Source organism: Ochrobactrum sp. BTU1 (assembly GCA_018798825.1).
In the GTDB taxonomy this organism is placed as follows: domain Bacteria; phylum Pseudomonadota; class Alphaproteobacteria; order Rhizobiales; family Rhizobiaceae; genus Brucella.
On sequence record CP076355.1, the window covers coordinates 57,672 to 115,342 of the forward strand.

Sequence of the window (57,671 nt, forward strand, 5' to 3'; positions counted from 1 at the left end):
AACAGAAAGATCAAAACGGTCGTCCAGCCCACCAATGATCCAAAGCAATAAGCACGCGCCACAGAGACATAGGACGAGATCGATGGTCAGTCCGAGGTCGGTTGCAAATATCAAAAGTGAGATCAGGATTGCGGGTATAAAAGCGAGGCCGCCAATCTGACGTGCGGCTATACTATGGTTTGAACGTGCATTGAATCCGGCGGCGAGAAAACTCGAAGGCAGGATTTTTGACAGAATGTAAAGGCCGGCACCACAAAGAATGGCGCTTGCAAGAAAGGAGACGAGCAGCAGGATCATCGTGACGACCAATCAATGTGAAATTCGTTCATTCGAATACCAGCTTTCCCGCTTGGCGCAAATCCTGTGTCACTATGAATAGCGCTGCATTTTGGGCTTTTTTCCCAGAACTTGCGGAGCTTGTTGTTAAGCTTGAGGAAATTCATCAATAGGAGATTGCACTGCGCGCGAGGAGCAGCTATAAGCCCGCGCAATCGATCACTTTGATCCGATTTGTTGGGGCGTAGCCAAGCGGTAAGGCACCGGTTTTTGGTACCGGCATTCCCTGGTTCGAATCCAGGCGCCCCAGCCATCAATCAAGAGAAAATTCAAAATCTTGTTGATCTTACGTAATTATTCTTAAGGCCGTAGGCCATTTCCGCGCATCTAGCCGCGGGGAGTAGAGGCGTCCTTTACGGAAATTGCGCGCTTGAAGTTCGGAAAACCACGGCTCGCGCGTATTCTGTCTTTACAGGGTACCTGGAACCACGGGCCTTGTGCTGACGGCAGCCGAACGGTTTTCTCTAAACGGTGGGCCTCTGCAGGTCCTGGGTTGCCTATCCCACTCGACTTGATGATCATATAATCTGTTTCAATTGACCGAAGGAATTTTCTGAAGGTAACCTGCAAGGGCTCTTCACGCGTTTTTTTGTAAATGCGCAGCGCATCGCTCCCGCAAATATTTGTAATTATCTCCGTGCGTTCAACACACTGTTCTGCCGTGTTGATCGCTAAAATCGTCCTTTAATGTCCGCATCCGATAAAATATACATAGACAATATTATATCCGCCGCAAACATCACCGCCAAAGGTACGCAATGGATAACCTGCTGAACATAACTCTTGACGCAGCGCAACAGGATCAAAGAACTGTTGATGAGGATCGCCGCAGCATAGCGCCTCTCCTCGAGGGAATGTCTTTCTATGAAAGCATTCGTCATAATGACGACCGGGGTAGCGTAACTGAAATATATGACCCACGCTGGAATTGGCATCCCGATCCGATGGTTTTTTCCTACATGTTCACGATACGTCCAGGCAAGGTAAAGGGCTGGGGACTACATAAAGAGCATGAAGACAGATACTTTGTATTAAGCGGAGAGTTAGAACTAGTTTTGTTCGATCCAAGACCTGAATCGAGCACGTATAATAAAATTTGCAAAGTATATTTGTCTGGAAGCCAGCCAAGGCTTATAAATGTTCCAAAATTTGTTTGGCACGCAGATCATAATATTGGTACGTCTGAATTGATAGTGCTCAATTTTCCAACGATTCAATATGATCATTCCAAACCGGATAAATATCGACTTCCTCTGGACACGGATTTGATACCCTATGACTTCGGAGCCGCAAAAGGATGGTAAGCGATCCGCTGTTTTCGATATTGCTTCCTACCCATAGCCGGATCGATGTGATTGGGCATGCGGTACAGTCAGTCCTAAATCAGACAGTTAAGGATTTCGAGCTCCTTGTTGTTGGAGACGGCTGCCCCTCGGAAACGGCCGCTGTTTTGCAGGGGTTTAATGATCCTCGAATTCGCTTCTTTGATCTGCCGAAGGCGCCTTATTTTGGCTATGCAAATCGTAACATTGCGTTGAAGCAATCGCGGGGTAAATTCATAGCCTTCATGGCGGACGACGACCTGGTTTTGCCGGATCATCTCGAGGTTTTAGAGAATGCATTAAACGGCGGCAGTGCGCTTGCGTATTCGCAGGCCGTTTGGATTTCAACTGATGGAATTGCGGCGCCGTTTCTGACAAATCTTGAATTCGCTGATGAGTGTGAAGTTTTCATGCTGCATCAAAACTCGATACCAGCCAGCTGCTTTGCTTATCGGGCGGACGCGTTGTCGCGAAGGGATGCTTGGCCAGAAGATGTTTCTTCAGCCGCCGATTGGCGCCTATGGCACGAAATCATTCAGAAGAATCCAGATAACCCGTTAGTTTATTGCCCAGTGCCAACGGTTCTTCATTTTTCTGCTCGCTGGAAGCAGTCGCGGAACTCCGGCATGCCTCAGCTCGCCAATTTTCTTGAGATCGCAGACAATGCGGACTGGTGGCCCGAAACGCTCAAGCCGACCATACCTGCGTCAATGAGTGAACAGAGCGTGTTCGCGTCCAAGCTGCTTGAGGAACCAGTCGTTTGGCCTGCGAAACTGCGACGTGCCACAACGGATACAGTGAATAGGATTGCCTGGGATCGCATTAAAGTTTTGGGTGACGATGCGAGGAAGATAGAAAAGCTATCGGAAGACTTACGCGTGCTGACCGAGTCAAACAGTGCACTAGCTGAATCAAATCGGGTACTTTCAGAGCAACTAAATGCTCAAAGGGCAGAAAATGCGACCGGTTTAGTGGCATTGGCAAAGTCGCGTCAAGACACAATGGAATACAAAGAGGAGATAGACCAACTGCGTAATTCAACTTGTTGGAGACTTACGAAGCCACTGCGAAATGTTGTTGAGTTTCTTCGGCAATAATTGATCTACGAGAGGATAACCCCATAAGGTGCACAGTGGCTTCTATAAGGCCGAGGGCGACAGATTCTTCAAAATACTTTCGATTGCGTGAATATCGCCAGGCATGCAACAAGACGGCAGGACTGGTCAGGAGTCAGTAAGGGACGCTGGGCGCTGACCGATGTGCGTACCAGCGGCAAACTTTAAAAAATTGTCGACCAGCGAGAAGACAAGGGGATTGTATGTCCTGACGCTGAGCGAATTTTCCTATGATGAGGGCGTTAACTCTAGTTTGATCACCGTTGACCTTTCTCAATGCGCCCTGATTTCTATCTCGAGCTCTGTCATTCTCGAGCTGCTGACCAACAGACTCGTGTTAAGGATTGAGGCAGCTTGCAATATGATTTTGGTCAATTGCTGCGTGGTTTGGAAAGAATACAGAGTGAGCCCCTCAAAAGGGCCTTATTCAAAGATAATGACGCAGTTGACTTAACCGCGCTAGTTCTTCAATTACGCTATAACGCGTTCTAATAAATTCGAGAAAATGGCAGTAGTGACAAAAAAAAGATTGGCCCAGATAAAATCATGAGTACCGAAGTTTCGACAGCGCATGTCACCCACGAGGCCGTAATCGCCGAGCCGACAAAGGGAGCGAAGGTTGCTCTTCGCGACATCTGTGAAGCTCTATCGAAATATCGCTTGGCCCTGATATTCGGCTGGCAGGATGTTGCTCAACGATATCGCCGCTCACGCGTAGGTGCATTTTGGCTGACTTTGAATATGGCCGTATTCATTGGGGCGCTTGGACTGATCTTCGGAACGCTTTTTCAAAGTGAGATGCGTGAATTTCTGCCGTATCTTTGCGCTGGCGTGATTACGTGGGGCTTCATCTCTACCTGTCTAAGCGAGGGATGCACAACTTTTACCTCGTCAGATGGTATCATCCTCCAGGTTCGGATGCCTCTTTTTACCCATATTTTGAGAACTTTATGGAGAAATGTGATAATATTCGCTCACAATATCGTAATATTCCCAGCTTTGCTCTTAATACTCGGTAAAATGATTAGTTTTAACGCACTTTGGGCTGTTCCAGGATTTATTATTTTATGCTTGAATATGTCTTGGATGATGCTGATTCTAGCGGTGCTTTGTGCTAGATTTCGCGACATGACTCAAGTAGTTGTTAATGTTTTGCAAGTATTGTTTTACGCGACTCCTATCATGTGGATGGTGAAAATATTACCCGATCATGTTTCTCGAGCATTCATCGAGTTTAACCCGTTTTATCATTTCATTGAACTTGTAAGAGCCCCGCTCTTCGGGGCGCCACCTTCAATGCTTGATTGGACGGTCGGGTTAACATGCGCGATGATTGGCTGGATCTTAGCAGTCGTTTTCTTCGGACGGTATCGTTGGCGCGTAGCGTATTGGTTATAGAAAATGAGTTTAATTCAACTTCAAAATGTAAGCGTCGAATTTCCAATCTATAATTCGACAAGTCGATCCCTTAAAAATAGGGTCCTTAGCATAGCGACTGGTGGGAAAATAGAGAGGCGCAGCGACCGGCTCGTAATCGTTCGAGGCCTGGACAACGTTACTATGACTTTCAGAGACGGCGATCGAGTCGGATTGATCGGTCATAATGGATCTGGGAAAACTACGCTTCTTCGTGTCCTATCAGGTATTTATACGCCAACACACGGAAGTTCGGTGATCAACGGCAATTGCGTTTCATTGATTAATATCAATCTTGGCATCGACCCAGATGCGACCGGCAAGGAAAACATTCGTCTGAGATCCGCCATGATGGGTATGCCGACTGAGGAAATTGCTGAGAAGTTCGATCAGATTGCTGAGTTTTCCGGCCTAGGTGAGTTTTTGGACGTTCCGTTTCGCACTTACTCATCTGGGATGCAGTTAAGATTGGCATTTGCGACTTCGACCGCTGTCCGGCCTGAAATCTTAATCATGGATGAGTGGCTTTCAACCGGTGACGAAGACTTCAAAGAGAGAGCGAATGCACGAATGCGCGAGCTTGTGGACTCCACAAAGATACTCGTTCTGGCGAGCCACTCGAAGGATTTGATGAAAAAGAACTGCAATAGAATAATATGGCTTGAACACGGAAAAGTTAAAATGGACGGCTCGCCTGATGAGGTCCTTGCGACTTACTTCGGAGAATGATGAGACGCTGCCTAAACCTCTAACACGGAAAAAATTTATGCGATAAAGCGGATATTTTTGGGGCGTTTGTTCAAAGCAAGCTAATTCGTTTGGCCTCGAAGTCAGGAGGTCAAAGCTTATAGGCGAGGCGCCGGCAACCACCAAAGTTTGCGGCGTACGATTTTTCGTTACCATTTCAGGATGAATTCATAATGCCAAAACTCTATAGCCGCCTCAGACAGCTAAACAACGCACTACGATACCTAGGTCGAGGTGACTTCTCAGGCCTGTTGAAGCGTCTAAAATGGTACCAGAGAGAATACTCCCACGTTAAACTGCGCCGCCATCTCGCCAATGGAAACGGTGTAGTGTGGGGAATCCTTTGTACGCCGCACACCCTATTCATCGCGCGGGCGGTGTCGGAACGTCTAGCGAAACATGGAATTGAGAGTGAAATTATCACCGGTTCGGTTCAGACATTTGACCATGATTTTTACATTGTTTTATGCGCACAGATGTTTAAACGTCTTCCTCCAGCAAGCAAGCGTGTAATTTTTCAGCTTGAACAGTCGGTGAGTTCGCGCTGGTTCACGCAGGAATACATGAATATACTAAAGGATTCGCTGGGCGTCCTAGAGTATTCTTTAACGAATATCGATTTTCTGGCCAGAAATGGTTTGAGTTACCCCAATGTACATTATCTTCCCATTGGAGCTGTTAATGAAGATGCATTTGCGAGTAATACAAATTCGAAAAAGTATGATTTTATTTTCTACGGAGATAGTTTAAGTAGTGAAAGGAGACGCTCATTTCTTAATAAGCTCCAAGAAAAATACAAAGTAAAAATTTGTAATGACTTATTTGGAGCGGAGTTATACGATGAGCTTCGCCAGGCTAAGGCTGTCATTAATATTCATTACTATGAGGGCGCTCTACTAGAGATGCCACGCTTGTGTGAATGTATTTCATTAGGGGTACCGGCTCTGTCAGAAGGTACGACAGACCAAAATGAGTATCCCGAACTTGATGGCGCGGTGACATTTTTCGATGAGGGTTCGATTGACGCTATGATGGCCGCCGCTTCTGAAATGCTAGACAACATTGAAGTAATAAGCAAAACGATTGCACCCGCGGTCTCTGTCAGCACTGCACGTTTCAACTTTATGTTCGACCGCTTCCTCGTCGCCATTGGTGTCGTTCCAGCCAATGTGATTCTAGATGGACCAATCTATGTGGCTCGCCAAAGTGATTTTTTTGCCCTCTCGTTACCAGAGACGATAGATAGGCGACGGTCGTTGGCTAAGTCGTTACCGGTTGGGTGCGAACTGTTTGACGGCATCCGACACAGATTGGGTTGGATCGGCTGTGGTAGCAGCTTTAACGCCCTTTCGCGTTTTGCTCTCGGGAATGGATTAGACAAGCTGATCGTTATCGAAGACGATGCTGACCTTCCACAAAATTTCAACGCAATTCTACATGAGGTAAACGGCTACCTCGACCAGCGGAAAGAAGATTGGGATATATTTTCAGGTTTAATGGCCGACATCCATCCAAATGCAAAGGTACTGTCTGTAGAGACGTTTGATGGACGCATCTATGTTACTATCGACAAAATGACGAGCACTGTATTTAATATATATAATAAACGCGCTTTAAAACTGTTGTCGAATTGGAATCCCCTCGACGACGATGCTGTCACGAATACAATCGACAGATATCTTGAATGCCAAGAAGACCTTCGCGTTGTTGTTGTTCTGCCATTTATTGCAGGACACAAGGAGGATGCTACGTCGACACTTTGGGGGTTTGAAAATCGGCGGTATACACCAATGATTGCAGAAGCGCAGCTGAAAATAGAAATGTTGGTGCAAGAATGGCAGGCTAAGCAGTGATCCAAATTTGAACTAGGCAAAGCGGCAGTTTTATTCCACCTCTGCATGGCATTTCGCCCGATCTGCCTCCCGGCGGGTGCCAGTTCATTTCGCGGGGCAGCTTTGGAGTCAGACAACCTAATCGTCCGGGAATCAGAAATGAAGAAGCCTGAAGCTAACTCGCGGATTGAAACAAGTTGATCGAGATCAAAAAACTGCGTAGCCGCGTCAGGGCGGAATCAAGCGGCGTATAATGCCTATCGCAGCGGTTCTTTTGGCAAATATTTGCACCCGGTGAAGACCACCGTAGACAAATTGGGCGTCTCCAATTCAGATCTCATCAAACGGCAGCCAGGCGGATCAAAGGCGCGTGGAGTACAAGCCATCGGATCGGTGGATAGTCATAATTAGGGATAAAGGCGAGGCGCCGGTAATCCAGTGTTAGGGTCACACGGGTCATAGCATTGTGGGCAAAGACTAACGTTGCTGGAAAGAAGCTACCTTCCCCACGGAAGCTTTATAACAGCAAAATCAAGGTTCGGCGCTTATACCCGCGCTGGTGCTCATTTGACTGAAGTGCAGACGCTGGCAGGGCCCACCCCTTTCTTATCCCTTCCATCATTGGCACCTTTAGTTGTGAGGTACTAACTTAAACGGCAATTGCAATTGTGGATATCTTTGTCTTAACGTAGGCGGATTGAGCTAAAGTTCATCGAACGGCGCTCCTGACCAACCCGAGCATACGCAGCCTGTCCCAGGTTTCAAGGGACGAACATCGCTCCGGTCCCTCGACGAATGAATTGAAGGCAATAACGATTGCACCTACTTTCGGCGCTCGTCATGGCCTCCCGTCGGTGATTATAACAGATAAGAAAAACTAGCCGAGCTGAACCATGAAATGGGTAGAACTCTGGTCTCCACGGTCATAGTGGCGCGAAAACTATCTAACTAGTTTCATGGTCCAACCTTCTGGATTTATATTGAAGGTATATTCCGTTCCTGCCGGCAATTTCGCGAACTCCGATGCCTGAATACTCCACATAGTGTCACGAAGAGGGGGCATTCGAAAGTTTGGCGCGATTAAGGCAACTATAGCTGCCATCGATACAGTAGTTGCAATAATTTTCGTTGTATTATTTAAACGGGATAACAAATCAGAGCCCACGGAGATGAGAATAGTAAACCAAGCTATACTGGTAATAACAAAGTATCTTCCGCCGACGTTGTTTAAAAACTGAAGTTGCGGTTCAGTTGCGTTTATCATCGGTTTCATCAGTGCAGTAAATATCATTAGAAATGAAAAAAGAATTACGCATTTAAATTGCCATGTTAGTTTGAAGAACGCGTAAATCAGACTAAGTACTCCGAGAATCGAGATTAAAGTATTTAGGACATGTTGGTCGAACAGCCAATGGATTTGTACTTCCGATAAGAAGGCGCCCAAAAATATTCGCGCAGACAGAATGCTAGTGAGTATGTCAAATGAAAATCCCAACGGAGCACTTACCCTCGCGGATTGCCCTAGAATTAGGATTGTTACCACTTGTACGAGAAGGATGGTCGTGAATACTCCCGCAAATAACAACCCTTTTCCGCTAAATAAATACCGGCGATAATCTGCATCGAACCACGCTCTCATGCAAACTAAAGGGGCGATAAATATTATGAATGGTCCACTTAGACCGGCCAAGCATGTCACGAATATGTCATGACAGAACCAAATATTCGTTTGGGGCTTATTGCATATTATAATACACACGAGCCACATTGATAAATACCAGTGTGTATTTGTAATGTTGGCATGAACTTCACTCAACCCAGGCATGAGTACAATAAAGCAGCAAACCAAAATCCTCCCTTTCCAACTGAAATAATTCATTCGGGAAGAAAGTATAAAAGAAACTAAAATACTTCTAAAGGCGATGGATACAATATTGAAAAGGAGAGGAGCGTAAGCGACAGGAAAAAAAAGAGAAATTAAACCTGTCAACTTTGAGACGGTTTGATAATAACCATCTTGTGGCCAAAGTAGTGAGATGGGACCATTGCTATACGCCTGCTTATACCATACCACACCATCTTCCGCCCAGAAATTTGGATTTGTAATGATGTCAGGTCGACGGAGAATGAATACAACGAAGCTTACCAAAAAAGCCCCTAATGGAAGCACTATATCGATAGATGAAAACTTGCGAATATGCATCAAGACCACGCCTGTCGTTTTAGGTTTCCTATCAGGGCCCCTACAATGGGTCAACCAGCACATATAATTCGATTGGACTGGAACGAGGTGGTCATTGGGCGACAATAGATTTTGCACATAGAGTGTGTTTATCATGCGCCAGTGGCGAGTTTTTGGAGTCAAAAGATGGCTGATGCGCCTATTCTTTCTATTGTCATTCCTATGATGAATGAACAGGAGGCGGTGCCGGTTCTTTTCAACCGGTTGTTTCCTATTCTAGAAGAAACGGACCGCTCTTTCGAGGTTATATGCGTTAACGATGGTAGCAGCGATGACACTTTGGGGGCTTTACAACAAGTTCAAAGACAAAACCCTTCGGTTGTAATCGTAGATCTAAGCCGCAATTTTGGCAAGGAAGCTGCTCTTACTGCTGGTCTCATGCAAGCGCGTGGCCAAGCAGTGATACCTCTCGATGCAGATCTTCAGGATCCTCCTGAGCTTATTGTCGAAATGCTGAAGCTATGGGAGCAGGGAGCTGAGGTTGTATTAGCAGTCCGGACTAAAAGGGAGACAGATACTCCATTAAAGCGAACTACAGCGAATGCCTTTTATCGGATCATCAATTCAATCAGCGATATTAGTATACCGCCCAATGCTGGCGATTTCCGCTTAATGGATCGCGCTGTTATAGATGCATTAAAGCAACTTCCCGAGCGCAGTCGGTTCAACAAGGGATTGTTCGCTTGGCTAGGATTCAAGACTGAGACAATTCAGTATGAGCGTCCTCCGCGAGAAGTAGGTAATACCAAATGGAACTATAGAAAGCTTTGGAGTTTCGCACTAGACGGAATTACTTCTTTCAGTTCGTCTCCATTGAGGGTCTGGAGCTATTTAGGCGTTATCATTGCGGGTTGCGCCATGCTGTATGGTCTCGTGGTTGTCTTCAAGGTTCTGGTTCTTGGTCTTCGGGATGTTCCGGGGTATGCATCCCTTATGGTCGTCCTGTTGTTCTCGAATGGTATTGTGCTAATCGGTTTAGGAGTGATTGGGGAATACCTTTCTCGTGTATTTATAGAGACAAAGGGTCGACCGCTAGTAATTGTTCGAAAGGTATACGTATCGAAGTAAATGAAAAGTATATTTCATCAGATAGGTTTTTTCGGGTTCGTTGGCTTGCTAGCAACGTTTTTACACGCTGCAGTTTTTACTGCTCTATCGTGGATTAATTGGGAACCTTTGGCTGCAAATGTTATTGCATTCATCTGTGCGGTACCAGTCTCTTTCTTTGGGAACCGTGTCTTAACATTTAAGGCGCAAGGGAACTTATTTAGATTCATATTGATGTCATTAGGTGGCTTATTCATGAATCATTTGAATGTATGGATTATTACCTCGGAGATCGGTTTAGACTGGAAATTTGTACTTCCTGGCATGTTGTTGATTGTACCTGCATTCAGCTTCTTCATTAGCAAATTCTGGGTTTATCGAACATTTGAAAGTTGATCGGCTATTCTAGATTTCCCGACAGGCTGCTGACATTGTTAGTTCTCCTAATAATTTCTTTATCAGACGCCGTAGACCGCATGCGAGTTCGCGTATGCCATAGTCTCAGCATAAAAATGCGTCCGAGGGGCTGCCATCGGGTGAAGTGTTGACTACATAAGCTCAACTCGGTGGAATTGACCTGATGTGGTGGACGGCTCTCCCTTATGTGACTTTCGACAGCCACACTTTGGCGTATTACGATGCGGGAGCGAAGGCTGCAGGTCAGTATAGGCAAACCCTTCGCAACAAAGCGTTTCCCAGTATTGCTTTTGAATGAATCGGCTCATGAGTGTTGCGGGGAATTCGAGAAGTGAGAACATGAAGCACGGTCTTGCGTCGGATGTACTGACAGCGAGGATGAATGTAATCCCGCTTCGGGGCTTTTACGAGGGCGTCCGACCGGCTGCCTAACGGGGGGCGCCACTGTCCTGAACCATTGTGTAAGACTATCGCCTCAGAGAACGGTCTCGTATCCGTCGCCGTATAGGCTGCCCATTGTCTGAGAGATGCTCTGTGGCATGTGGAGCCCACGTTGCTGCGACCTCTATTTGACTGCCATCCAGGCAATGATCTCCTGGTCGAGAGGGGATGATCAAGACCACGCGAATGATTCCGTCATTCCAGCAGTGAACGCCAGTCCTTCAAAGCAGCATCTCAGGTTTGCATGCATATCCACGATCTTGCCGTCGTGATTGCCTCCTTAGGAACGGCCGTATGCTCCTCCAGCAATTTGCCGTGGTTGACAACTATTTGATGAACCCGTTTGGTATTGACGACAGGCTACCGGCCGATCGCCTTTCGCGATTGAGAAGTGTGGCGACCTGCGGATAGGCATAATTTGACCTCCGGTCTACCGGCCTCCGAAAAATGGGCAGAAGCTTCGCAGCGTCAACTTTTATGAGGTCGGAGTGGCTTTGATCTGTCATTCAACCGCTCGATGAGAGCCGAGCGGGAGACGTCCAGCGTGTCAGACACGGCCTTCGTCGGAGCTGTCCTTGGTTAACAAGATTTGCCGCGATATCCGTAGTTTTGAGTCTACTTTCTGAGCGGTTTCACGGAGCAGCTTGACTTCCATCGCTTGGCGACCAAGCATACGCTCCATATCGCGGATGCGAGCTTTCAGCCTCTTCCCCTCCGACTCGTCCACAGTCGGCTCGTCCGAACCAACTGCCGTAACGCCTCCCCGACCCAAATGCGCATCGCAAACGGATGGCAAATTTCACAGTAGACGCTCTAATCCTTTGGAACTTGAAGCTTAACGGTATCCGCTAAGCGCTTACATTCAATTGTAGAGGACCTGCATGACATCCGGACGATAATCGTGCTTCTTATAACACGAATGCTAAGTGAGGATTGAGCATTCGATTGACTTTTGTTTCTGGATGGCCGCGGGCCTTCAGTTGATTACTTCAGAGTATAGTGTCTCTGCTCGCGCATATCTGCTACTGTTCTCACGGCAGTACGAATGCCGCCGCTTCTCACTGCGGAAGCCAGTTTCTGAAGATTGTACCTGTAATGGTTTGGACTTAAGATGAAAGCGAACAGGCCATGAAGAAACCTTGAGCTTGCTAAGCTTTTTCTATCCAACCACGAAAGTTGGAGAATCGGGTTCCCAACGAAATGCTGACTGTTGCTATCGTTGGACGCAGCGACAAAAGCCTCTCCAATCGAAAATGCTATACTGCTCGACTTGTTCAAACACAGAAGGCGAGCCAGTTCTGCACGTGACTGGTAGCTTCTCGACTGCCGAGAAAGTGTCATTGTTCCCCCCGCGTCGTTAGATCCTCGGCGGTGTGAAGTGCTTAGAAGCTTTGGGGTGCTGAAGAAAATAGAAGTCGGGTTCAAAAGAGAAAATATAGCTGTTGTATAGTTTTCAAAAAACGTAATTTTATCATAGATGTCTATTGGATTTCTTTTGAGTGTTTTTGTACTATAAAATACACTACACAATGGAAGTTCATCAATACCGTTAAAAATTAGAGGCCAATCATGTGAATGACGCCCTTTCTTTGAAACCGTATTTTTTAGATCTTCTGTAGAATCTTTGAAAAAAAATCTATTTTCTACTACCAAACTGGAATTCTTCGGTAAGCAAGTTAACAAGTTAGATATGTATTCGGCATTTTCGGAAACAATGTAATCACCATCCTCAATGAATAGAACAAATTCTTCTTCAATGACATTAATTGCATCCCTAATAAGGAAACTTTTTCTATCATCACAGTGCGGCAAATCGATGTTTATTACAGTGATATTGCTATGCGATAACCTGTCGATATTTTTATCGGAATTTCCTGCTACAACATATGTTCGTATTGACTGGTTCTGAGAAACTTCTGAGAATTTCAAGGTGTCGGTCACAGCGCGTGACAGAGAAGCGTCATCTTGAGACCCAAATATGATCACAAAAGCTATAGTTGCTTTAGGTCGTCCAGTGGAGGCGTTTTCGATTGCCTTACCGCAAATGTCGAACTGCCCTTGCGTTCTTGCGGATGGAAGTTTCAGTGTTCCGTTGAGCGTATATACGAGTTCATTTGAAAGTCTGTTTGCCAAATAATCGCGGAGACCTTTTGCGCTGAATGCGCTGTCAAACTCCGATTGATTTCCTTTACTGTCGTGGTAACAGGCGAGATTGGGTGCAATCAGCACCGCAAGTCCAGCAGCGAGTGTCTCAATTGACAAACTAATGTCATAGAATTGGAAGCCCTTGAAATTAGGTAGGCTGACACTGGCTTGTCGCAATGCCCGGCAGTTCAATAAAATCATGTTGCCATCAATTGTTTCAGCGGGCAGCATGTAGCCACACAAGGATGGTCCGCCGTGTGGGTCGAACAAATATCGGCATGCCCTGGAATTGCCCGCAAGGGTAGGAGCAACGATTCCTGCGTTGCCACAAATGCCCCAATTTGGCCAATCTGCGTCCAACTCTTTTTTCAGTTCTTCAATATGAGCGTTGATACCTGATGGCAGAAAAACATCATCGTGTACGAATAGGGCATAATCATCATCACCGGCGATGATATTCTGCAGCAATTCAAAGAGCGAGCTCGTACCCTGGTGTAGTACGACATCTTTCGCTCCTGGATTGTTCAGCATGAACATCTTCGCGTATTCGTCATTTCTAGCGGCGACGTGGATTCTCATGATTTGCCTTTTCAAGATGTTCTTCACCGTGACCCATGGAGCATTCACGGTCAATGTCTTTAGGTGTCGACGTTATCAAATTTAGATTATAGAACGGTACCGCATGGTCATGGGTGTCTGAGAACAATCTTGCGTCTATCTGCGCAATAGGCCGATCGCCCGCGAGGGTGCATTTCATCATATACCTCAACCCACCGCGTTGTGTGTTAACTCTTTCGTAACATGGTATCGTAAGCTGAAATGTGAGGACCCGGAACGGGAGAATCACCGAATCTTTCACAGAAGCACGAGGAGCGATAACGCGACTAACAATTGTTTGATTGGGGGTGACGGCGCAGGTCAAATTGCAAGCCAAGCGTCTAGCAATTTCGGTCTAGATAGCAGGTCTCTCCTAAGAAATACGCCTCAATGTGCTGGCGATCATCTCTTCGAAATCTGCTTCAACTGGACGCCTCCTCCCCGACCTTCCAAAACCGGTGAAGTAGTTTTGGTAACCTAGCAACTCAGCGAGCTGACCGCGTGCATCGTTCAACGAGCTTGGATGCCAATCATATTGGTTAACCCTGACCAAGTTGCCGGTTTCGAGTGGGACAGCGCTCGGCAGCAAAGCAACGCCGTTGTCTATGTTAGGCAAAAGCCTTGTTGCCTTGCCGGCTGTGTGACAAACTTACGGGCAGTGCGCCGAGTTTGTGAAAGCTTTCGGCTTGGTTTATCTTATAAGCAAAAAACTTGAAGATTAACCCCATTAGTAGACAAGATAACGGAGAAGTGGCCGCAATATTCTGATGAAGGTACTCATCCTAACCAATCATCTTGTTCACTTCGGTGGCTCTGAAATTGTAGCTTTGGAAACAGCTATCGAATTTCGTAGAGCTGGTTGCGAAGTATTGATTGCGGCGGGATATATTGGAGAGCCGATGCAATCCCACGTAAACCAAACGGGTTTGCCGTTTGTATTGGTGGACGATTGCCCAAGTCCCTGTGAATTCGAATTCATATGGTCGCAGCATCAGCTCCTTTCCTACCTCATCTTTAAACATGGTGTTGAGAGCATACAGAAGTGCTACATCGCGTCGATCTGTCTATCGGCTTACCATCCGTTGGAAGTGCCTGCTGCGATAGCCAATGCTTCCGATATACTGTTAGCAAATAGTCCGGAAACCGCTGCAAGGCTGCGAGAGTTAGGAATAACCAAACGGCTGATAAGAGTATTTTACAATGCTGCACCCGATGAGTTTATGCAATCTCGCGTAAGGCCAAAAGACCTTCGTCGTATGTTGATTATATCTAATCATGTTCCCAGCGAAGTACTGGATGCAGCAGAACTTCTTAAAAACATGGGTTTTCAGGTTGATCACATCGGAGAGCCTGAATATGCTCAAAGATTAACACCTAATGTTCTTGGTCGCTACGATGCGGTGATCACCATTGGAAAATCAGTTCAGTATTCGTTGTTTTCGGAAGTTCCAATTTATGTATACGACAGATTTGGCGGTCCAGGTTGGTTGAGTCTAGAGAACTTTCAGGAGGCAGAGTACTTTAATTTTTCCGGCCGCTGTTGTCGACGAAAGTTAAGCGCTCCACAAATTGCTGATGAGATTATCAGGGGGTACTTTTCCGCAGCCAGCGCAATTTTACAACTGAAGCAGGAGAACGCCGAAAAGTATATGCTCGGCAAGTTGGTGTCCGAACTGTTGGCGCTTTCCGCGAAAAAAGGACAACGTAAACTCGATAATGAACTTATCAGCTTGCTCAAACGTGAAGGTGCATTAAATGGAGAATTAATAAATCATTTGCGTCTCACTTATCAGCAATCAAGGCTTATTCTTCAGAACGAGTGCAATCTATCGCGTCTGGAAGAACAGTCGCTTACAAGACAGAAGCAAATTGAGAACCTCGAGAACATTGTGAGTCGTCTCACTGAAAAATTGGAAAATCTGGAAGCAGATAATGCGGTTTTGCATCAGAACCGCGAAATTGACTACAGAATCTGCTCAGAAATTTCCCAAGAGTTGATCGAAGCGCGATTGGCGGTCGAACTCATGAGGAAGAGCTCCTCATGGAGGTTAACAAAACCACTTCGCGCATTGAGGAAGACGTTATCCCGCCTCCTACCCATTTAACGGATCAGTTCACCGTACTGAAGTCGTAGATCTTCAGCTTGTTCTGCGAATGTGACGATATGGGGATTTACTAGGGGAGGCTTCGTGGAAAACTCTTCTATAATTTCCTTCATTGCTTCAATAAGATACTTCGGGTTTTTTGCCATGGGGATGACCGTGCCGTTTACGCCGTCATTAATATCTTCGATCGCTCCGCCCGCTTCTGTCGTAATCACCCACTTCCCCCGTATTTGAGCTTCTCTTACAGTCAACCCAAAACTTTCCATGGCCTGCGTGGGAAACAAGAGGACATCAATCGTCGAAAAGAAGTCATCGATTGTTTCCTGCTTATAAGCAGGTACGACGTCCACCTTGTCATGGTTGATAAACTCTGATTTATCTATTGACCGATACCCGAGGTTAAGAGCGTTATCTACGACAGCTAAGCGTATGTCATACGCCGAGGACAGCTCGTTGAAGGCCTTCACGACCATATCCCAGCCTTTGATCTCTGTCTTGCCGCCGACATATCCGAATGTTAGTGGACGGGGATCCGAATTCAAATTCCTGTTAGGTTCGCGCACACCATTTTTGTTTAGTGTGATTTTCTCGGAGTCGACACCGTTCGCAATATAAATATTCCTAATGTATTGGCTTGGAGCGAGTATCCTGATTGCATTGTTCAACGCGAGTCTGCTCATCTCACGGCGGTAAATTTCGAATTTCGCATCGCTTACGCAGACCGAACAAATTACAGGGTCAAGTCGCCTTTGCTGACAAAACTCGTTACGATCATTAACCATGAATTGTCGACCGCAAAGCCACCATGTATCATGTACAGTGATTGTGTAGGGTACACCTGTTTCACGGCATGCCTCGGGCAGTGCTAAACCCAACCCTTGGATGGAATGAAGATGAACTAAGTCCGGGTCTGTCGCTTCTAAAATATTTCTAAATATTTTTAGCATTTTTCTATCGTAGAGCATATCGACGTTCGACCTGTATATTGGCGTTTTAATCGCTATGACCTCAGCGCCTAAAGCTTTATACCTCTTCAGAGAGTAATCAGGGCCATCTATTTCCTGATCTATGGTAAGAACGAAGTGTTCAATACCTTCATCATTTGAAAGGCGAGAAATCATCTGCTCGGCAATTATGGTCGCACCACCGAAAGATCTAGGATAAAAATATATGTTGGCGGAGAGTATTCTTTTCTTCTTTTTCTCCACCAAAAGGTGACTCACTGCCGGTAGTAACTGTCGACGAGCTATTCTGAATGGACTGTAGTTTCGATAAACGAATTTATAAGCGTTTTTGGCAACTTCAATTCTTTTTTCTTCATTGTCGACCAACTCGAGAAGCGAACCCTCCCATTCCTCAAATGTCCGAGCGAGATACCCGTTTTCACCGTGCTGTATCGCATTCTCGAATGGAGAAGTTGGAGTGCAAACCGAAGCCAAGCCTAGTACTGAAGCCTCTAAGTACTTGATGTTACTCTTCGCCTCATTAAATTCCGACGCCTCCAAGGGGGCTATCGAAATATCCGCCATCGACAGTTTCCGCAGGTAACTCTTGAAATCAGCAGCGGGATAGCGAACAAATTGGGATGACGTCTCCAACTCCTTACTAACAGTAAGGTCTCCCATTACGATGAACCGTGCATTTGCTCGCTTCGCTAGGACTGATATTATTGCAGGCTCAGCCTCTTTGAAATCAATGTCATGTGTCTTTGTCCCAGAACCATACATGATATCAACAGTATTCTTCGTCTGTTTAACTAATTTCTTTTCGCGACGTAGGCCTTTAGCAATTTCGACGGTTTGCTTATCAAGTGCATTTTCCACTACCCAAGTGGTTTTCTCACGGGACATTATTTCCTGTAACTTTTCCGTGGAAGCTATGCCGAAGTCCGACGCAGACAGACAACTTCCATAGAGCTCTGCGCCTTCCAATAACCCTTTGACTATTTCAACCGGGAGCGCCTGCATATTAGTGTTAGATTTGTATAATTCTGCGTCGAAGATGAGATCGTCTACTTCCCAAAATGTAGGTATATCGAGTCTTTTTACTTCACTATAAATTTTTTGTACGCTTGGGTAAAACGGTACACGATAGAATATCGCCATGGCACTAATTTGCAGGGAAGAAAGGCAATCTGCGGTCTGTCGCCAATCAATTATGTCGACCGTCATACCCAACATCCGAAGCATGTCTGCCTTCTGCGCAACGCGGTATTTGAAGCATTGTGGCAACGTCGATTCGCAGATTAGGGTGACATTGTTTCCAAATAAAGAATTCGCTTTTGGGTGCGATTCTGGCTCTTCGTATGCTTGCGCCGGATTCACGATAGACGTTTTCCGTATCTTAGATGTATATCGCATCCCCAAGTAGGCGGACGTCTTTGATAGGGCAGCGACGATGCCGTCCCGTTTCAGCTTACTCATGAAGGCCACGCTAAGATTTCGCAATCCTCGAGTCGGAATGCCCATTTTTATCAGAGTGGAGTTCACGCCCCGTAATGGCTTTGTCAGTCGCCAAGAAAGAGAATTTTGCACTAAAGAGAGTTGTCGAGCGGTGGCGTCAAACTGAAGAGCGAGTTGCGCTGTTTCTGCGGAGCCGTTGTTAACAAGTCGTAGTTCCTCGACTAGCCTCTTGTGCAAAGAGTGTAACGATGTGTCCGCGGATATGACCATTGTAGTAGTTCTACCTTGATGAAAATTGAAGGAGCGTTAATTATCTTTATCGGGCTTCTTGGTCAATAAAAACGCTGGCACCACCCCGGGGAAATCTAATGAATCTGGTGGCTAGCGCTCTTCTTCGAAGTCCCGCTGGCAGTTCGATAATCATTACCCATACGATAGGCGAGTTTTTTTTGATGACAAGTTGTTTCATTGATGGCTCAACTTCTCATTCGCTCATCGTCCTTTGCTGAGTTGACGTGCGCTGATGTGCAACCCGAATTTGGGCAACGGAGAACAGGAATTTTCCGGGTTTAAGGCTCAAAACGGTCGGGTTTCCGTTGAGCTATTTAAGCGCCATTGGCACCTTATTGCTAATGGCGCTATGTGGATGGAATTCGTTACGGTCTCTACGCTAATCCTCCATCTTAATGCGGGCGTCGTCAAGGCTCGTGAACCAATGGGCGTTCATGCACTAGGCTCTGAACTCTCCATTGAAGCTCTCGATGTAGCTGTTATCTGTCGGCTTGCCGGGGCCGGGAGAAGTCGAGCACCATCCCCTTATGGTAAGCCCATAGATCCAGGTCACGAGAGATAAATTCGCTGCCATTATCCACACGAATCACCGCAGGATAACCGACCTGACGACATATACCTTCCAAGGTCTGCACCACATCCTCACCACGATAACTGAAGCGGGCATCAACTGCTGGCGAGAAGCGTGCGAATGTGTCAACCACCGTCAGGATGCGGATCTTCCGTCCAGTCGCCAATTGATCATGGACAAAATCCATTGCCCAAACATGGTTGGAATAGGTCGCATCTGTGCGATCAGAGCGAAGCTTCGCCTTCACACGTCGTTTGGGAACCTTGTTCCGCAGCTGAAGTCCCATCTCCTTGTAAAGACGATAGATTCGCTTCGGATTAACGGGCCAGCCGTCACGCTTGAGAGGCACATGCACGCGCCGATACCTATAGCGAACCCGTGTCTGACAGATGTCCTTGATCCTAAGCTTCAGTTCAGCCTGCTCGCCGCCCTTTGACTTGTAGACATAAAGTGACCGATCAATCTTGAGCACCGAACAGGCGCGTCGTACCGAGACTTTCCAATCCGACTTAATAGTGTCGACAAGCGCCCGCCTGCGTGCAGGCTTCAGAGCTTTTTTGCCAAAACATCCTGAACCATGGCCTTGTCCAGAGACAGATCAGCAACGATCCGTTTCAGCTTGGCATTCTCCTCCTCGAGCTGCCGTAACAGCTTCATCTCGGCTGGTATCAGACCCGCATATTTCTTGCGCCAGTTATAAAACGTGGCGTCTGAAATACCTGCCTTCCGAAAAACCTCACCAATCGGCGTGCCATCATCTGCCTGCTTCAAAACGAATGCAATCTGCGCTTCTAAAAACTTCGATGTCTTCATGGAACTCTCCTTCTCCCAGATAAGGGATCATAAGTGGAAAATTTCAGTTCTGAATGGCCTAATTTAACGGGAGCACGTCAGCGAAGATAGTACACGAGGTCCCACCGAAAGGGGATCGTCGATCTTAAGTATCTCATCGCTGGTAAAAGAGCATGGGATGGTGGGATAATCCCTCGGAACGAGAATTCACGGCAAGTCTAACCAGTTGCAGGCTAAGACGATCTGCATCTTCAGATCCCTCTAGGCAAAAGGCGAAAAGTTAACAATTATGTCAAAACCGTGTTGCATTTTCTGGTGCGCAGGTTAAACCCAACCGCTTACACTGTACATCCAGTGCAATGCGGGGAATCGATGTCTGCCGAAATGGAACGCCACTTCTTCATTGACCATCTACGGGTGGCGTCGATCATTATGGTGATGATCTCGCATACCGTATATTCGCTTGAGAGTGGTGGAGTATCTGGCGGCATTTTATATTACCTTCACACCACTATTGGTCAATATGGCGTAAGTATATTCATTATAATTTCCGGATTTCTGGCAGCGAACGCTCTATCTAAGTTTTCAACTAGCCAGTTCTACATAAATCGAATCACTGGATTGCTTCCACCGATTTGGGTTGCCTTCGTGTTTTCTGGATGTATAGCTCTAGTTTTCAAACATATTTTCGGCCTCACGACATATTCAAACTTTTTCAAACTAATCACAGACGAGCCTATTAACTTTGGCCATCTATTGGCAACCATCGTAGGATTTGATGGCTATCTCTGGGTTTCCAAGCTCGAAATGCGTGGATACCTCACCGTCGGTGAATGGTTCACCGGCTTCATAATCATTTTCCTTGCTATCGCTCCCCTATGTAGCGCGACCATAAAAAAATTCGGACTTGTAGCTGTAATCGGTGGGTTATGTCTAAGTTTCATTAGCTACCATTCTGATCAGATAAACGGAATCTTTAGTTGGATATCGCCATCCACAAATAAAGCGATGAACCCAGCAACAAGAATTTTCGAGTTCATGTTTGGTATATACTTGTACAATGGATATTCGACCGAACGTTTTCGTCGTTACATTGTTTTAACATCGTGCATTTATGTGGCGACATTAATTGTCTTCTACATAATCAACGGATTGAATGTAATGACACTAGGTTTTACTGCGTACTTGTTTGCAGCGGCAACTGTTGTCATATACTACGAGATATCCCGCATCTGGCATTCCGAGACCATTAACAAAGCGATTTCTCGTCTGGCCCCTTTTTCTTTTGTGGCGATCCTTATACATCGGCGATTCATGGATACCGCCGTAGGAACAATGCCAATCAAAGAATTCAACGAAATTGGCTACTTCGCGCTGTTCGTTGTAGTCATCTTCTCTAGTTTCAAATCGGCCCAATGGGTTGTGCCGATTTCAAGATTTATATCCTCTCTTCTCAAGAGCACTATACATAAATCTTTCTGCTTCGAACAGAACAGTGACGTCAAACGCGTACAGACTGTTACATAGATAGAAAAATGGAGGGCCGCATCTTCGGGGCCATTGCAACAATGCAGATGCAAAGAAATTGGAGAAAGTTGTCAGCACAAGCTGCACAAATAGCTGATGGGATTAATGAGCGAACTGGAGATGATAATCTTTGACAGCGTGATTTTTTCCCTCGCGGTGTTTACAATACTAGCGGGTTTAGTGGGATCTTAACGACCCTCAAAAGAAGTAACGATACCTATCTCGAGGACAATATGAATAAGAATAGGCGGCAAATTTAAGATCCTTTTTTTCTAGTTCCGCTCGAATTCACCTATTTGTTTTCCAAAAAAAATTGAGTCAGACCTGTCATGAACCTTTACTTACCCGACAATGACCCTCTTCTTTCAGAGCTTCGTAATTATTCGCAGTCTACTATACGCTTTTTCCCACATTCCGGCAATTTGGGCGACGGGCTCATCACATATGCCACCATGCAATTGCTCGACCACTTTGGAATAAACTACACTACACATCGGCAGGATGAGCGGTTTGACGGCGAGATAATCTTCGTCGGCGGCGGTGGCAATATGGTCGAGGGTAGATACGAAGACGTAGCTAAGCTGATTTGGGAACATCGAGAAACTAACCGAGTAATATTACTCCCGCAATCTATTGTCGGATATGATGATATCATAAAGGAAACCCACAACAATCTCACTGTTTTTTGTCGGGAAAAGCTTTCATTCGATCATTGCTCTGCAGCCGGTGGTCGCAATGATCGAATCCATTTATGTCAAGATGCTGCCCTGTACCTCAACTCCAAACATTTCAAACAGGCGAAAGCGGTCGGAAGTGGTCGCCTAAGCGCAATGAGGACAGATGGAGAGTCGCTGGGAGGCGAGCGCGATCAGAACAATATAGACGTATCGCTGGCTTGGAATGGCGATGTTTGGACAACACCTGCGTTCGTAAAAGCCGCTGTTTTGTCGATGGCCGAATTTGTCTCCCAGTACAAGGAAGTTAAAACTGATCGTTTACACGTGGCAATCATGTCAGCTTTGCTTGGCCGAGAAGTCGCTATGCACCCAAACAATTATTTTAAGAACCAAGCCGTGTTCGATCATTCGCTTAAAGAGCGATTTAATAATGTAGTTTTTGAGGAACGAGAAGCCTCTCCAGCCGGAGCCAGAGCGTTAGCGAAAGCACCGACAATTGATGCCCAAAGCGTTCAAAGAAAACTGGATCGAGAGAGAGATCTGCACAACTCGACCCGGCGAAAATCTAGAATTAAGATACAGCAGCTAACCGATCAGTATAATTCGGACACCAATCTCTTGAAGACAGAATTGTCTTCTTTGAAGAACGATATCCAGCATCTTAAAAGCCAAGCGAATGACAGCGCGCCGCCAGGTAATGCTTTACTAGAGGCTGAGCTTTCTTCGCTTCGTGAAAAATTGAAAGCTTTCCAGTCATCGAAGAGTTGGCGATACACGAAGCTTTTCCGCAAAATTCGTTCATTCTTTTGACATCCACGGTCGTCTATCAAATGTTAACATTAGCAGCAAAACGTCTCCGGTCTCTCCCCATCTTTCAACCGGATTGGTACGTAAAGCAAAACCCTGATATTGTCGGCATAGATCCAGCCATTCATGTTGTTTACCACGGCGCCAAGGAAGGGCGTTGTATTTTCGATCCAATTAAAATTGCGACAAGCATTTCGGGCATACCGGTAACAGAACCTATAAACGGCTTTGGCAAAAGGCTCGGATCGGTAGATGTATACGTCTCCTCCATTGGTAATATCTTCATGGATGAGATTGCCAGAGGGGTCTGTGATGCGATCAATTTATGTAATGTGAAGGTTAATCTCAAGAGCGAATTGGATGGAGATTATTTAAATCCGAAACCCAAAATTGTCGTTGCTCCGCACGAGTTTTTTCTATTAAACGCCGGCCGGGAATACTTCAATCCCACTTTCATGAAGAATTGTATCGCATACAATACTGAACAGCTACAGACCCAGTGGTTTTCCTCGGCTCTTCCAGAAATGCTGAGTTCAGCTGCAATTATAGATATATGCTATCAGAGCGCATCGATTTTTCGTTCGGCTAACATGCGGACGCTCCATTGGGAGCCGGCAATCAAACCAACCACTGTGGATCTTGCTTCTATTGAGGAACATCCTCTTCTCAAGGCGGTGCCAAACATCCACGACAAGGTAGACTGGCAAGACCGCCCCATAGATCTATCGTTTTTTGGCGCGCAAAGCCCTCGGCGTGAAAAGGCTTTTGGTAGAATTGCACCGAGAATCGCTGGCCTTAACTCGTTTATTTATTATAGACGCAGGTCTACCCCTTTGACCTCTGGGTTTGATAGGAGCTTAACTGAAGTAGCTGAAACAATTGCGCAAAAATCCAAGATATATCTCAACATACACCGAGATGTGATGCCATATTTTGAGTGGCATCGAATTGCTCGACAGGGCATCGGAAATGATTGTGTAGTCATCAGTGATCATTGCCTTGAGCATCCTCTCTACAAGCCTGGGATCCACTATATTCAGGTTAATGCTCGTCACGTTGGAGATGCGGTTGACTGGGTTCTAAACGACCACGATGGTCAGCGACGGGCTGCAACCATCCGTAGAGCCAATCGGACTTTGTTGAATAACAACAAGTTCGAGCATTCGAATGCTGAAACCCTTGTGGACTTCATCGCAGAGAACACCGATGCTTAACCGAATTTATCGCTCAAAGTACAATGTGCAATTTGATCATGTTTCTCGCGCGTCAAATGACGACACCATTACCGTTGCAGTGAGTCTTTACAATTACGAGAGAGAGTTGGTGGATTGTCTGGAATCCATTAAAAATCAGACATACCCAAACCTTTCACTTATCATCGTCGACGATTGTTCTCAAAAGGACAATTCGCTTGAGCAGGCCGTTTCGTGGGTAAAATGCAACAGTGAAAAGTTTGTGAGAGCCACTGTTGTTCGTCACGAATTTAATCAGGGACTTGCACAAGCCAGGAACACTGCATTTGCTGTCAGCGATAGCCGCGCGCTATTTATCATGGACGCGGACAACATGATCTATCCACGAGCAATAGAAGTTCTTGCGCCTTGGGTATTAGAGGAAGGATATGCAGCAGCCTACACTCAACTCGAGTTTTTCGGGGATGTGTCAGGACTTGGACACGCCGACTACTGGTCACCTGACTTTTTTCGAGAGAACAATTATGTTGATGCGATGGCACTCATCTCTAGCTCAGCCTGGCAGGCCGTGCGCGGTTATACCCATATGGAAGGTGGCTGGGAAGACTATGACTTCTGGTGCAAGTTCGTGGATAACGGGCTAGAATCTATTTTTGTTCCTCAGATTCTTTGTCGCTACAGAGTACATGGAACTTCCATGTTGAGGACCGATACGGTGAATAATCAGAATGACCTCATCGTAGAAATGCGAATGCGACATCCTTGGCTCACTGTGGGCAGTTGAACGATGTTATGGGAGTGATCTGCCTCCGGCTGGGGGGATGTGTTATAAGTATTACAGCGTTAGTTCGGGCATGTGGCGCTGAGCTGGCTGTGCCCATTGGCCGGAGGAAAGAAGCTGCTCCTCGTGTGGCCCTACGGAATAACTCAGTCACCATGGGAATCCCTTATTTTTAATGGGCCCATGGTGTAGACGCTGATGGTCAGGCTGTCCTGAAACGGCGCGTGATGCGCAATCAACTGCTGCAGGTCACCGAGGCTATGCCACTTTGCCTGATCGGGATCGAAGCTTGCACCGGTGCCTTTCACCGGTAGCTGCTTTTGCGGCTCAAGGGCATACTGTGAAGAAAATAGCACCGCAGTATGTGAAGCCGTTTTAAAGGACCAGAAGAATGACGGCAACAATTCTCAGGCACTATGTATTGCCGTTCAACAGCCACATATGCGTTTCCTGCCGAAGAAATAGATCATCCAGCAGGACATTCAGGGCCTCCACAGGGCTCGGCAGAGGTTGGTCAATCATCGTGTCGCCCTAATCTCTCAGATGCGGGCCGTGCTTCAGCACACTGGTGAATAACGAGCCAATCCTTGAGAGGATGCGAATTGCAGGTTGAAGGTTGAAATGGAATGAACGGTCGAACCAGCACATACGGAACCTGTATTCTATAATGGCCGACAAGGTCTTCCATTTGTTGAGGCGTATGCGCGCGGATACCCCATTTGGACGCTTCGAAAATGATGACGCCGTATAGATGTTTGCAATCGACTCGCGTCAGACCGCTTCACCATCAAGCTTGCAAAGGGGAGCAGCCCATAGATGTAAAATGAAGTATTGCTCATTCCATGTTCGCGGAATCGCAAGAATTCGCGATTCGCTAAATCTGCTCTTCTTCATCAAAGAACTCCTCGATCAAAATGCCGAGAAAAGTTTATTTTCGAACCATGTTGATTGCGGGGGCTATTAACAGATGTCCGCGCGGGTAACATAGTCTGTTTTTCCAGGCAAAGCTGGCGCTCGCTGCGACCAGACGCGTGTGTAACTACCCCAGCAATTCGACGTACATGCCATTCAGACTAAACACTGGAAGGGCAACTCCTGGATTCCAGCTTTGCAAGCTAAGCTGGAAGCGGGAGTGATCGATTCGAAAATCGCCTCTTTAATACTACCATCCCGATGAGTAGGGGTCGGATTCATTCTGAAGCAAATACTCAGGGGAAGATCAAATACTGGTCCTTGTTACGCATGTTATTTCTAGTTGACGTCAGGTGGCAGGCATATTATCGCGATTTGGAATGAGTGTATACTGACGAATACTAGAATAGCTTGATTCCGTGGGTTCTATAAAAGGTAATAGCCGACCGGATAAAGACCTTAATGTGCCAAAATCCCTTCTTCGAGGCATTTCCGCCTGAGTGGATTACTTTGACACTGGGAACATAAGCTGTGTCGGCCAATTTACCAGATCTTAAAGAAAGATCAAAATCCTCAAAGTATAAAAAGAAATCATCATTGAAACCGTGTAAATCTATAAGTATTCTTGTTCTGAACATCATAAAACATCCGCTTACAATTGGCGAATTCCAGTAAATTTCGTCTTGGGTTTGAGTTTGCATTTCATAACGGGCCAGACGCGAAGAAAAAAGCGTGCGTATTCTAGCAGGTGCAAATCCCCTGAGTATTAAATCAAATACAGCCGGATAACGCTTGCAAAGATACTGTCTTTTTCCATCTGGCCAAGATGCATGGGGGCTTAATAAACCACAATTGTCGTTACTCTTCATAAATGCAAGGGCATTTACTAGAGCATCAGGAGCGAGTTGGATGTCCGGATTGAGTATAAGATGGAATTCGCCCATCTCTTTGTTAACAAGATTGTGTGCCCTCCCGAAACCAATATTGCCTTGCCCGTAGATCAGTTTGATTGGAAAATCTTCAAAATTGTGCTTGAGGAATGAGCTAACCTCATCGCTAGCGGAATTGTCAATGATGGTGACCGAAAATGATCCAATCGAGAATCCGTTCAATGCGACCTTCAGACTATTCAGGGTGTTCTCGAGTTCAATAAAATTCGGATTGTACGTAACAATTGAAATTGTCAGCAATGGCTGCTTATTGGTTTGTTGATCCGCGGTTGAAACAGTACTAGTCATTATTGAATGCTCAGTTCACTGGGTAGGGTTAGGTGGGAAATTTATCCCTGTGTTTTTGATGGGTCTGTACGCTGAGTAATTTAGTTATATCTCTGCGTTTATGCAGGTGTTGTCAAAACGAAGCCATCATGTTGGTCAATGATGTATCTACATGAAGGAAGCGAGGGATGTAAGATGTTAGAAAGTGAATTCGTATGAAGGGAATTATTCTCGCCGGTGGTAGTGGTACGAGATTGTATCCGCTGACAATTGCGGTTTCTAAGCAGATATTACCAATCTATGACAAACCTATGATCTATTACCCGCTCAGTGTTCTCATGCTGGCAGGAATTAGAGACATTCTGATTATCTCCACTCCACATGACCTGCCACTTTTTCAAAAGCTGCTTGGCGATGGAAGCGAATTCGGTATCAATTTTTCTTATGCTGAACAGGCACATCCTAACGGATTGGCTGAAGCGTTCATCATTGGTCGAGAATTCATCGGCGATGACAGTGTTGCTATGATCCTTGGTGACAATATCTACTTCGGAGATGGACTTTCAGAGCTATCGAAGCTTTCGTCGACTCCGATGAAAGGCGGTAGGGTTTTTGCTTATCGCGTGGATGATCCGCAGCGCTACGGTGTTGTTGAATTTGACAGTAAGACAGGTCAAGCAATCTCTATTGAGGAAAAGCCTGAGAAGCCAAAGTCGCACTGGGCCGTTACAGGTTTATATTTCTACGACAATCAGGTCGTCGACATTGCCCGGTCGATTAAACCCTCTGCTCGAGGTGAGTTAGAGATCACAACCGTCAATAATGTCTACCTGGAACGCGGTGAATTAAACGTTCAGCGGTTCGGACGTGGTTACGCTTGGTTGGATACAGGAACGCATGACAGTCTCCATGAGGCGTCTTCCTTCGTTCAAACCATCGAAAAGCGACAGGGTATTAAGATAGCTTGTCCCGAAGAAATCGGTTTGGATAAAGGCTGGCTCAACAGTGAAGCGGTCTTGGAGCGAGCGGCCAAGCTTGGCAAAACTGAATATGCGGCTTATCTGCGTCGGCGTGTTGATGAACTAGGAAAAGATTGATGGAAGTCCGCCCTTTAGACCTAGACGGTGTTTTTGAGATTGTCCCACGAAAGTTCGGAGATGATCGAGGATTCTTTTCAGAGACCTACAAGGTTTCAGCGCTGGCAGAGGCTGGTATTAATCTCAACTTCGTACAGGACAATCATTCGTTTTCAGCTGCGAAATCGGTGGTCAGAGGCCTGCATTATCAGCTTCCGCCGTTCGCACAGGATAAACTCGTCCGTGTCGTTCGTGGCGCAATCCTCGATGTGGCCGTCGATATCCGTAAAAGCTCACCTACTTTTGGAAAATGGGTTGCATTGGAGGTCTCGGCTGAAAAATGGAACCAGATTTTGGTGCCGAAAGGTTTCGCCCATGGTTTCATGACGCTCGTTGAGAACACTGAAGTTATTTATAAGGTGACTGATTATTATTCTCCCGAGCATGACCGCTCGATCAGATTTGATGACCCGGCTATTGGCATCGAGTGGCCACTTCCGACATCTAGCGTTCAGCTCTCCGATAAAGATCAAAAGGCGCCGCTTCTTGCCGATGCCGAAATATTTGCTTGAGGAAACGATATGAATATTCTCGTTACGGGCGGCGCTGGCTTCATTGGTTCGGCAGTGTGCCGGCATCTAGCGTCCGATCCTAAGATTAATGTCGTTAATTTCGATAAACTGACTTATGCGGGCAATCTCGCCTCGTTGCGTCAGATTGAAAATCATCCTAATTACAGCTTCCTTCAGGCTGACATCTGTGATGATACAAGTGTTTTAGAAGCCTTGCGGGCCAATGAAATCGATGTGGTCATGCATTTGGCTGCAGAAAGCCATGTTGATCGTTCCATTGATGGGCCAGGTGCGTTCATTGAAACAAATGTTGTCGGTACGTTCCGTCTTTTAAACGCAGCATTGGCTTACTGGCGCGAACTGCCAGAGCCACGCAAATCTGCGTTTCGGTTTCATCACATTTCGACAGATGAAGTGTTTGGCGATTTGCCGTTTGATAGCGGCATTTTCACTGAAGAAACGCCTTATAAGCCTTCTTCGCCATACTCTGCGTCTAAAGCAGCATCAGATCATCTTGTTCGCGCATGGCATGAGACTTATGGACTGCCGGTAGTGCTCACCAACTGTTCGAACAATTATGGACCGTTTCACTTCCCGGAAAAACTGATTCCGCTGGTCATTCTCAATGCACTAAACGAGAAGCCTCTGCCAGTTTACGGCGCAGGTGCGAATGTGCGTGATTGGCTTTATGTCGAAGATCATGCCCGCGCTCTGGCATTAGTTGCGACCACAGGAAAATTGGGTGAAAGTTACAATATCGGAGGTCGTGCGGAGCGCACGAACCTAAACGTCGTGGAAACGATCTGCGCTATTCTTGACAAGAAGCGTCCGCGCGCCAATGGCAACAGCTATGCTGATCTGATAACTTTTGTAACAGATCGTCCTGGTCACGATCGTCGCTATGCGATTGATGCGTCGAAGATTGAGCGTGATTTAGGCTGGAAGCCACAGGAGACCTTCGAGACAGGTCTCGAAAAAACTATTCAATGGTATCTTGATAATGCCTGGTGGTGGCAGCCGATCCGCAGCGGTACTTATACTGGCGAGCGCCTTGGCAGCACGTCAGCTAATGAGGCCACGGCATGAAAATCGTAATAACCGGGCGGGAGGGGCAGGTGGTCCAGAGCCTGCTCGAAAAGGCATCGCAATACCCTGGTCTCCAGGTGACTGCGCTCGGCCGTCCGGAGCTTGATCTGACAAAGCCGGACGCAGTACGCGATGCCATTGAGGCGATCAAGCCGGACTTTGTTGTCTCGGCCGCCGCTTATACAGCAGTGGATATGGCTGAAGACGAGCCAGAACTTGCCTTTGCAGTGAATGCCGCCGGGGCTGAAGCAGTCGCCGAGGCGGCTAAGACTTGTGGCGTTCCCGTCATCCATCTGTCGACCGATTATGTTTTTGCGGGGGACTCGAGTGAACCGTATGTAGAAACCGATATAACAGGACCTCGCAGCGCATATGGAAGTTCCAAGCTTGAAGGGGAGCGCTTGGTTGGATTAGCCAATCCAAAGCACATAATCTTGCGCACTGCGTGGGTCTATAGCCCCTTTGGCAAGAATTTCGTCAAAACGATGCTCAAACTGGCTGAGACACGCGACGCTCTCTCTGTGGTCTCTGATCAGTGGGGGAATCCAACTAGTGCGCTTGATATCGCCGACGCGATCATCACGGTGGCACAGCATCTGTCGGTAACGCCTGATTTTGCGTCGTACGGTGTGTATCACCTGGTCGGTACCGGTGACACCAATTGGAGTGACTTTGCACGCGCCGTTTTCACTGAAAGTGGAAAACGCGGCGGACCGACGGCTACAGTTGCAGACATTGCCACGGCTGATTACCCGACCAAGGCCGTTCGTCCAGCCAATTCGCGTCTTTCGACAACAAAATTCCAAGAGACCTTCCACTGGACAGTGCCTCATTGGCAATCGTCACTAAGGGACGTCGTCGCCAGGCTTGGCTAGAAATTGCAATGGAAAATCAATAACGTGGCATGCTTCAATGAGTGTTGCCACGTTCCTATTTGAATTGTGCGCACTACCCACGTTTGCTTTTTTAACTGAACTTTGTAGCGACGTGTGAAAAGTCTACCCAATTTCATTGTCAGAACTGGCACGGTTTTCGTGCCCTCCAATATTCCCAAAATCAGTTGTAGAGCCAGCTTTCGTTATGTAGCTTGGCCAAGGTATTAAATTTTCGAAATTGAAGATGTTCGCAGCGGGGTGGCGGAACGTGATAACTCTTGGGGGATCGCAATGTGATGATGATCTTTTTCCGGCAAACCGGCTTGTTCAGGCGGATATCGCACTAGTATTCGGGATGAACTCTCCAGAGCGACCCGCAAATCATGCCATCAATCTGTGGCATCAAGGCTTTGTACGCCGGTTACTTTTCACGGGCGGCTTCAATACTCAGCTAGGTGCTATCGAGGCTGAAGTCATGGCTGACTTGGCTCGCGAGGCTGGCATTCCCGATAAGGCAATTTTGGTTGAGAGCCGCGCCCGTCATACTGATCAGAATGCCGAATTTTCAGCGCAACTTTTACGCCAAGAAACCCCGCCACCCCGATTGCTGCTCGTCACCGTGCACTTTCATCTTCGACGCGCGCGCCTTGCGGTAGCGCGCTGGCACGGCCCGAGGGCGACCAGCGGTTGGAGCTGCTATGATAGCCGTCACTATACTGCAGAGAATTGGCGCCAATCTAACCGCGCACGGTCGGATGTGGCAAATGAAGCCGCCAAAATCCAACGGTATTATCTGGTCCCGGAGCAGCAGCTGTGAACGACAGTAGCCTGAGACCTGCTATAGCTAGCGGAGATGATATCCTCTCCCCTTACCCATCCTTGGCTGAAGCATTGATTGTTGGGTGCGAGATGGCGAAGGAGGGCCACTTCCTCAGTATCAAGCCGGACGGGCGACAGGTAAAAATGCTTTGGGGCGAAAGCCTTCAGCGTGCCTGGAGGATCGTCGCCGCGTTAAGGCGCGATGGTGTCACCGCGGGATCCGCGATAGTCTTGCGTTTGCGGGAGGCAGAGGAGATTGTCACTGCTATCCACGCCGGCATTTTAGGCGGGTATGTGATCTTACCAATGTCCACCCGGCCCGAACAACTTCTACCAGAAGCGGTCACTGCGGAATTTCCGCGGATCGTCGATATCGACGCTGCTGCATTCAATCGATTGACCCAAGGTGATGACGCCAGCTGCAAGTCTCCGTCTACGGGAGCACCGACCTATTTGCGCTTCGGTATTCCAACTTCGGGAACAACCGGTGCGTCTAGGCTCGTTGGCCTTTCCGACAGCGCCTCTTTGGCGCGCTGGTGGCCTCGAGTGCCGCAAGCCAGTCAAGCCAAAGGCTTTTTGTCTTGGACATCCTTCGATCACGTAATGGGCATCGGCCTAGCGATGCCTGATCTTCCCGTCAAAGTCCATCTCGCAACTCAACGGTTTGTTGCAAACCCACTGACATGGCTGGATGCTTTAGTATCAACCGGCGCGACCCATGCCACTACAACGAATTTCGGATTGGACCGGGTAGTCCGTGCCTTAGCTCTCACCCCTGACCGGAGGTGGGATTTGCAGCACATCCAACGTATCGGTATAGGCGCGGAAACCGTTTTGCCTGCAACAGTCGAAGCGGCGTTGCGCGCACTGGTTCCGCTTGGTCTGCGCGAAGATGCATTGATTGCGGGATACGGACTTTCTGAATGTGGCCCTGTTGTCGGAGGCGGCACCTCTTTGTTGCCTGGGCAAAAAGCCAGCGAAGGGGGGCTAGAACTGGACGGGCCAACAGCTGGACATGCTCTGCGCATAACCAATCCTGATGGTGTGGTGTTATCTGAGGGCGCAATTGGCGCAATCGAGGTTCGTGGTGTAACCATGACCTCAGGCTATATTGGCGATCCCGACGCAAATTCCCAGCTTTTCACTGCCGACCATTGGCTCAGAACAGGAGATTTAGGGAAGCTCCGCCTGGGCAAATTAACGGTAACAGGGCGCGAAAAGGAACTCGTCGTTGTAAACGCGAAGAAATATTCATGCCAGGAGATAGAAGCGCAACTACTTACAGTTCCGGGCTGTTCAGAGATTTATGCGGCTCCCTTATCTCCCGAATTTAACTTGTCCTCGGGCGCGCGATGCGGAATTTTCATTGTTTGCACCGTTTGTCCTGATCCTGAAAGGGTCGCAAAAGACGTCGCTCTCACCATGGCCAAGGCTTTCAATTTCGTTCCTGCGCGTGTTTCACTTATAAGTCCCGACCAAGTGCCCCGAACAGCCTTGGGGAAAATACGCCGACTGCATCTGCCTGATCTGTCGAGCCCCAATATCGCTTATCGAAGCCAAGCCAAAACCAGTACGCTGGATGAGTTTGGAGCCCTCTTAGGTATATGGCGGGAAATTCTAAAGCTTGAAGGGGATTTTGATGCTGACGAGGACTTTTTCCTTCTAGGAGGAGACTCGTTGATGGCGCTGGACCTGATCGTTGAAGTCGAGCGCGTCTATAACACAAGCCTCAATCTCCAAGATTTTGCTGAAACCTTAAGTTTGCGAAATGTCTCGCTGTATTTAAACGGCGTCAATGTCGGCTATACCCCTTCGCCCGACCCTTGGCTTGAGAAGATGCAAAATCTGATGCAGTCCTGGCCGGGAGAACCAGGCTTGGAGGGTGGGCTAATTCGTCGACTGAGCGGCGGAGAAACTCTCTCGAAAGGCGCTAATCTCTTCTGGTGCGCGCAGACCCCTATCGAAGCTGAAAATCTTCAAGAGACGCTTGGTACAAGGGTTAATAGTTTCATACTGCGCTCGGGCGCGTATTTATTTCATTACGACACAATACAATCGCAGGCTGCTGCTGAACATTATGCTAATGAAATCCAAAGACTTGCGCCTCACGGTCCACTCATTCTCGGTGGTAACTGCCAAGGCGCCACAATGATGAACGAGATTATCTCGCTCCTGCAAAGGGCAGGCCGAGAGATTGGTCTTTTCATCATAGCCGACACCGATTTTCCGCGACTGAGTAAAGACGAGGCTTTTGGTATGCCGGTGGCATTGATTGCCATGAGTGGAAGCCGCTTCAACCCTCAGCGCTGGTTCAAAGACCCAGTTGTCGGTCTGAGGAAAATCGCACCCAAGGGACTAAAGTTGTCGATTTTGCCCGGCCGTTATAGCGAGACTTGGCAAAAGCCATATAATGAATCGGCGGCCGATTTAGTATTTGAAGCAATAGAGTGGAGCAAATTGGCACCTGAGTCCGAGGGACTGCCAGCTCCCTTGCCCCTGAAAAGTGGGTTTTATAACCGTACGATTACATCGTTTCAGGAAAACCTGAAGCTAATTGCGGGCCAGGACTACGATCTACAACTGGAATTGACCAATACGGGCAACACAGTCTGGGCGCCTTATCAGAAAAGCGGGCTGGCTGTCGGCAATCACTGGCTTTCGACGGCTGGGGAGATATTGATCTGGTCAGATGGTCGCGAGCCCTTACGCGGTCCTTTGGAACCTGGAGAAAAAATCGCTATTACACTTAGTATCAGAGTACCCAACACCATAGGGTCCACCCTTATAGAAGTGGATCTGGTCGAGGAAGGGGTCCGTTGGTTCGGTGAAGTTAATGCTCCACCACTGCAGATTCCTGTCTTGGTGGAAGCTCCTGCGAAATATACCCCGTGGTGGCGAGCTCTCTTGCCTTTCCCACTGGCACAGCGCATCCGAAATAATGGATAGCTAACCTGAGCGCAAAATGCCGTAAGTGAGGCTGTCTGATTACGTTTGCTTGCTGCAAAAGAAAGGCGAAGACTTCAGCCCTGTCTTAAACCCGAGACGCTTACGAGGGATTACGCTGAGATGGAAGCGCTGCTACCGCAACCGGATATGAACGATAGGTTCGCAGCAATGAAGGTCGCGCATTGTTCCCCTGTAGCGAAACGAGCAGAGGGAAATCATTTCAGGTTGGAAAGGCACTGCAGGATATGCCTTCTCCGTACCATTGATATCGATTATTTTTGAAGTGTGGGGCTTCTGCGCCCCCTATTTCAGGCCGCAAGCAGGCTCGAGGTTTAAAATAAATAATTGTTAATTCGTTAATTGTCTATTTCCGCAATTTATACAGATACTTCCTGATGAATGTTGGCAATATTGAGTGATAAAAACGTTTGATTTGACTGTTGAACCGCTCAATCTCTGTAACTTTTTCAACCAAAGTCTGTAACGATTGATTAGTCGCATTCAATTGCAAAACTGCTTGCTCCGCACTCGCTTGTCCAATTCTCGCCATGCTCTCATAATTTTGCAGAGCATCAGATATAGCATCGAAGCGAGAGACCAAGAGAGCTTGATCATTACCCTTCTGGATCATTCCTAGCTCTGTAGCAATATTGAACCATTTCCGCTCAGGTATTGTTACTGAAAGTTCTTCAATCCACCTTGAGTTATCCAATGCGTAATCATTGTTTGCAGATTTTAAATGATCATCGATCGCCTGTTGATATACAACGAGATAAGCTTCGGTGTATTTATCAAGGCCCACAACTGAGCGGAAATATTCAGATACTCGAAAAGCATCTTCTGAATTATATGCGCCAATTGCTTCTATTAAATTTTCTACGTTTGTCTGTTGGGATAGTAAACCTACCCCTAAGTTCCAATCGCGCCAATTATTCATATTTTCGCAAGTCAATAAACCTGCGAAGCCGCGAGCGTCGCACACAACAACCGCGCAGCCAACCGAAGCAGCTTCAATTGCCATTCTGGCGGTCGCAAACACAACGTCGTACCTGATTAGTTCTTTTTCAATTTCATCGGAAACTCTTCCCGTTGCTGGACCTAGTTCATCCAGATCAATATTCATTTTTAAGCAAGCTTCACGTACGACCTTTTGATGATGATGATTTTTAGTCAACATAAGGCCACGCACAGGCTTCGTGGGAAGAACGCTGCGTGGGATGAACCGTGTTAAATCGACTGCATTATGGATGACGCTTAGTTTCTGCTCTGGAACGCCACATGCAATGCTCTTCCGTCTACACGCCTCGTCGACGGCAACCCATCTCTTAATTTGAGGGTGAACAATAGGTGCTTCCACCATAAAAACTGAACTGTGACACGTAAAGACAACGGGAACGTTGGGGAACCGAGCCATCGCAATTAAAGTCGGCGTTACATGGTGCGCATGAATTACGTCTGGTATTTCTTTGATGTCAGCAATTCTATCGTAGACTTGGAAGCCTTGGGTTCTCATCCGTTCGGCTAATTCCCCGATCCGAGGGGCGTACAAGAGGACTTCGTGACCCGCTCTGCGCAAGCCAACTGCGGTCAAAGCTGAGACAGTCTCAGTGCCCGAATTGGTCGAAATAAACATATTCGTTATCAAAATTCGCACGTCTTGTTATCCTCCAACTCCTAGCAATATTGTGATACATGAAGATGATAAAAGCGATAGAGGTCTAGATGCTTCAGGGCGACCATAATATTCTGATTTTAGCCCATCCGGGACATGAGCTGAGAATTCATCACTGGCTAGAGATAAACACGCCCACAGTCTATTTGCTGACGGATGGTTCGGGCGGTCAGATGGCTTCAAGAGTTCATTTTTCAAAGGACCTGATAGATCGATGTGGTGCAAGTTCTGGTGCTGTTTTTGGCGAGATTTCAGATAAGGACTGGTATGCGTCGATAATGGCAGGTAAAAATGATCTTCTCGCAAAAACCATTCAAACCATCGTTGATGATGCTCCCAAAAACTGTAGGGTTCAAATTGTTGCTGATGCTTTGGACGGCTATAACCCGATGCACGATATGGCATGGTTTATCGGCAAAATTGTCCATCATCGAATTGCGCAACACGCAACGGCCTTGCCATTTCTCGCTTCAGCAGCAACAACGAATGTGCAAGGCAGTGTTGAACTTTCTCTTCAGTTGAACGCAGAAGCGCGTGCAAGAAAAACTATGTCTGTCAAAAGCTATACGCCATTAGCTGAAGAAGCTCGAAGAATACTAGAACAAGATCCGCTAGCATTTGACGAAGAAAGATTGATATCACAGTCCTTTGATTGGAAAGCTGAATATAAACCCCTTTGGGAGAAGATTGGCAGACAGCGAGTGAATGATGGTATCTATTCGGATTGCCTGACTTTTCAGCAACACGTAAGGCCACTTCTTAAAGACCTTGTTCCTGACGAATAAATATCCACATAGTTGATAGTGAATATCTGCCACCTAAGCCTGATCCTCAGATAGGATGCGCGGCAAGGAAAGATGCGCCATGCTCCTCTTCAAGCGAGATGAGCAGATAGAGATCATATCCGTTCGGGCATAGAGAAGTGCCGCCCAAACCCGCGCAGTCGACCAAACTGCTTCTGAGCAGCTCGAAACCTCAGTCCGCGCTATTTTGGAAACGTTTTCCGTTGTTCTATATTTTTGCTTGACGTCAGGTACCAGTTTTAGATTATGGTAACGTTACCATATTCCGTACGCGGACAGTATTTCACCGATCTTGGACTGCGATTCGTACTTTATCGTTCTCATCTAGATTACCGCTGCGACTGCTGAGGAAAATCATTCATGGCCGATACCTGCGGTTATCCGAAAATATCGAGCAGCGATGATCTCAACCGCCGATGATTCCACAATCTTTTGATCCTTGTTTGCAAAGTTCAACAATAAACGTACTTTCAATCCGATTCACTCGTTATTAAGCCGTAAGATATCGGCATAAAGGCCCTCAATGCAGAATATGACGATCCCTACCGTTACTCAGGATCCCGTTGTTCGTGTTCCGGGTGACGATAGTGACCAAATTCCGCAGGATGGCAAACAAGTTCGTATCGAGGCGGTAGCGAAGCTCGCCGGGGTGTCGGCGATCACAGTTTCGCGCGCATTGAACAAGCCGGAAGTCGTTGCAGAAAGTACCCGCGTCAAGGTTGCTGAAGCTGTTCGAGCGACGGGATTTAGCCTTAATCCTCACGCGAGCGCTCTGCGTTCCGGCCGTTCAAATGTTGTGGCTGTGTTTATTTCCTCCATGGCAAGTGAACAGTTTCTGCAAGCTGCCGGCGCATTTTCGGACGTGGTGGAGGCGCTAGGGTTTGAGGTCGTTTTGGCCCGCACTTCTTACTCCTACGAGCGAGAGGTGCGATTAACGCGCAGCTTGTCGCAAATCCGACCGGCTGGAGCATTCATCACTGGCATGCTTGAACAGGAACTCAATCGGGATTTGTTTCGTCGCCTTAAAATCCCGATCGTCGAAAGTTGGGCTTATTGTGATACGCCGATTGATATGCTAGTCGGAATTTCAAATACCGATGGCGTTACCGCAATGGTCCAGTATTTGGCTGAGCGCGGTTATCGGCGTCCCGCTTTCATCGGACGTGCTTATGGTCGCGGACATATTCGGCATGTTGCATTTCAAAATGAATGCGCCCGGCTTGGGCTTGAGGCCGCGGGCTCCATACTTCTACCGACGGTTCGCTCAAAAGAAGACGGGCGAGTTGCTTTGTCTGAATTGTTACGCCAGCACAAACCGGATGCCGTCTTTTGCGCAAATGACCTTTTGGCTTGTGGTGCTTTGCTTGAAGCAAAAGCTCGCGGACTAAGAGTGCCTGAAGATATCGCTATTTCAGGCTTTGGAGATAGTGCATTGATGCAGGAATTGCCTCCTGGAATTACAACGGTCGCTGTAGACTCAATACATCTGGGTCGTTTGGCTGGGGAAATGCTCGCCGCGAGACTGATGAAGACAGGACCGCAAAAAGATAGAGTGCTCCTGCCGCTCACCTTGATCCAGCGAGGATCATGCTGATTACGGTTTTTTTCCCTTTGAATGAAGCAGGTCAGAGATCTGCATGTGAATGTAGCGCACATCGTGAGAAAGCCTCGATAAGCCGGGGGTGACCGAATTCTAAGCCGGCCAGCCGGCTGGGACGAGAAAAAAATCAAGTATCGAATGTTAACGTTGTCATAAATGCGAGATATATGCCATGATGAAATATGCCGGAATTGATCGGGACGCTGTAATCTTTCTCCTGTCGCGGTTTATTGAAATTCCCTCGATCAACCCAGCGTTTCGCACCGAGAATGATGGAGAAGCTTCTCATTTCGGAGAACAGGCACTGGCTGAAGCTTTGCACGAATGGTTTATGGCCGCCAATGTCGATTGTTCGATTGATGAAGTGACACCGGGACGGCCAAATCTAATCGCACGGGTAAAAGGGCGAAGTGGCGCAAAGAGGATGCTCTGGGAGGGACACCTGGACACAGTTCAAGTGTCCGGCATGGCAAATCCCTTCGTTCCTAGGATAGAGGGCAACAGGATATTCGGTCGCGGTGCCGTGGATGATGGGGCAAGCGTCGTCGCCTTTATGCTTGCAATGCGTGCATTAAATGCAATGCCGCCGCAGGCGGATGTCGATTTCCTCGCGGCGATGGACGAGGAGTTCAGTTATCAAGGGATTCTGCACTATCTTTCGCAAGAAAAGCGTTATGACTTTGGAGTTGCGGGAGAGCCGACTTCACTCAGGGTGGTCAGAGCCTGCAAGGGCACGGTGCGATGGTGGGTGGAGATCGAGGGTCGGAATGCCCATACAGGAAAGCCTGAAGAAGGGATCAACGGCATAACAATTGCCCGGCGGATTCTGGACCTCTATGATCTTGAAATGAGCCGTCGGACGCTTGTGCATCCATTGCTTGGTGCAGCAACATTGACCTGTACGGCAATTGAGGCCGGGATTGGGCCCAACACGGTTCCTGCGGTTTGTCGATTGCGCTTTGATTATCGATATTTACCAACAGAGTTGGGAATGGAAGTTCACGGTGCGTTCAAGGTCATTGCCGAAGCAGTAATGGCGGAATACCCTGATGCAATCGTGAGCGTTGAAGCACCATTTGTTGATTCTTCAGCGATGGATATCGCCCACACAAGCGATATTGTTGCGCACATGAGCAGAGTTTGCGAGCGTCATCACGTCGACCCGGAACCTATCGGCGTGCCTTATGGTTCAGATGCGACAAAAATGGTCAATAATGCAGCCATTCCAACAGTCATTTTCGGGCCCGGAAGCATCGATCAGGCGCACGCAATTGATGAGTTTGCTGAAATCGATCCGATAATAAAAGCTGCAAAAATGCTTGTTGATCTGGCTCATGACCTGGAGATACCGCTTTGATTGCGATGGGTACGAGGTCGTATCTCCATCTATTTCCACGCCGTAAGTTCGGCGCCAGTCTATCGTCTGGCGTCAAATGTCTGGATGAGACAGGGGAAAGCCATTCTTCGCAGATCGTTGCTTGAAGCAAGATCAGGATATGCAAATCAACGCGCGGCCCCGAAATGGGCCTCGCGCCGACTAATTAACAAGAGCATCCCAGACATTAAAATTTTTCGCTGAGTGAACCGAGAATTAGAATACACCCAGCGCTAGTTTGTCGTGGCGAAATCGCGGCGCGCCATCTTGAAGCGTATATAGCGTCCATGACCTCGGCATATTATGGCAAGACGTCAGGCAGGCAAACCGGCGCCACAGACTGTAACGGTAATCTTTTCCTCGGCTCGCGGTATATAAGCGCCTGACAAAATTGCGGCGACTGCCGCTGCCCCTGCAGGATCGGCCGCAATGCCCATTTCAAACCACAGCCACTGTGCGGCCTGGGCCATATGATCGTCCTCGATCAAAACGTATTCATCGACCACCTTCGAAAGCTGCGCGAAAAGCCTGTCATCCGTGCGGCGGCATGACATTGTGGGAATTGCGCTTTTAATTTCGGGAAGCGTGATCACTTCGCCAGCGAGGGCTGAATCGTGCAATGTGGGTGAGCCAAAAGGTTCGACCACAACGACCTTGATGGCAGGCCTTAAAGCTTTCAGCGCCGTTCCCGCCCCGGTGACAAAGCCGCCACCGCCCGCAGCGATAATCACCGTTTCGGTGTCCGGTCGATCCTCCAATATCTCAAGTGCTATTGTCCCTTGACCCGCGACAACAAAAGGGTCCGCAAAAGGATGAACATAAGTGGCTTTATTGTTCTCGGCGAATTCAAGGGCAAGCTGATTGCAGTGATCGAAGTCGGCACCGCCGATAACGGTACTTGCGCCCCATGCCTGCATTTTCGCTACTTTTTCTGCAGCCACCGATTCGGGTAAGAAAATAGTCGCGGGCACCTTTGCAATAAAGCCACAACGTGCGACTGCCAGACCATGATTTCCGCCTGAGGCGGCGACAAGTCCCTGCGCACGCACGTCTGGGGCAAGCGACATGACCCGATTTGCCGCCCCTCTCGCTTTAAAGGAACCGGAAACTTGGAGACATTCAAGCTTCAGGGAAAGCTCTCCGCGTGTGATCGGTGATTTTATATGGTTGGAAGCAATTAAAGGTGTCCGGCGAACATAAGGTTTTATACGCTGGGCTGCTGCTTGGATATCATCCAAAGAAATCATAGGCTTATCCCTTGCACTCAAGATTTTTTACTTCGCGTCCATGAATCTGCTTGACGATGCGGAATGATTACGTCCAGACTATGGTAACGTTATCATTGACGCTTTCAAAGCAGTTTTTGCGTCAGGAGTGAAGATGATGCGATGCGGAGGGAACATGTGCCAATGACACAATATCTGATGAGTGGAACAGTTCGCGGATACCCGGCCGATCTTGACGCGATACCCGCCTTCAAGATCGGCGAACTGGATATCGATCCTCGCAACGGATCAGCGTCGCTTCCGCTTCTGACATTGGATCCTTCTGCATGGGATCAGAACTGTGATGCAATGTTTACTTACGCTCGAGCAGTCGGCGCAAAAATAGCACCGCATGCCAAAACGCCGATGTCACCAGAACTGGCGCGCGATTTAATTAAGCGTGGAGCCATTGCGTTGACGGTAGCAGATACCCGTCAGGCTAAAGTCATGCTTGAGAACGGCCTAGACCGCCTGATTCTTGCAAATCAGATCGGAGGAAAAGCCAGCGGAGCGAGGCTCGGCCGACTGTTGGCCCAATATCCGTCGTCAGAAGTTACTCTTTATGTCGATAGTCTTGCTTCATTGGCAACTGCTGGCGAAGTCGCAACTAATGCCGGACGTCCAATCGATTTTCTGATCGAAGTGGGTGGTGGAAGAGCAGGGTCCAGAACGATTGAAACCGTATCCGCCATACTGGATGGATTGGCAGAGTTCCCAAATCTTCGGGCGGCTGGTATTGCCGCATATGAAGGAGCGTCTGTAACTGAAGATCCGCAGGAGACGCGACGCACGATTGCCGCGCTTCATGCGCTCGCCTCTGCGGCTTTCTCGCGCCTGCGTACCTTTCTACCGAATGATCGCCTTACGCTTTCTTCGGGTGGATCAAGCTTTTTCGATCTGGTAGTCGAGGATCTCGCCCCTCTCGTCAAAGCTGATGGAAATGCCGATCTGGTTTTGCGCTCTGGTGCCATCTTCTTTTGTGATCACGGCATCTACGCGCGAAGATTGGCTGATCTGGACCGCCGCAACGGCTTTGAACCGGCAGGCATTGGGGTAGCAAGCAAGGCTTTTAAGCCAGCACTTCTCGTCTATGCTGAAGTCCTTTCGCGCCCCGAGCCAGAACTTGCAATCTGCGGTATGGGAATGAGAGATGTTTCCTTTGATCAGGGGCTTCCTGTCCCGGTGTCCTGTTATCGTGACGGGAAAGCCATGGATATGCCCGAGTGGCCGGAAGTAATTAAGCTAAATGACCAGCATGCCTTTCTAAAAATCCCTGCGACCGCTGACCTGTTCGTCGGCGACATAATTGGCTTCGGCATATCGCATCCTTGTACAGCGCTTGACCGGTGGTCGTGGATATTTGTCACTAATTCTGAAGGCAAGGTAACTAACGCCTTGCCGACATATTTCGGGTAGGTCGATGTCTTCTTTGAACTTTCGTCCCCTATGGCGTTACGAGGATAATCTCATCGAAGGTGTTTATGTCACCTTGAAGCTTGCTCTCATGGCCGGCGCAGTGGGGCTTATACTCGGCCTCGTCTTTGCGCTTTTGATGGGGCGGGGTAATCGTCATGTTGGCCTTGCGATCCGCGCCTACATCGAGGTAATCCGTAATACGCCACCGGTATTGCAGATATTTATCATTTTTTTCGTCATGCCCCAAATAGGTCTGCGCTTGCCGCCATTTGAGGCGGCGGTTGTAGCGTTGACGCTCTATTTTGCGGCGTTTGTCACGGAAATTGTGCGTTCAGGTTTGAATTCGATCCCCAAGGCACAGATTGAAGCAGGCCATTGCTTAGGGCTGTCAAATTTGCAGGTGTTCCTCCATGTCGTGCTTCTGCCGGCATTACGTAACATCTATCCCTCGCTTACTAGCCAGTTCATCCTCCTGTTATTGGGAACATCAATCGCGTCGTTCATCTCGACCGAGGAATTGTTCCACACTGCAGCTTTCGTCGAAAGTCGCACCTTCCGTAGCTTTGAAGTTTACGCGCTTATCTCATGTATCTACGTGGCGATGGTCGTCGCGTTCCGTCTGCTCTTTTTCGTTTTCGGAAAGCTCGCTTTCCGTTGGCCCGTAACACGATAGGAGAAAACAATGCGTCCATTGGGCATGGTTGACGTGATCTCCTTTGCCACCGCGTTCCAGTACACCATCTTGTTGGTGCTACTTGCTTTGGTCATCGGCGGTCCGCTTGCACTGCTTTTTGCAATGATGCGTGTATCGCGGATAACGCCTCTACGTTGGTTCGCTGCGCTGATCCTCCAACTGATGCAAGGCGTTCCGCTGCTGGCACTGCTTATGTTTGTTTATTTTGGCCTGCCAGTCTTTCTCGGGGTGCGGCTGCCCCCGCTCATGGCGGTTACAGCAGCGTTTACGGTCTATACTGCTGTCTTTCTGGGCGAGATCTGGCGAGGCGGAATTGAGGCTGTTAAAAAAACTCAGTGGGAGGCTGCGGCTTGTTTGGGGCTTAGTGGATGGCAACAATTCGTGCATGTTATCGCCCCCCAAGCGCTCAAGATCGCGCTGCCGGCCAGCGTTGGATTTCTGGTTCAGCTCATCAAGGGAACTTCGCTCGCTGCTGTCGTTGGCTTTATTGAACTAACACGCGCGGGACAACTATCGGCAGCAGCAACGCTGCAACCGCTGCCTGTCTATATCACCATAGCTGCGATTTACTTCGCTATCTGTTCCCCGCTGACTTATTTGTCGCGCAAATTGGAGACACGTCTGCATGGCGCTCGTTGAAATAAAGAACCTGCGGAAATCATTTGGCACTCTAGAAGTTCTCAAAGATGTGATGCTAGTTGTCGACAAAGGCGATATTGTTGCACTTATCGGTCGTTCCGGTTCGGGAAAGTCCACATTACTGCGGTGCATAAACGGGCTCGAGGAAACGCAGGGCGGTTCGATAACAGTGGCTGGACAAGCCATCAGTGCCCGAATGGAAGGTCTCAAAGAATACCGCCAACGGGTCGGAATTGTTTTTCAGCAATTCAATTTGTTCCCTCACATGAACGTATTGAAGAATATAACGCTGGCGCCAATTCTGACAGGCAAGGTTGCCAAGCCGGAGGCGCGCGCTCTCGCAGAGGCATGTCTGACCAAGGTCGGCTTACTGGAAAAGATCGAAGCATGGCCCGAGCAGCTTTCCGGCGGGCAGCAGCAGCGCGTCGCCATCGCACGCTGTCTCGCGATGGCGCCAGAGTTGATGCTGTTTGATGAAGTGACTTCTGCACTTGACCCTGAGCTTGTGGGAGAAGTGCTCAAGGTGATGGAAGATATGGCGCATCAGGGCATGACCATGGTTTTGGTCACGCACGAAATGACGTTTGCCCGCAATGTCGCAAACAAGGTGGTTTTCATGCACGAAGGCCGGATTTGGGAAGAGGGTCATCCCGCAGATTTGTTTGGAAACCCGCAAACACCTGAACTGCAGGCCTTCATACGGCGATCACAAAACTAATCCAACTAAAAAAGGGAGAACCAAATGGGATTGAAAGTATTTCTAGCTTCTTTGAGCATGGCAGCGATGTTGCTTGCTCCAGTGTCGGCATATGCAGATAAATTACAGGATATTCTGGACAACGGTAAGATCCGAGTGGGTATCCTGCTCGACGTGCCGCCATGGGGCATGAACGATGCCGAAGGAAAACCTACGGGCTTGGATGTGGAAGTGGCGCAACTTTTGGCACAGGAACTCTCTGTAGAACTTGAGATCGTACAGGTTACTGGTACAAACAGAATTCCCAATCTTTTGTCGGATCAAACCGACATCATTATTGCTGCCATGGGAGCTACTTCTGAACGAGCCCAACAGGTGATGTTCTCGCAGCCTTATACTGCCGTACAGTTGGGCGTCTTCGGTTCTCCTGATATCGGTGCTTCGGAAGACATTTCGGTCCTGAACGGTCACACGATTGCTGTGGCACGCGGCACTACGCTGGATTTGTGGTTGAGTGACAATGTACCCTCGGGAGCCAAGCTAGCACGATTTGATGACGTGCCAGGTGCCATGGCGGCCTATCTCGCAGGACAGGCCGATATGTTGGCCGAAAACAGTGCCATCATCAGCAATCTGCGCCGGGATCGGCCTGACACCAAGCTTGAGCCTGTCTTTGAAATTCGCCAGTCGCCCGCGCATATAGGCGTCGCGATGGGCGAACACAATCTACTGCAATGGGTAAATACCTTTGTTTTCACGAATGTAATCAATGGAAAGTTATCCGCTCTGCAGGAAAAGTGGTTCGGCACGAAACGCGAACTGCTGCCAGCTCTGTAGCAATAAGTTTGGCGTCCCTTATTGAGGGCGCCAAGCACGTTCTTTCAAAACCTCTTCGTGAGGTTGCATGGTGGCGCATTGTTTGCGCCATTTGTAAGTATTCTCACCACGAGCAAGGAAAATATCATGTCTATAGTGCGCCACGGAGTTGGCACAGGCAAAGGGTCCGGCCAACGTTCTCTTCCATTTGCTAAAGCCACTGAAGCGGACGGCTGGCTTTATGTATCGGGTCAAACTCCGATGCGTGATGGTGAGGTTGTTGGCTGCGGCATCGTTGAGCAATCACGCATCGCCATCGAAAATATGCTTCAGATTTTGCATGATGCGGGTTACGCAGCAGAAGACATCATGCGCGTTGGTGTATGGCTTGACGACGCGCGCGATTTCTGGAGCTTTAACGGTGTCTTTGAAACATTTTTTGGAGAAAACCCTCCCGCTCGTGCTTGTGTGCAGTCCAGTATGGTTGTGGATTGCAAGGTCGAGGTTGACTGCATTGCTTATAAGCGCAAATAGCCGCTCGGCAGCACCCTGCACATCCACCGGTCTACTTCACTGCATGGTCATGAACATAAGTGTGGCCGATCGTGGCATTTCAGAAACGTAGAGCATGAACTCGCCACGAATATCGGACCATTCGTCGTTTCGAAGCCAGATACCGACGCCAGCCGTAGATTACGCAAGTCTGAACTATTTTTGCTTCCAAATGGTGCGGCGGATAAGATGGAATTTATTTGTATCTTATGTGCGACGTTGTCTGCGAATTTCTTTCGAAAGCGCAGTGGCGAAACGGACATCCAAAGTCATCACTACGCAGCCTCTAATCATCTGACCACGCTGCAACGGCTAACGGCGCTGCTTACGCCGAGTTCAATATGGGCATTGCCTCGATCGAGGACGAAGATAGATTTCTTTCAACATTTTATCGCGCACAGAACTCTTGATGATGCTGACGTGCTGTCCTTCAAAGAGTTTCCTGCCGCGATGCCTCGAATTCCCTAGACCAATGCGAAGATCGCATTCCAACTGAGTTCTGGCAGTAACAGATATGAAGTGATGGGTGGTTAGGCCCCGTTCCGATTGCTCGAATATTTGGGCTTAGCCCGCTTCTGGACATACACTGGCTTTTTCCGACGGCATACTGGCAAGGAGATTTGATGTGACGGAGTGCAACCTCTTCAAAGCGATCTCTTGTTTGCTCTAAACAGTAGTGAAAAACCGTTCTTCCTTATATCTTATATAAAAAGCATTTTTAGGCGCAGTCGATACAGTCAGTTGATTTTGTCGCCCTACATAAAGCTCAAACGAATATTTATGCTCTCAAGCATATCAAGTGCCTGAACCAACAAACGAAAACTCTGATTTTGCTGCAACAGAAAAACTTTATCAATCACATCCTGAATTAGCGTTAAATTCAGCTTCATGTTCATATCAGACAAGATCTGTTCGTATTGTCATAGACAATCGATACGGTCCCGAGAATTCTATGGCCGGGTAGTTATCGTCTTCGAGGGGTCGTCTCAGCAACTATTATGAAATGCAATCGTATGGCATTATTTCTCGCAGAGTTTTATACTTTGCGCGTGATCCTACTTGTATTCAAAACGCAGATTCTATTGCCATAGATAAGCATTCTCTCAGTAGTTCGAGTTCTGTTTCATACGGACCCTCGAAGCTCAGTTTCGGATTGAGGAGAGAGTCATGGTTGCAGTTATTACGAATAAGGCGAGTGGCAGTTCGCGTACCATTACGGGTGATAACATCATTCTTTCTGGGCCAAGCGTGGTTAAACTAACGCTCAATCCAGATGCGATTGCCCAATATCAGCGAGTTGGCGACGACCTCCTTATTCGACTGCATAATGGCGAAACAATCCGAATTGTTCATTTCTATACGCATTATCAAGGCGGTGAGGATAACGACCTCGTCTTGCAGGACAGTGATGGCAAGCTATGGGCCGGAAATCACAGCGACGGTCTCGCGGATTTCAATTTTTCCGAAATACAATCCGTTGATCAGTTAGCTGGTGGCGGTGGTGATGCAGGCCCAGTTTTACTAGGTCTACTTGGTTTGGGAGCTGTAGGCGCTGCTATCGGAGCGGCATCAGGTGGCAGTGACGACAGCGATGCAGACGCAGATTCTGACGCTGATGCCGATGCCGACGCTGATGCTGACGCGGACGCTGATGCGGACGCCGACGCCGACGCTGACGCCGATGCTGACGCCGACGCAGATGCGGACGCCGATGCTGACGCCGACGCGGATGCTGACGCCGATGCTGATGCGGATGCCGATGCGGACGCTGACGCGGACGCAGATGCCGACGCTGACGCCGATGCTGATGCTGATGCTGACGCCGACGCGGATGCTGACGCCGACGCGGATGCTGACGCCGATGCTGACGCGGACGCCGATGCTGACGCCGATGCGGATGCCGACGCCGATGCTGATGCGGACGCCGATGCTGACGCGGACGCTGATGCTGACGCGGATGCTGATGCTGATGCTGACGCTGACGCCGACGCCGATGCCGACGCGGACGCCGATGCGGATGCCGATGCTGACGCAGACGCTGATGCTGACGCTGACGCCGATGCTGATGCTGACGCGGACGCCGATGCGGATGCGGACGCCGACGCCGATGCGGATGCCGACGCTGACGCCGACGCGGATGCTGACGCCGACGCGGATGCTGACGCCGATGCTGACGCTGACGCCGACGCTGACGCCGATGCTGATGCTGATGCTGACGCCGACGCGGATGCTGACGCCGACGCGGATGCTGACGCCGACGCGGATGCTGACGCCGACGCGGATGCTGACGCCGATGCTGACGCGGACGCCGATGCTGACGCCGATGCGGATGCCGACGCCGATGCTGATGCGGACGCCGATGCTGACGCCGATGCGGATGCCGATGCGGACGCTGACGCCGACGCGGACGCCGACGCCGACGCGGACGCCGACGCGGATGCTGACGCCGATGCGGATGCCGACGCTGACGCCGATGCGGACGCTGACGCCGATGCCGACGCGGACGCTGATGCGGATGCGGACGCTGACGCCGATGCCGACGCCGATGCTGATGCGGACGCCGATGCCGACGCCGATGCGGACGCTGACGCCGACGCGGACGCCGACGCCGATGCGGATGCCGACGCTGACGCCGATGCCGATGCTGATGCTGATGCTGATGCTGATGCTGACGCTGATGCTGACGCTGATGCTGACGCGGACGCCGATGCTGACGCCGATGCGGATGCCGACGCCGACGCGGACGCTGACGCCGACGCGGATGCGGACGCCGATGCTGACGCCGATGCGGATGCCGACGCCGACGCGGACGCTGACGCCGATGCGGACGCTGATGCTGACGCGGACGCGGACGCCGATGCGGATGCCGACGCGGACGCCGACGCGGATGCTGACGCCGACGCGGACGCTGATGCTGATGCGGACGCTGACGCGGACGCCGATGCGGATGCCGACGCTGATGCTGACGCAGACGCTGATGCCCCTGACGCCCCTGGCGTTACCGTTGGTGAGGACGGCCGCACGCTCACCATAACTGGTGAGCCAAATAGCACTGCTACAATTTACGATGCAGAACGTGGTGTGATAGGCACCGTTCCTCTCTCCGACGAGGGTACGGCTACGTTCGTACTAGAACCAAGTAACGGCCAGGACGTCAGTGTTACACTGACTGATGCAGCAAACAACGAGTCGTTGGAAACACCGGCCACTGTACCAGACACGCTTGCTCCTGCAGCGCCGACAGTCGAGGTTTCTGAAGACGGACTTTCGCTAATCATCAGCGGTGAACCAAACACTACAGCCAACATTATCAATGCTGCTGGTGATGTGATCGGAACCGTTGAACTAGGAGAAGAAGGCACAGCGACTTTCCCGGTTGAAGCCAGCAATGGTCAGGAAGTCTCTGTCACGCTGACAGATGGTGCTGATAATGAATCGGCCGGCACACCTGCGACTCTGCCAGACACACTTGCTCCTGCAGCACCGACAGTTGAGGTGGCTGAAGACGGACTTTCGCTAATCATCAGCGGTGAGCCAAACACTACAGCCAACATTATCAATGCTGCTGGTGATGTGATCGGAACCGTTGAACTAGGAGAAGAAGGCACAGCGACCTTCCCGGTTGCAGCCAGCAATGGTCAGGAAGTCTCTGTCACGCTGACAGATGGTGCAGATAATGAATCCACCGGCACACCAGCAGTACTTCCGGATACGCTTGCGCCGGAACCGCTCGCTGTCGAACTCGATAACGACACGGGAATCGCGGGCGATGGGATAACGAGCGATGGAACTGTTTCCATCGACGGGCTCGAAGATGGCGGAAGATGGGAGTTCTCAACGGATGGAGGAGAGACCTGGCAAAACGGAGTAGGCACCAATTTCCAAGTCCCAGCAGGCGTTTACCAGGACGGGCAGGTGCTTGTTAGGCAGTACGATGCTGCGGAGAATGTTAGCGAGAGCGCTTCTCTTGGCGCAATATCGATCATCGATATCGCTGCCGCTGATGATGATGCAACAGCGGATCTGGGAAGCCGGACGTCGACCACGCAGGCACCGATAAGCGACGAAAGCCTTGAAGTGCTAGGATTGTTGGATACTGGCGCGCCGACTAATGGTGTACCTGTGACTGTCGCCGCAGGTTCGACGGGCGATCTTTCAATAACTGTCACACAAACCGCTCTGATTGCGGTTGCAGACGCATTCAATATCGAACTTTATGACGCGAACGGCAATCTTGTGGCGGTTGCTACAACTGGCAATGATCCTCTGGTTGGAGATATTGCTGGAATTACAATCCTTGGACTAACCAGTGACAACACGCTCACGGCCAACTTCACGGGACTAGCGCCGGGTAATTACACAGTCGTGGTTCGAAAAGGTGACAGTGCTCTTGGTACCTTGTTGGACGCTGATGGTGATGGTGTATCGCTGGAAGAACTTGGACAGGGTGGCGTTGTCCTCGGAGCGGAAAATCAGGCGCTTGTATTGGATGCCGTGGAAGACGCGCTTGGTCCGGTCCTGGGAGGGACTGTCAGAGGCGTATTGGAACTTGCTCTGGGAACCGTCGATGCTCTAGGCGCGGGACAGCTTGTTGAAGTTCTCTCGACCACCTTAGCAAATCTGGGACTTACTTCTGCACTGGATCAAGTATTGGGCGCGGTCGCAGATGCATTGCTTAGCAACACGTTGACACTCCTTCAGGATACTTCTGTCACAGCTACACTTACCGAACATACTTTCGCGAATGGAAACACACCTATTAGCGGCAATGTCATTGATCCGGACGGTGGCGTGGAGGGTGAAGCTGGCCAAGACAGTGTGGTGCCAGGAACGCAAGTGACACAGGTCGTCAACAGTGAAGGAGATATTGTCGAGATAGGCCCAGATGGGGCAACCATTGAAGGTCTTTATGGAACCTTGGTTCTACAGTCGGACGGTAGCTATACCTATACACCGAACGGCACTCCGGCGTCGGTTGGCCAGACAGACACGTTCACCTACACGATTTCGGATGGCATCAATACAGCGGAAGCTAACCTTTCCGTCGAGATCGACGGTGCAAGATTGGCGGCCGATACAGCACAAGCCGGTATCGAATATGACTATCTCGTCACGGATGGTATCGATATTCCTAATGCTCTGAGTTATTCATGGACCGCTGTTGTATTGGGGGCGCCGATTGGAACAACGGGCTCACTCATAGGACAAAGCTTCGAAGTCGAAGCCAACACGACACAAGACGTCACTCTAAGTATTAACACAGGGAGCCTGCTTGCGCTTGGCAGCGGTGTTACCGTTTTCATTGACGTAAACACTGGCGGAAACAATTGGGTACCGTACGCGACTTACAATACTTCGCAATTATTGAGCTTGTTAGGCAGTGGCGGTTCTGGTGACATATTGGTCTCGGGTATTCCTGAAGGCGACTATCGCGTACGTACGGCACTAAACTTCAGCGTCGTGTCTGTCGCTGGTGGTGTGACGGTCGGCGTTGAATCTGAAGTCAATCATCTGGATGAGTTTGTACAAAGTCAGGTCTACAGTGCAAACGGCGATCTCTTTGAAAATGATCTTCTGAATGTCGAACCGAGTTCTTTGTCTATCTCAACTGATGGTATCGATTTCACGGAAGTTGTGACCGGAGGATCTCTTACTGTCGCAGGGTCGTTCGGTTCACTGCTGATCAATTCGGATGGAACTTATACCTACACACCTGATGACCGGGCAACGTTCGGAACGTCGACCGACACATTCTACTATCAGGTTGAGGTAGATGGCCGGGTTGAAGAAGCGAGCCTTACAGTCACTATCAATGGAACGCTCCAAGGCGAAGAGAATGTCGGCAATCCCGTAAACGTTGCCTTTGAATTGTCTGCGTCTGACGCGGATGTAATTCCGATGCACGAACTTGCACCAACTGGAAATGAAAACGGTGACTCAGATGCTGGCGAAACCCCAGCTCAGCATAGCCTGACAGAGGGCATATTGCTCGACGATGGCAGTGGTGAAGTGACATTGCCGTCAAGCAATGACCAGCCGTCAAGCAATGACAGTGCCACACAGACATCTGACACGGGTCTGGGTACGGCTCCAGTCGAGGAAACGGCCTCAGTGGATGATCCGCTCGGACATCTGGTGCCAGATCCGCTCACGCAGGAGGACGATCTTCTTACGACACATACTGTCTGATCTTTCAGCTTCCACCCTCCGCCGCTGAGTTCTTTGGCGGCGGAGGTTCAGATGACAGATCACCGGCCTTATTGCCGGTTATAATGGAAAATAAATGCGAAAAATTCTGGTTTTAAGACGTTTCGCGACCATAACGTTTACTTCATGCCTTTTGGCTGCGTGCCAGATGTCTGCAAACAATCTTGCTTTGGGCGAGAAGACGCTGACGCAGTCAAAAAACACCGAGGCCTCACGGCCCCTGTCAATGGCGGGTTCAACCCCCTTACCTGCTGTTGACAGGGCAAACGTGACAAGCGCCAGCACTCCCAAGGTGTCGGACCGTGGTTCCCTTACAATGGAAACCGCGGTCCGTCGCGCTGTCGGCTGGCATCCAACAATCAATGAAGCTTCAGACCGTATTTATCAGGCCGACGAACGGATCAGGGCGGCGCAGGCCGGTTATTATCCCAAGCTCAATGCCGGTGTGAATTCGGGCTATCAGAGCAACAATCGCGAAGGCTGGCGCCCACAGTTCAATGTTGCCGCTTCGCAATTGCTTTATGATTTTGGCAAGGTTTCGAGCGCGGTTGATACCGAGCGTGCTGGCAAGGAAATCAATCAGGCCCGTATGCTGCTTGCCGTTGATAATCTGTCAAGGGACACTGCCAGTGCGGTTGTCGAGGTCCAGCGCTATCGAAAGCTTTCGGCCTTAGCACAGGAGCAGGTCGAGGGCGTTAAGCGCATTGCGGGCCTGGTGAATGAGCGAACGGACAAGGGTGCAAGCACCATGTCCGACAAGGTTCAGGCCGATGCGCGTGTAGAAGCGGCGATGGCGACCCAGTTTCAATATCAGTCGGAACTCAATCGCTGGCAGGTTGTGCTTGCTGCGATGATTGGTGGAGGAAGCGCAAATCCTTCCTCTGATGTTCCTTCTTGGCTTGGCAAGTCTTGTGACATTGCAGCACCCGATTGGGATCAGGTTCCGGCGATGCTGCAGGCGAAGGCTGAAAAAGAAGAGGCGGTCGCACAGTTGGCAGCGAGTAAAGCAGAGGCTTTCCCGACCGTTTCGCTTGAAGCGACGACGGGTTATGATCTGAATGCGTCCCGCGATAATACGACCAGCAATGATCGCCAGCCGGAATATTCGGTCGGCGTGAATGTGTCGTCCAGCCTTTATAATGGCGGTCAGACAGGTGCGCGCAAACGTGCTGCGGCTTACGGTCTTCAGGCAGCGGAATCGGCAATCAGCACGGCACGCATCGATATGGAACGCAATCTCATGGAGTCGCGAAGCCAGATCGGTACGTTGAACCGGCTTATGTCATCGCTCGAATTGCGCGCCGGTATGATGGTGAAAACCCGCGATCTTTATCGAGAACAATATGTGGAACTGGGCACAAGAACGTTGCTCGATCTGCTCAATGCCGAGCAGGAATTGCATGAGTCCCGGTTTCAGTCAGCCAACACGGTGCATGATATCAGGCGCCTCAATCTGAACTGCCTCTATAGCTCAGGCAAAATGCGCCAAGGTTTTGGTCTTCAGGCATCGGCATTGCGGGGAGACGGGAGCAACCAATGAAGCGTGGCGAGAACCCTCCAATTATCGATCCGTCGATTGAACTTGGTCTGATTGGCGAACAACCAAAGCCTGAGGCGCCATCACGCTTCAATGTTGAAGGCTGGCTCGAAGCGCTGGAACTGGTGGCAAAGCATTACCGAATGCCTGTATCCGTGCAGGGAACCAAGCTTGCGGCCGCCGCTGATCTCAACATCGACGACAAAGCAAAAATTCGCGCTATGGCCCGTCACATGGGGCTGGGTGTCAGGCTTGTTGAGCCAACCAAGATCACCCTTTCGACCTGGCATCTGCCGTTTGTTCTGATGCTCAAGGATAAGCAGCTTGCAGTGGTGCATACGCTTTCAAAGGACGGGCAGGCGAGTGTCTGGTTAAGCGGCGAAGAGGGGCTTGAGCAGCCGTTTGCGCTGAAAGATCTTCTGGCTGAGACAGAAAGTGTTGTGCTTGCCCGACCATCGAAAACCGTTCCTGATGCGCGTGTCGATGCCTATATCAAGCCGTATGAAGAAAACTGGCTACGGAAGATTATTTTCCGCGATATCGGATCGTATGGCCATGTGCTGGTTGCCTCGTTGATTGCCAATACGCTTGGTCTCGCCGGCATATTATTCTCGATGCAGGTTTATGATCGCGTCGTGCCTGCACAATCGTTCAACACGCTTTACGTGTTGTTCAGCGGCGTTTTGCTGGCAATATTCTTTGATTTCATGATGCGCCGTGCGCGCATGGGCATCATCGACATGCTCGGCAAACAGACCGACTTGCAGATGTCCGATGTCGTGTTCGGTCACGCCTTGCGTGTTCGCAATCGGGCGCGACCGACATCGACAGGATCGTTTATCGCGCAATTGCGTGACGTTGATCAGGTGCGTGAATTGCTCACCTCGACGACGGTATCCGCGCTGGCCGACCTTCCGTTCTTTTTCCTGTTCCTTGTCATTTATTCGGCGCTTGTTGGCTGGATGGTCTTCATACCGCTGGGCGCGCTCGTTCTCCTGATCTTGCCAGGCCTTTTCCTGCAACGGCGGTTAAGAGCCTATGCCAATGCGGCCATGCGTGAGGCCTCGCTTCGCAATGCCATGCTGGTTGAAACCGTGCAGGGTATTGAGGATATCAAAGGGCTACAGGCAGAAGATCGGTTTCAGCAGCAATGGAACCACTTCAATGCTGTAACGGGTGAGGCACAGATCAGGCTTCGTGCCTTGACCAATAGTCTCAGTGTGTGGACGCAGAATGTGCAGGGCGGGGTTTATGCTCTGACAGTTTTTGTGGGTGCGCCACTGATTATTTCGGGCGACATGACGACGGGTGCACTCGTCGGCGCATCTATTCTTGGCTCCCGCATGTTGGCGCCGATGGGTCAGTTGTCTCAGATCATGGGGCGCTTGCAACATGCGCGTATTGCCAAGCGTGGCCTTGATCAGCTGATGCAAATGCCGGTCGATCATCCCGATAGCGAAACCCGTATCCACTGCCCGAAGATTGACGGCTCTTATCGATTGAAGGATGCCATTTTCCGCTATGGCGATGAGAACTCAACCCCCGTCCTTCTGATCAAGGATCTGAAGATCAAGCATGGAGATCGCATTGCCGTGCTTGGGCGCAATGGTGCGGGCAAATCGACCCTGTTGCTTGCTCTTTCCGGACTGCTTGATGCAGCTGAAGGTGAGGTTCTGCTTGATGATCTTGCCCTGCCGCAAATAGATCCCGCGGATGTGCGACGGGATGTGGGTCTGCTGACGCAGAACTCGCGCCTGTTCTTTGGCACTTTGCGCGAGAATATCACCATGGGTGCATCTGATGCTTCGGATGCGGAGATCCAGCGGGTGCTTGCCATGGTTGGAGCAGATGGCTTTGTACGTCGCCTGCAGAAAGGTCTTGAACATCTGGTTCAAGAAGGTGGTGGCGGTCTTTCAGGGGGACAGAAACAGGCCATTTTGCTGGCACGACTTTTGATCCGCGATCCATCGGTTGTACTTCTCGATGAGCCGACATCAACTATGGACGAGGCCACAGAGCGGCATTTTATCGAACAATTCGCGAAATGGAGTGTCGGCCGCACGGTCATTATCGCGACGCACCGAATGCGCGTGCTCGAACTCGTGCAGCGGCTGATCGTCGTTGAGAACGGGCAGGTTGCATTGGACGACAGCAAGGAACGCGGTCTGCAGACATTGCTGGGCATGAGCAAGGTAGAAACACCTAAACAGGCGTGATCCGGAAGGGATACAGCATGGCAGCCATCGGCGGAGACTTTGGTGCCTGGGTAAACGGAAGCGAGCAAGGGCTTCAGCTCAAGAAGAAGAAGCGCTTTGTTCGGCTCGTCTTCGTTTTCTTCATCATTCTGGTGGGCTGGGCCTATTGGGCTTTGCTTGATGAAGTCTCTAACGGGACAGGTAAAGTGGTGCCGACTTCGCAGGAACAGGTCATTCAGTCACTTGAGGGCGGCGTTGTCGCCAAGCTCATGGTACGACAGGATGACGTGGTGGAGCCGGGGCAGATTCTGGCGCAGCTCGACCCGACCGTTACAGAATCAAGCGTGCAGGAAAGTGCCGCCAAATATCGTGCGGCTTTGGCAAGTTCTGCGCGGCTAACTGCTGAAGTCAGCCAGACTGAGCTGCAATTTTCGCCCGAGCTTGATGCGTTTCCGATGCTGGTGGCTGCAGAAACACGACTTTTCGATGCGCGTACACGCAGCCTGCAGGATTCGCTTGAATGGATCACCGAATCCAAAAAGCTTGTGCAAGACGAACTCAATATCAGCCAGTCACTAAGCAAAATGGGTGCTGCCAGTAATGTGGAGGTGATCCGCCTGAAACGGCAGCTGGTTGAGTTGCAGCTCAAGGAAACCGAGATCAAATCGGATTATATCGTTCAGGCGCGTGAGGAGCTTGCAAAGGCAAATGCCGAGGTGGAATCGCTTTCATCGGTTATTCGCGGACGATCGGATGCGCTTGCGCGTCTGACGTTGCGTTCGCCGGTGCGCGGCATCGTCAAGAATATCGAAGTCTCGACCATTGGTGGTGTGGTGCCTCCGAATGGCAAACTGATGATTATTGTGCCGCTTGATGAACAGCTGCTGATCGAGACGCGCATCTCGCCGCGGGATATTGCTTATATTCACCCGGATCAGCGTGCGACCGTCAAGGTGACCGCATATGATTATGCGATTTATGGTGGATTGGAAGGCAAGGTTGTCAGCATCTCGGCCGACACGATCCAGGATGAAGCGAAGCCTGAAAATTATTATTATCGCGTGTTCATCAAGACCGAGACAGATGCGCTTTTAAACAAGCATGGAGAACGCTTTCCCATCGTTCCAGGAATGGTTGCGACGGTGGATATTCATACTGGTAGCAAGACAGTCTTTGATTACCTGATCAAACCGCTCAACAGGGCAAGCGAAGCGTTGCGAGAACGGTAGGGACCAAGTGGCGCCATGTGGAAAATGGTTCGCGAAAGTCGCCGGTTCAGCTGTGAATGGGTGATTTCGCAGGGCATGATGCTGATTATCTTAACCATCGGTGGTGCCAGAGCCGAGCTGCTGCAGTGGAGCGCTTTCGTCTTCGATCAATATTATCGCTAAACCGGTTAGGATGCTTTGCCGATCCCAATCCCGACATGGCCAGTTCGGAGACTATTAAGATAGATTCAACCTGCTTATCGCGCACGCGTTTCTTCACTTGAAAAGCTCGAAGCTTCCCGAGTTCCAATTACTTGAGCAGTCAGTTCTATTTCCCGGGATATACCGTTGGCAGGTTCGCTTGCTCCATAATTGCGGACTAAATTCACTTCGTCTGAAATCTGAACCGCTTCAGCGAATGCGCAAGGCCATGCTTGTGCTGATGCAACGCGTGTTTTCCCCGACGTCTCGTCTCCTCGCGGCCGCTACGCTGCAAAATACGCTCAACCAAACCTTGGCGCATCCGCTTTAACAGCTGTTCGACCGATCTCTTACGAAGGGAATAGTCCCTTCGGTTAAGGAGTAAGACAATGTCTGCAATCGGTTACGTCACCTACAAAGAAAACGGCACCTACGAAGGTTTCTTGCGCACTCTAACCATCGACGCTCCCATCAAGCTGGTGCCCATC

General features: G+C 49.2%; 41 protein-coding genes, 1 tRNA gene and 1 pseudogene (2 of these 43 cut by a window edge). 34 read left to right on the forward strand and 9 right to left on the reverse strand.

Features of this window, described 5'->3' with window-relative positions; translation table 11 throughout:
* Positions 1 to 297, reverse strand: the 5' portion of a protein-coding gene (locus tag KMS41_11685; GenBank protein ID QWK79599.1) for a glycoside hydrolase. It extends 711 nt beyond the left edge of the window; the window shows 297 of its 1,008 coding nt (coding positions 1-297); its start codon is at positions 295 to 297; the stop codon falls past the left edge of the window.
* A gap of 217 nt (positions 298 to 514) precedes the next feature.
* On the opposite strand from KMS41_11685, the gene KMS41_11690 reads away from it, so the two are divergent.
* The 6 genes from KMS41_11690 (at position 515) to KMS41_11715 (ending at position 6,789) form a co-directional block, all read left to right on the forward strand.
* A tRNA-Gln gene (locus KMS41_11690) sits at positions 515 to 589 on the forward strand.
* A gap of 505 nt (positions 590 to 1,094) precedes the next feature.
* A complete protein-coding gene (locus KMS41_11695) occupies positions 1,095 to 1,640 on the forward strand; it encodes a dTDP-4-dehydrorhamnose 3,5-epimerase family protein (GenBank protein QWK79600.1) in 546 nt (181 codons plus the stop codon).
* Positions 1,634 to 2,755, forward strand: a complete 1,122-nt coding sequence (locus KMS41_11700) for a glycosyltransferase (protein QWK79601.1) — start codon at positions 1,634 to 1,636, stop codon at positions 2,753 to 2,755. Before KMS41_11695 ends, KMS41_11700 begins: the two co-directional genes overlap by 7 nt.
* Positions 2,756 to 3,319: 564 nt before the next feature.
* Positions 3,320 to 4,171 carry an ABC transporter permease gene (locus KMS41_11705; protein ID QWK79602.1) on the forward strand — a complete coding sequence of 284 codons (852 nt, stop codon included), beginning with the start codon at positions 3,320 to 3,322 and terminating at the stop codon, positions 4,169 to 4,171.
* Between the two features lie 3 nt (positions 4,172 to 4,174).
* Positions 4,175 to 4,918 (forward strand): ABC transporter ATP-binding protein, encoded by a 744-nt coding sequence (locus KMS41_11710; GenBank protein QWK79603.1) that lies wholly within the window; start codon positions 4,175 to 4,177, stop codon positions 4,916 to 4,918.
* A gap of 191 nt (positions 4,919 to 5,109) precedes the next feature.
* Entirely contained in the window at positions 5,110 to 6,789 is a 1,680-nt protein-coding gene (locus tag KMS41_11715) for a methyltransferase type 11 (protein QWK79604.1), read from the forward strand.
* A 919-nt stretch (positions 6,790 to 7,708) separates the two neighbouring features.
* Here KMS41_11715 and KMS41_11720 read toward each other — a convergent pair.
* On the reverse strand, positions 7,709 to 8,971 hold the full coding sequence (locus KMS41_11720; GenBank protein QWK79605.1) for a hypothetical protein: 1,263 nt from the start codon (positions 8,969 to 8,971) through the stop codon (positions 7,709 to 7,711).
* A 165-nt stretch (positions 8,972 to 9,136) separates the two neighbouring features.
* Here KMS41_11720 and KMS41_11725 point away from each other — a divergent pair, with 165 nt between their 5' ends.
* Entirely contained in the window at positions 9,137 to 10,078 is a 942-nt protein-coding gene (locus KMS41_11725; protein ID QWK79606.1) for a glycosyltransferase family 2 protein, read from the forward strand.
* Positions 10,079 to 10,453, forward strand: a complete 375-nt coding sequence (locus KMS41_11730; protein ID QWK79607.1) for a GtrA family protein — start codon at positions 10,079 to 10,081, stop codon at positions 10,451 to 10,453.
* A gap of 1,446 nt (positions 10,454 to 11,899) precedes the next feature.
* Here the strand turns inward: KMS41_11730 and KMS41_11735 are convergent.
* Positions 11,900 to 13,591, reverse strand: a complete 1,692-nt coding sequence (locus KMS41_11735) for a hypothetical protein (GenBank protein ID QWK79608.1) — start codon at positions 13,589 to 13,591, stop codon at positions 11,900 to 11,902.
* A gap of 833 nt (positions 13,592 to 14,424) precedes the next feature.
* Between KMS41_11735 and KMS41_11740 the strand changes: the two genes are divergently transcribed.
* Positions 14,425 to 15,762 carry a hypothetical protein gene (locus tag KMS41_11740; protein QWK79609.1) on the forward strand — a complete coding sequence of 446 codons (1,338 nt, stop codon included), beginning with the start codon at positions 14,425 to 14,427 and terminating at the stop codon, positions 15,760 to 15,762.
* On the opposite strand, the gene KMS41_11745 is transcribed toward KMS41_11740, so the two are convergent.
* Positions 15,759 to 18,185, reverse strand: a complete 2,427-nt coding sequence (locus tag KMS41_11745) for a glycosyltransferase (protein ID QWK79610.1) — start codon at positions 18,183 to 18,185, stop codon at positions 15,759 to 15,761. The two genes, KMS41_11740 and KMS41_11745, sit on opposite strands and share 4 nt — an antisense overlap.
* 580 nt (positions 18,186 to 18,765) lie before the next feature.
* Positions 18,766 to 19,839, reverse strand: a pseudogene (locus KMS41_11750) (IS3 family transposase).
* Positions 19,840 to 20,190: 351 nt separating this feature from the next.
* Here KMS41_11750 and KMS41_11755 point away from each other — a divergent pair.
* The 4 genes from KMS41_11755 to KMS41_11770 all read left to right on the forward strand — a co-directional run bounded on the left by KMS41_11755 (position 20,191) and on the right by KMS41_11770 (position 24,806).
* Positions 20,191 to 21,345: an acyltransferase family protein gene (locus tag KMS41_11755; GenBank protein ID QWK79611.1), complete on the forward strand. Its 1,155-nt coding sequence runs from the start codon at positions 20,191 to 20,193 to the stop codon at positions 21,343 to 21,345.
* A gap of 329 nt (positions 21,346 to 21,674) precedes the next feature.
* Positions 21,675 to 22,832, forward strand: a complete 1,158-nt coding sequence (locus KMS41_11760; GenBank protein ID QWK79612.1) for a polysaccharide pyruvyl transferase family protein — start codon at positions 21,675 to 21,677, stop codon at positions 22,830 to 22,832.
* Positions 22,833 to 22,852: 20 nt separating this feature from the next.
* On the forward strand, positions 22,853 to 24,043 hold the full coding sequence (locus KMS41_11765) for a hypothetical protein (protein ID QWK79613.1): 1,191 nt from the start codon (positions 22,853 to 22,855) through the stop codon (positions 24,041 to 24,043).
* On the forward strand, positions 24,036 to 24,806 hold the full coding sequence (locus KMS41_11770) for a glycosyltransferase (GenBank protein ID QWK79614.1): 771 nt from the start codon (positions 24,036 to 24,038) through the stop codon (positions 24,804 to 24,806). Before KMS41_11765 ends, KMS41_11770 begins: the two co-directional genes overlap by 8 nt.
* Before the next feature lie 143 nt (positions 24,807 to 24,949).
* Here KMS41_11770 and KMS41_11775 read toward each other — a convergent pair whose 3' ends face one another.
* Together KMS41_11775 and KMS41_11780 are read right to left on the reverse strand one after the other, a co-directional pair.
* Positions 24,950 to 25,204 (reverse strand): hypothetical protein, encoded by a 255-nt coding sequence (locus tag KMS41_11775; GenBank protein ID QWK79615.1) that lies wholly within the window; start codon positions 25,202 to 25,204, stop codon positions 24,950 to 24,952.
* A gap of 912 nt (positions 25,205 to 26,116) precedes the next feature.
* On the reverse strand, positions 26,117 to 26,953 hold the full coding sequence (locus tag KMS41_11780) for a glycosyltransferase (GenBank protein ID QWK79616.1): 837 nt from the start codon (positions 26,951 to 26,953) through the stop codon (positions 26,117 to 26,119).
* A 194-nt stretch (positions 26,954 to 27,147) separates the two neighbouring features.
* On the opposite strand from KMS41_11780, the gene rfbA reads away from it, so the two are divergent.
* The 6 genes from rfbA to KMS41_11810 all read left to right on the forward strand — a co-directional run bounded on the left by rfbA (position 27,148) and on the right by KMS41_11810 (position 34,306).
* Entirely contained in the window at positions 27,148 to 28,029 is an 882-nt protein-coding gene (gene rfbA / locus KMS41_11785) for a glucose-1-phosphate thymidylyltransferase RfbA (protein ID QWK79617.1), read from the forward strand.
* Positions 28,029 to 28,580, forward strand: a complete 552-nt coding sequence (gene rfbC, locus KMS41_11790; GenBank protein ID QWK79618.1) for a dTDP-4-dehydrorhamnose 3,5-epimerase — start codon at positions 28,029 to 28,031, stop codon at positions 28,578 to 28,580. The genes rfbA and rfbC overlap by 1 nt, the downstream gene beginning before the upstream one ends.
* A gap of 9 nt (positions 28,581 to 28,589) precedes the next feature.
* Positions 28,590 to 29,666 carry a dTDP-glucose 4,6-dehydratase gene (gene rfbB / locus KMS41_11795; GenBank protein ID QWK79619.1) on the forward strand — a complete coding sequence of 359 codons (1,077 nt, stop codon included), beginning with the start codon at positions 28,590 to 28,592 and terminating at the stop codon, positions 29,664 to 29,666.
* Positions 29,663 to 30,541 (forward strand): dTDP-4-dehydrorhamnose reductase, encoded by an 879-nt coding sequence (gene rfbD / locus KMS41_11800; GenBank protein ID QWK79620.1) that lies wholly within the window; start codon positions 29,663 to 29,665, stop codon positions 30,539 to 30,541. The genes rfbB and rfbD overlap by 4 nt, the downstream gene beginning before the upstream one ends.
* A gap of 268 nt (positions 30,542 to 30,809) precedes the next feature.
* A complete protein-coding gene (locus KMS41_11805; protein QWK79621.1) occupies positions 30,810 to 31,358 on the forward strand; it encodes a YdcF family protein in 549 nt (182 codons plus the stop codon).
* Positions 31,355 to 34,306: an AMP-binding protein gene (locus KMS41_11810; GenBank protein QWK79622.1), complete on the forward strand. Its 2,952-nt coding sequence runs from the start codon at positions 31,355 to 31,357 to the stop codon at positions 34,304 to 34,306. The genes KMS41_11805 and KMS41_11810 overlap by 4 nt, the downstream gene beginning before the upstream one ends.
* A 364-nt stretch (positions 34,307 to 34,670) precedes the next feature.
* Here KMS41_11810 and KMS41_11815 read toward each other — a convergent pair whose 3' ends face one another.
* Positions 34,671 to 35,939, reverse strand: coding sequence for a glycosyltransferase (locus KMS41_11815; GenBank protein QWK79623.1), 1,269 nt, complete (start codon positions 35,937 to 35,939; stop codon positions 34,671 to 34,673).
* 89 nt (positions 35,940 to 36,028) lie between these two features.
* Here KMS41_11815 and KMS41_11820 point away from each other — a divergent pair, with 89 nt between their 5' ends.
* The 3 genes from KMS41_11820 to KMS41_11830 all read left to right on the forward strand — a co-directional run bounded on the left by KMS41_11820 (position 36,029) and on the right by KMS41_11830 (position 39,738).
* Positions 36,029 to 36,763 (forward strand): hypothetical protein, encoded by a 735-nt coding sequence (locus KMS41_11820; protein ID QWK79624.1) that lies wholly within the window; start codon positions 36,029 to 36,031, stop codon positions 36,761 to 36,763.
* Positions 36,764 to 37,304: 541 nt separating this feature from the next.
* Positions 37,305 to 38,375: a LacI family DNA-binding transcriptional regulator gene (locus KMS41_11825; protein QWK79625.1), complete on the forward strand. Its 1,071-nt coding sequence runs from the start codon at positions 37,305 to 37,307 to the stop codon at positions 38,373 to 38,375.
* A 178-nt stretch (positions 38,376 to 38,553) separates the two neighbouring features.
* Positions 38,554 to 39,738 (forward strand): M20/M25/M40 family metallo-hydrolase, encoded by a 1,185-nt coding sequence (locus KMS41_11830; GenBank protein ID QWK79626.1) that lies wholly within the window; start codon positions 38,554 to 38,556, stop codon positions 39,736 to 39,738.
* Between the two features lie 332 nt (positions 39,739 to 40,070).
* Here KMS41_11830 and KMS41_11835 read toward each other — a convergent pair whose 3' ends face one another.
* The gene (locus tag KMS41_11835) at positions 40,071 to 41,003 is read right to left on the reverse strand and encodes a pyridoxal-phosphate dependent enzyme (protein QWK79627.1); all 933 of its coding nucleotides are present in this window, start codon (positions 41,001 to 41,003) and stop codon (positions 40,071 to 40,073) included.
* A 162-nt stretch (positions 41,004 to 41,165) separates the two neighbouring features.
* Between KMS41_11835 and KMS41_11840 the strand changes: the two genes are divergently transcribed.
* The 12 genes from KMS41_11840 to KMS41_11895 all read left to right on the forward strand — a co-directional run.
* A complete protein-coding gene (locus tag KMS41_11840; protein QWK79628.1) occupies positions 41,166 to 42,437 on the forward strand; it encodes an alanine racemase in 1,272 nt (423 codons plus the stop codon).
* Positions 42,438 to 42,450: 13 nt separating this feature from the next.
* Positions 42,451 to 43,110, forward strand: a complete 660-nt coding sequence (locus tag KMS41_11845) for an amino acid ABC transporter permease (GenBank protein QWK80234.1) — start codon at positions 42,451 to 42,453, stop codon at positions 43,108 to 43,110.
* A gap of 9 nt (positions 43,111 to 43,119) precedes the next feature.
* Positions 43,120 to 43,770, forward strand: a complete 651-nt coding sequence (locus KMS41_11850; protein QWK79629.1) for an amino acid ABC transporter permease — start codon at positions 43,120 to 43,122, stop codon at positions 43,768 to 43,770.
* On the forward strand, positions 43,757 to 44,488 hold the full coding sequence (locus KMS41_11855; protein QWK79630.1) for an amino acid ABC transporter ATP-binding protein: 732 nt from the start codon (positions 43,757 to 43,759) through the stop codon (positions 44,486 to 44,488). The genes KMS41_11850 and KMS41_11855 overlap by 14 nt, the downstream gene beginning before the upstream one ends.
* A gap of 24 nt (positions 44,489 to 44,512) precedes the next feature.
* A complete protein-coding gene (locus KMS41_11860) occupies positions 44,513 to 45,304 on the forward strand; it encodes a transporter substrate-binding domain-containing protein (GenBank protein ID QWK79631.1) in 792 nt (263 codons plus the stop codon).
* A gap of 126 nt (positions 45,305 to 45,430) precedes the next feature.
* Positions 45,431 to 45,817, forward strand: a complete 387-nt coding sequence (locus tag KMS41_11865) for a RidA family protein (GenBank protein QWK79632.1) — start codon at positions 45,431 to 45,433, stop codon at positions 45,815 to 45,817.
* A gap of 1,185 nt (positions 45,818 to 47,002) precedes the next feature.
* Complete coding sequence (locus KMS41_11870; GenBank protein QWK79633.1) at positions 47,003 to 52,024, forward strand: BapA prefix-like domain-containing protein; 5,022 nt, start codon at positions 47,003 to 47,005, stop codon at positions 52,022 to 52,024.
* Positions 52,025 to 52,358: 334 nt separating this feature from the next.
* On the forward strand, positions 52,359 to 53,582 hold the full coding sequence (locus KMS41_11875; protein ID QWK79634.1) for a TolC family outer membrane protein: 1,224 nt from the start codon (positions 52,359 to 52,361) through the stop codon (positions 53,580 to 53,582).
* Positions 53,579 to 55,795, forward strand: coding sequence for a type I secretion system permease/ATPase (locus KMS41_11880; GenBank protein QWK79635.1), 2,217 nt, complete (start codon positions 53,579 to 53,581; stop codon positions 55,793 to 55,795). Before KMS41_11875 ends, KMS41_11880 begins: the two co-directional genes overlap by 4 nt.
* A gap of 17 nt (positions 55,796 to 55,812) precedes the next feature.
* On the forward strand, positions 55,813 to 57,003 hold the full coding sequence (locus KMS41_11885; GenBank protein QWK79636.1) for an HlyD family type I secretion periplasmic adaptor subunit: 1,191 nt from the start codon (positions 55,813 to 55,815) through the stop codon (positions 57,001 to 57,003).
* A gap of 15 nt (positions 57,004 to 57,018) precedes the next feature.
* Complete coding sequence (locus tag KMS41_11890; protein ID QWK79637.1) at positions 57,019 to 57,165, forward strand: hypothetical protein; 147 nt, start codon at positions 57,019 to 57,021, stop codon at positions 57,163 to 57,165.
* A gap of 407 nt (positions 57,166 to 57,572) precedes the next feature.
* Positions 57,573 to 57,671 carry the beginning of a DUF736 domain-containing protein gene (locus KMS41_11895; GenBank protein ID QWK79638.1) on the forward strand. 228 nt of this gene lie beyond the right edge of the window, so 99 of the gene's 327 nt are visible here — the first part of the coding sequence; it begins with the start codon at positions 57,573 to 57,575; its stop codon lies beyond the right edge, outside the window.

Coding starts and splice junctions, on each gene's coding strand:
- KMS41_11695 (QWK79600.1), top strand. CDS start 1,095: ATGGATAACCTGCTGAACATAACTCTTGACGCAGCGCAACAGGATCAA.
- KMS41_11700 (QWK79601.1), top strand. CDS start 1,634: ATGGTAAGCGATCCGCTGTTTTCGATATTGCTTCCTACCCATAGCCGG.
- KMS41_11705 (QWK79602.1), top strand. CDS start 3,320: ATGAGTACCGAAGTTTCGACAGCGCATGTCACCCACGAGGCCGTAATC.
- KMS41_11710 (QWK79603.1), top strand. CDS start 4,175: ATGAGTTTAATTCAACTTCAAAATGTAAGCGTCGAATTTCCAATCTAT.
- KMS41_11715 (QWK79604.1), top strand. CDS start 5,110: ATGCCAAAACTCTATAGCCGCCTCAGACAGCTAAACAACGCACTACGA.
- KMS41_11720 (QWK79605.1), bottom strand. CDS start 8,971: ATGCATATTCGCAAGTTTTCATCTATCGATATAGTGCTTCCATTAGGG.
- KMS41_11725 (QWK79606.1), top strand. CDS start 9,137: ATGGCTGATGCGCCTATTCTTTCTATTGTCATTCCTATGATGAATGAA.
- KMS41_11730 (QWK79607.1), top strand. CDS start 10,079: ATGAAAAGTATATTTCATCAGATAGGTTTTTTCGGGTTCGTTGGCTTG.
- KMS41_11735 (QWK79608.1), bottom strand. CDS start 13,591: ATGCTGAACAATCCAGGAGCGAAAGATGTCGTACTACACCAGGGTACG.
- KMS41_11740 (QWK79609.1), top strand. CDS start 14,425: ATGAAGGTACTCATCCTAACCAATCATCTTGTTCACTTCGGTGGCTCT.
- KMS41_11745 (QWK79610.1), bottom strand. CDS start 18,185: ATGAGTAAGCTGAAACGGGACGGCATCGTCGCTGCCCTATCAAAGACG.
- KMS41_11755 (QWK79611.1), top strand. CDS start 20,191: ATGTCTGCCGAAATGGAACGCCACTTCTTCATTGACCATCTACGGGTG.
- KMS41_11760 (QWK79612.1), top strand. CDS start 21,675: ATGAACCTTTACTTACCCGACAATGACCCTCTTCTTTCAGAGCTTCGT.
- KMS41_11765 (QWK79613.1), top strand. CDS start 22,853: ATGTTAACATTAGCAGCAAAACGTCTCCGGTCTCTCCCCATCTTTCAA.
- KMS41_11770 (QWK79614.1), top strand. CDS start 24,036: ATGCTTAACCGAATTTATCGCTCAAAGTACAATGTGCAATTTGATCAT.
- KMS41_11780 (QWK79616.1), bottom strand. CDS start 26,953: ATGACTAGTACTGTTTCAACCGCGGATCAACAAACCAATAAGCAGCCA.
- rfbA (QWK79617.1), top strand. CDS start 27,148: ATGAAGGGAATTATTCTCGCCGGTGGTAGTGGTACGAGATTGTATCCG.
- rfbC (QWK79618.1), top strand. CDS start 28,029: ATGGAAGTCCGCCCTTTAGACCTAGACGGTGTTTTTGAGATTGTCCCA.
- rfbB (QWK79619.1), top strand. CDS start 28,590: ATGAATATTCTCGTTACGGGCGGCGCTGGCTTCATTGGTTCGGCAGTG.
- rfbD (QWK79620.1), top strand. CDS start 29,663: ATGAAAATCGTAATAACCGGGCGGGAGGGGCAGGTGGTCCAGAGCCTG.
- KMS41_11815 (QWK79623.1), bottom strand. CDS start 35,939: ATGTTTATTTCGACCAATTCGGGCACTGAGACTGTCTCAGCTTTGACC.
- KMS41_11820 (QWK79624.1), top strand. CDS start 36,029: ATGCTTCAGGGCGACCATAATATTCTGATTTTAGCCCATCCGGGACAT.
- KMS41_11825 (QWK79625.1), top strand. CDS start 37,305: ATGCAGAATATGACGATCCCTACCGTTACTCAGGATCCCGTTGTTCGT.
- KMS41_11830 (QWK79626.1), top strand. CDS start 38,554: ATGATGAAATATGCCGGAATTGATCGGGACGCTGTAATCTTTCTCCTG.
- KMS41_11835 (QWK79627.1), bottom strand. CDS start 41,003: ATGATTTCTTTGGATGATATCCAAGCAGCAGCCCAGCGTATAAAACCT.
- KMS41_11840 (QWK79628.1), top strand. CDS start 41,166: ATGACACAATATCTGATGAGTGGAACAGTTCGCGGATACCCGGCCGAT.
- KMS41_11850 (QWK79629.1), top strand. CDS start 43,120: ATGCGTCCATTGGGCATGGTTGACGTGATCTCCTTTGCCACCGCGTTC.
- KMS41_11855 (QWK79630.1), top strand. CDS start 43,757: ATGGCGCTCGTTGAAATAAAGAACCTGCGGAAATCATTTGGCACTCTA.
- KMS41_11860 (QWK79631.1), top strand. CDS start 44,513: ATGGGATTGAAAGTATTTCTAGCTTCTTTGAGCATGGCAGCGATGTTG.
- KMS41_11865 (QWK79632.1), top strand. CDS start 45,431: ATGTCTATAGTGCGCCACGGAGTTGGCACAGGCAAAGGGTCCGGCCAA.
- KMS41_11870 (QWK79633.1), top strand. CDS start 47,003: ATGGTTGCAGTTATTACGAATAAGGCGAGTGGCAGTTCGCGTACCATT.
- KMS41_11875 (QWK79634.1), top strand. CDS start 52,359: ATGGAAACCGCGGTCCGTCGCGCTGTCGGCTGGCATCCAACAATCAAT.
- KMS41_11880 (QWK79635.1), top strand. CDS start 53,579: ATGAAGCGTGGCGAGAACCCTCCAATTATCGATCCGTCGATTGAACTT.
- KMS41_11885 (QWK79636.1), top strand. CDS start 55,813: ATGGCAGCCATCGGCGGAGACTTTGGTGCCTGGGTAAACGGAAGCGAG.
- KMS41_11890 (QWK79637.1), top strand. CDS start 57,019: ATGTGGAAAATGGTTCGCGAAAGTCGCCGGTTCAGCTGTGAATGGGTG.